The 43,735-nt window shown below is 44.5% G+C and carries 44 protein-coding genes, 2 tRNA genes and 1 pseudogene; 21 read left to right on the top strand and 26 right to left on the bottom strand.

Annotated elements, in window-relative coordinates; all coding sequences use genetic code 11:
• The first annotated feature begins 8 nt into the window (after positions 1-8).
• From WC615_RS06170 to WC615_RS06160, 3 genes are all read left to right on the top strand, one after another.
• Positions 9-79, top strand: a tRNA-Cys gene (locus WC615_RS06170).
• Positions 80-290: 211 nt separating this feature from the next.
• On the top strand, positions 291-1,223 hold the full coding sequence (locus WC615_RS06165) for a DUF5996 family protein (protein ID WP_372977247.1): 933 nt from the start codon (positions 291-293) through the stop codon (positions 1,221-1,223).
• Between the two features lie 178 nt (positions 1,224-1,401).
• Positions 1,402-2,151, top strand: coding sequence for a hypothetical protein (locus tag WC615_RS06160; RefSeq protein WP_372977246.1), 750 nt, complete (start codon positions 1,402-1,404; stop codon positions 2,149-2,151).
• Between the two features lie 34 nt (positions 2,152-2,185).
• On the opposite strand, the gene WC615_RS06155 is transcribed toward WC615_RS06160, so the two are convergent.
• Positions 2,186-2,839, bottom strand: coding sequence for a methyltransferase domain-containing protein (locus WC615_RS06155; protein WP_372977245.1), 654 nt, complete (start codon positions 2,837-2,839; stop codon positions 2,186-2,188).
• A 256-nt stretch (positions 2,840-3,095) separates the two neighbouring features.
• Between WC615_RS06155 and WC615_RS06150 the strand changes: the two genes are divergently transcribed.
• Positions 3,096-5,267, top strand: coding sequence for a DUF5916 domain-containing protein (locus tag WC615_RS06150; RefSeq protein WP_372977244.1), 2,172 nt, complete (start codon positions 3,096-3,098; stop codon positions 5,265-5,267).
• Between the two features lie 313 nt (positions 5,268-5,580).
• Here the strand turns inward: WC615_RS06150 and WC615_RS06145 are convergent, their stop codons facing one another.
• Positions 5,581-6,468: a 1-aminocyclopropane-1-carboxylate deaminase/D-cysteine desulfhydrase gene (locus tag WC615_RS06145; protein WP_372977243.1), complete on the bottom strand. Its 888-nt coding sequence runs from the start codon at positions 6,466-6,468 to the stop codon at positions 5,581-5,583.
• A gap of 78 nt (positions 6,469-6,546) precedes the next feature.
• Between WC615_RS06145 and WC615_RS06140 the strand changes: the two genes are divergently transcribed.
• Both WC615_RS06140 and WC615_RS06135 read left to right on the top strand, forming a co-directional pair.
• Entirely contained in the window at positions 6,547-7,605 is a 1,059-nt protein-coding gene (locus WC615_RS06140; protein WP_372977242.1) for an RluA family pseudouridine synthase, read from the top strand.
• 99 nt (positions 7,606-7,704) lie between these two features.
• On the top strand, positions 7,705-8,541 hold the full coding sequence (locus WC615_RS06135; RefSeq protein ID WP_372977241.1) for an aminotransferase class IV: 837 nt from the start codon (positions 7,705-7,707) through the stop codon (positions 8,539-8,541).
• Between the two features lie 4 nt (positions 8,542-8,545).
• Here WC615_RS06135 and WC615_RS06130 read toward each other — a convergent pair whose 3' ends face one another.
• From WC615_RS06130 to WC615_RS06110, 5 genes are read right to left on the bottom strand one after another with little or no spacing between them, the layout of a single operon-like run.
• Positions 8,546-8,842: a type II toxin-antitoxin system RelE/ParE family toxin gene (locus WC615_RS06130; protein WP_372977240.1), complete on the bottom strand. Its 297-nt coding sequence runs from the start codon at positions 8,840-8,842 to the stop codon at positions 8,546-8,548.
• Positions 8,826-9,065: a hypothetical protein gene (locus tag WC615_RS06125; protein WP_372977239.1), complete on the bottom strand. Its 240-nt coding sequence runs from the start codon at positions 9,063-9,065 to the stop codon at positions 8,826-8,828. Before WC615_RS06125 ends, WC615_RS06130 begins: the two co-directional genes overlap by 17 nt.
• A 44-nt stretch (positions 9,066-9,109) precedes the next feature.
• Positions 9,110-9,901, bottom strand: a complete 792-nt coding sequence (locus WC615_RS06120; RefSeq protein WP_372977238.1) for a DUF3050 domain-containing protein — start codon at positions 9,899-9,901, stop codon at positions 9,110-9,112.
• Positions 9,902-10,822, bottom strand: coding sequence for a methionyl-tRNA formyltransferase (fmt, locus tag WC615_RS06115; protein WP_372977237.1), 921 nt, complete (start codon positions 10,820-10,822; stop codon positions 9,902-9,904).
• A gap of 18 nt (positions 10,823-10,840) precedes the next feature.
• Complete coding sequence (locus WC615_RS06110) at positions 10,841-12,085, bottom strand: exo-beta-N-acetylmuramidase NamZ domain-containing protein (RefSeq protein WP_372977236.1); 1,245 nt, start codon at positions 12,083-12,085, stop codon at positions 10,841-10,843.
• A 35-nt stretch (positions 12,086-12,120) separates the two neighbouring features.
• On the opposite strand from WC615_RS06110, the gene WC615_RS06105 reads away from it, so the two are divergent.
• Complete coding sequence (locus tag WC615_RS06105; RefSeq protein ID WP_372977235.1) at positions 12,121-13,392, top strand: ABC transporter permease; 1,272 nt, start codon at positions 12,121-12,123, stop codon at positions 13,390-13,392.
• Between the two features lie 30 nt (positions 13,393-13,422).
• Here the strand turns inward: WC615_RS06105 and WC615_RS06100 are convergent, their stop codons facing one another.
• The 6 genes from WC615_RS06100 to WC615_RS06075 form a co-directional block, all read right to left on the bottom strand.
• Positions 13,423-14,829 (bottom strand): hypothetical protein, encoded by a 1,407-nt coding sequence (locus tag WC615_RS06100; protein ID WP_372977234.1) that lies wholly within the window; start codon positions 14,827-14,829, stop codon positions 13,423-13,425.
• Entirely contained in the window at positions 14,822-15,376 is a 555-nt protein-coding gene (locus WC615_RS06095; RefSeq protein WP_372977233.1) for an RNA polymerase sigma factor, read from the bottom strand. The genes WC615_RS06100 and WC615_RS06095 overlap by 8 nt, the downstream gene beginning before the upstream one ends.
• A gap of 149 nt (positions 15,377-15,525) precedes the next feature.
• Positions 15,526-15,951: a hypothetical protein gene (locus tag WC615_RS06090; protein WP_372977232.1), complete on the bottom strand. Its 426-nt coding sequence runs from the start codon at positions 15,949-15,951 to the stop codon at positions 15,526-15,528.
• A 63-nt stretch (positions 15,952-16,014) separates the two neighbouring features.
• Positions 16,015-16,818: a nucleoside triphosphate pyrophosphohydrolase gene (gene mazG, locus WC615_RS06085; protein ID WP_372977231.1), complete on the bottom strand. Its 804-nt coding sequence runs from the start codon at positions 16,816-16,818 to the stop codon at positions 16,015-16,017.
• A 96-nt stretch (positions 16,819-16,914) separates the two neighbouring features.
• Positions 16,915-17,616 (bottom strand): tRNA (5-methylaminomethyl-2-thiouridine)(34)-methyltransferase MnmD, encoded by a 702-nt coding sequence (mnmD, locus tag WC615_RS06080; protein ID WP_372977230.1) that lies wholly within the window; start codon positions 17,614-17,616, stop codon positions 16,915-16,917.
• A gap of 199 nt (positions 17,617-17,815) precedes the next feature.
• Positions 17,816-18,148: a hypothetical protein gene (locus WC615_RS06075; protein ID WP_372977229.1), complete on the bottom strand. Its 333-nt coding sequence runs from the start codon at positions 18,146-18,148 to the stop codon at positions 17,816-17,818.
• Between the two features lie 221 nt (positions 18,149-18,369).
• Between WC615_RS06075 and WC615_RS06070 the strand changes: the two genes are divergently transcribed.
• The 4 genes from WC615_RS06070 to WC615_RS06055 all read left to right on the top strand — a co-directional run bounded on the left by WC615_RS06070 (position 18,370) and on the right by WC615_RS06055 (position 22,527).
• The gene (locus tag WC615_RS06070; protein ID WP_372977228.1) at positions 18,370-19,164 is read left to right on the top strand and encodes an N-acetylmuramoyl-L-alanine amidase; all 795 of its coding nucleotides are present in this window, start codon (positions 18,370-18,372) and stop codon (positions 19,162-19,164) included.
• A gap of 81 nt (positions 19,165-19,245) precedes the next feature.
• Positions 19,246-20,349: a Gfo/Idh/MocA family oxidoreductase gene (locus tag WC615_RS06065; protein WP_372977227.1), complete on the top strand. Its 1,104-nt coding sequence runs from the start codon at positions 19,246-19,248 to the stop codon at positions 20,347-20,349.
• A gap of 698 nt (positions 20,350-21,047) precedes the next feature.
• Positions 21,048-21,836 (top strand): alpha/beta fold hydrolase, encoded by a 789-nt coding sequence (locus tag WC615_RS06060; RefSeq protein WP_372977226.1) that lies wholly within the window; start codon positions 21,048-21,050, stop codon positions 21,834-21,836.
• Positions 21,837-21,951: 115 nt separating this feature from the next.
• Positions 21,952-22,527, top strand: coding sequence for a YceI family protein (locus tag WC615_RS06055; protein ID WP_372977225.1), 576 nt, complete (start codon positions 21,952-21,954; stop codon positions 22,525-22,527).
• A gap of 61 nt (positions 22,528-22,588) precedes the next feature.
• Here the strand turns inward: WC615_RS06055 and WC615_RS06050 are convergent, their stop codons facing one another.
• Complete coding sequence (locus WC615_RS06050) at positions 22,589-23,059, bottom strand: DUF2147 domain-containing protein (RefSeq protein WP_372977224.1); 471 nt, start codon at positions 23,057-23,059, stop codon at positions 22,589-22,591.
• Positions 23,060-23,140: 81 nt separating this feature from the next.
• A complete protein-coding gene (locus WC615_RS06045) occupies positions 23,141-23,611 on the bottom strand; it encodes a DUF2147 domain-containing protein (RefSeq protein WP_372977223.1) in 471 nt (156 codons plus the stop codon).
• A 193-nt stretch (positions 23,612-23,804) separates the two neighbouring features.
• Here WC615_RS06045 and WC615_RS06040 point away from each other — a divergent pair, with 193 nt between their 5' ends.
• The 5 genes from WC615_RS06040 to WC615_RS06020 all read left to right on the top strand — a co-directional run bounded on the left by WC615_RS06040 (position 23,805) and on the right by WC615_RS06020 (position 29,549).
• Positions 23,805-26,201: a glycoside hydrolase family 3 N-terminal domain-containing protein gene (locus WC615_RS06040; protein ID WP_372977222.1), complete on the top strand. Its 2,397-nt coding sequence runs from the start codon at positions 23,805-23,807 to the stop codon at positions 26,199-26,201.
• Positions 26,202-26,211: 10 nt separating this feature from the next.
• Positions 26,212-26,892 carry a DUF4288 domain-containing protein gene (locus WC615_RS06035; RefSeq protein WP_372977221.1) on the top strand — a complete coding sequence of 227 codons (681 nt, stop codon included), beginning with the start codon at positions 26,212-26,214 and terminating at the stop codon, positions 26,890-26,892.
• Between the two features lie 30 nt (positions 26,893-26,922).
• Positions 26,923-27,426: a GNAT family N-acetyltransferase gene (locus WC615_RS06030; protein WP_372977220.1), complete on the top strand. Its 504-nt coding sequence runs from the start codon at positions 26,923-26,925 to the stop codon at positions 27,424-27,426.
• Positions 27,427-27,636: 210 nt separating this feature from the next.
• Positions 27,637-28,839 (top strand): ROK family protein, encoded by a 1,203-nt coding sequence (locus WC615_RS06025; RefSeq protein ID WP_372977219.1) that lies wholly within the window; start codon positions 27,637-27,639, stop codon positions 28,837-28,839.
• A gap of 59 nt (positions 28,840-28,898) precedes the next feature.
• Positions 28,899-29,549, top strand: a complete 651-nt coding sequence (locus WC615_RS06020; RefSeq protein ID WP_372977218.1) for an NAD(P)-dependent oxidoreductase — start codon at positions 28,899-28,901, stop codon at positions 29,547-29,549.
• A gap of 265 nt (positions 29,550-29,814) precedes the next feature.
• Here WC615_RS06020 and WC615_RS06015 read toward each other — a convergent pair whose 3' ends face one another.
• The 6 genes from WC615_RS06015 to WC615_RS05990 all read right to left on the bottom strand — a co-directional run bounded on the left by WC615_RS06015 (position 29,815) and on the right by WC615_RS05990 (position 33,450).
• Positions 29,815-30,612 carry an alpha/beta hydrolase gene (locus WC615_RS06015; RefSeq protein ID WP_372977217.1) on the bottom strand — a complete coding sequence of 266 codons (798 nt, stop codon included), beginning with the start codon at positions 30,610-30,612 and terminating at the stop codon, positions 29,815-29,817.
• A 105-nt stretch (positions 30,613-30,717) separates the two neighbouring features.
• Positions 30,718-31,377: an MBL fold metallo-hydrolase gene (locus WC615_RS06010; RefSeq protein WP_372977216.1), complete on the bottom strand. Its 660-nt coding sequence runs from the start codon at positions 31,375-31,377 to the stop codon at positions 30,718-30,720.
• A gap of 51 nt (positions 31,378-31,428) precedes the next feature.
• Positions 31,429-32,073: an HAD family hydrolase gene (locus WC615_RS06005; RefSeq protein ID WP_372977215.1), complete on the bottom strand. Its 645-nt coding sequence runs from the start codon at positions 32,071-32,073 to the stop codon at positions 31,429-31,431.
• A gap of 137 nt (positions 32,074-32,210) precedes the next feature.
• Positions 32,211-32,363 carry a hypothetical protein gene (locus WC615_RS06000; RefSeq protein WP_372977214.1) on the bottom strand — a complete coding sequence of 51 codons (153 nt, stop codon included), beginning with the start codon at positions 32,361-32,363 and terminating at the stop codon, positions 32,211-32,213.
• 311 nt (positions 32,364-32,674) lie between these two features.
• Positions 32,675-32,878 (bottom strand): hypothetical protein, encoded by a 204-nt coding sequence (locus WC615_RS05995; protein ID WP_372977213.1) that lies wholly within the window; start codon positions 32,876-32,878, stop codon positions 32,675-32,677.
• Between the two features lie 89 nt (positions 32,879-32,967).
• Entirely contained in the window at positions 32,968-33,450 is a 483-nt protein-coding gene (locus WC615_RS05990; protein ID WP_372977212.1) for a VOC family protein, read from the bottom strand.
• A 503-nt stretch (positions 33,451-33,953) separates the two neighbouring features.
• Between WC615_RS05990 and WC615_RS05985 the strand changes: the two genes are divergently transcribed.
• Positions 33,954-34,211: a hypothetical protein gene (locus tag WC615_RS05985; protein ID WP_372977211.1), complete on the top strand. Its 258-nt coding sequence runs from the start codon at positions 33,954-33,956 to the stop codon at positions 34,209-34,211.
• A 50-nt stretch (positions 34,212-34,261) separates the two neighbouring features.
• Here the strand turns inward: WC615_RS05985 and WC615_RS05980 are convergent, their stop codons facing one another.
• Entirely contained in the window at positions 34,262-35,089 is an 828-nt protein-coding gene (locus WC615_RS05980; protein ID WP_372977210.1) for a family 16 glycosylhydrolase, read from the bottom strand.
• Between the two features lie 165 nt (positions 35,090-35,254).
• On the opposite strand from WC615_RS05980, the gene WC615_RS05975 reads away from it, so the two are divergent.
• On the top strand, positions 35,255-36,463 hold the full coding sequence (locus WC615_RS05975) for a metallophosphoesterase (RefSeq protein ID WP_372977209.1): 1,209 nt from the start codon (positions 35,255-35,257) through the stop codon (positions 36,461-36,463).
• Positions 36,464-36,723: 260 nt separating this feature from the next.
• Positions 36,724-36,794, top strand: a tRNA-Gln gene (locus tag WC615_RS05970).
• Positions 36,795-36,852: 58 nt separating this feature from the next.
• On the opposite strand, the gene WC615_RS05965 is transcribed toward WC615_RS05970, so the two are convergent.
• The 4 genes from WC615_RS05965 to WC615_RS05950 form a co-directional block, all read right to left on the bottom strand.
• Entirely contained in the window at positions 36,853-38,475 is a 1,623-nt protein-coding gene (locus WC615_RS05965) for an NADP-dependent glyceraldehyde-3-phosphate dehydrogenase (RefSeq protein WP_372977208.1), read from the bottom strand.
• A 140-nt stretch (positions 38,476-38,615) separates the two neighbouring features.
• Positions 38,616-39,803: a mannonate dehydratase gene (gene uxuA, locus WC615_RS05960; protein WP_372977207.1), complete on the bottom strand. Its 1,188-nt coding sequence runs from the start codon at positions 39,801-39,803 to the stop codon at positions 38,616-38,618.
• A gap of 81 nt (positions 39,804-39,884) precedes the next feature.
• Complete coding sequence (locus tag WC615_RS05955; protein WP_372977206.1) at positions 39,885-41,111, bottom strand: glycoside hydrolase family 88 protein; 1,227 nt, start codon at positions 41,109-41,111, stop codon at positions 39,885-39,887.
• Between the two features lie 24 nt (positions 41,112-41,135).
• A complete protein-coding gene (locus tag WC615_RS05950; protein ID WP_372977205.1) occupies positions 41,136-41,753 on the bottom strand; it encodes a YhcH/YjgK/YiaL family protein in 618 nt (205 codons plus the stop codon).
• A gap of 195 nt (positions 41,754-41,948) precedes the next feature.
• Here WC615_RS05950 and WC615_RS05945 point away from each other — a divergent pair, with 195 nt between their 5' ends.
• The gene (locus WC615_RS05945; protein WP_372977204.1) at positions 41,949-43,241 is read left to right on the top strand and encodes an MFS transporter; all 1,293 of its coding nucleotides are present in this window, start codon (positions 41,949-41,951) and stop codon (positions 43,239-43,241) included.
• Between the two features lie 38 nt (positions 43,242-43,279).
• Positions 43,280-43,735, top strand: a pseudogene (locus tag WC615_RS05940) (hypothetical protein); the annotation flags it as partial.

Below are 43,735 nucleotides of genomic sequence, written 5' to 3'. Positions count from 1 at the left end.
AGGCATAAAGTCGCGTGGCCGAGAGGATAGGTGTGGGTCTGCAAAACCTTTAACGGTAGTTCGAATCTACCCGCGACGTCTAACTATACTGACTGACTAATAACTGATGGCGGTGGGCTGAGGAGCTCATCGCTTTTTTTGTTATTGCTAAAATTGACTCACAGCAAGTGGCATTTTGTGCGCGAGCCTCTTTTCGCGCAGCGAAAAGAGGCTCGCCGAGCGTAGCGAATGACCGGGTGAGTAAACTATCAAGCCTTAATAACAAATTGCTCATTTGCTTGTATATTTACATGATGAGCAACACAACCCACACCTGGCCCAAATTGGAATACCATTACCTGAAGGATACCATCGCTACTGTACACATGTGGACACAGATGATTGGGAAGGTGCGCCTCAAAAAAATGCCATGGATAAATCATTCCTGGCAGGTTACCCTGTATGTAAGTGCTACAGGGTTAACTACAGGCAGTATCCCTTATGAGGGTGGTGTTTTTCAAATAGATCTTGATTTTATAGATCATCAATTACAAATAACTACCAGCACGGGTGTAAAACACTCATCAGCTTTAGGTGCAGAAACCATAGCCGACTTTTATAATGAGCTAATAGGTAACCTAAAAGCCGCCGGTGTTGATGTTGAAATTTATGCCGTACCCAATGAGGTTGACCCGGCTGTGCCGTTTGCCGAAAATACTACCCCTTGTACATACAATGCCGATGCTATGCAAATCATTTGGCAGGCGCTTATACGCATCCATAATGTGTTTACCGATTTTAGGGCGGGCTTTTTAGGCAAATGCAGCCCGGTGCATTTCTTTTGGGGGGCGTTTGATCTGGCAGTTACCCGTTTCAGTGGCCGCCCGGCGCCAAAGCATCCTGGTGGGGCGCCAAATATGCCCGATGATGTAATGCAGGAAGCATACTCGCACGAAGTTAGCTCATGCGGTTTTTGGCTGGGCGGCGAGCAGTTCCCGCACCCGGCATTTTATAGCTATTGTTACCCAACGCCTGCCGAATTTAGCCAGCAACAAGTTAGCCCGCCCGAAGCGTTTTACAGCGGCGAAATGGGCGAGTTTTTACTGACCTATGAAGTGGTACAGCAATCGGCCAAACCCGAAGAAACTTTGCGCCAGTTTCTGCAAACTACCTATAATGCGGCAGCCATTACCGGCAATTGGGATAAGACGCTTGAATGTGATTTGCAGGGGTTAAAGGAGTGATGGTATAAACCCGGCATAACGTTGTATTAAAAAGAAAACCCTGTTTTCTGCCCAATCAGCAATAACAATGCATCTGTGTTTTTCGAAAGCTCACATTTTCAATGAAATAATATTTAGAAGCGCGATAAACCATGGCGGGCGGGGAGGTGTCAAACAACCACATAACCAAACCACAAGCATGAAAATTGTTGACCTACCAATAAGGAAGCTGTTGCTTACAGCTTTAATGATATTTATTACTTACATCGGGCATAGCCAAAACATTAGCTACAACAAAGATTCTTCAGGAAACCTGATCGCGGAAGACGAGCGTGGGTTTAAAAAGGTCTATAAAAAGGATGCATCCGGTAACATGATCGTGGAAGATGAAAGGGGCGGGTATATCACAACCCTTACCAAAGATATTTTTGGTAACGATGTGGAAGAATATGGCGGCGGAAGGAAAAGGATTTATGAGAAAGACATCTTTGGTGATACGAATATAAAGGATGAACGCGGGATAACCATCGCGACCATCAAAAAAGATATTTTTGGAGATTATACCGTAACAGATAGCGAAGGAAGAAAAAGGGTCTATAAAACAAATATCTTCGGCGATAAGGTTGTAGAGGATGGAACAGGGAGGATGATCGTCACCTACAGGAAAGACATATTCGGAAACGACGTTGAAGAATACGGTAACGGACAAAAAAGGGTATATAAAACAAATATCTTCGGCGATAGGGTTGTAGAGGATGAATCAGGGAAAACTATCGCAACCTACAAAAAAGATATTTTTGGAAACGACGTTGAAGAATACGGTAACGGAAAAAAAAGGGTTTATAAAAAAGATATCTTCGGCAATACTGTTGTAGAAGATGAATCAGGGAAAACAATAGGCACCTACAAGAAAGATATTTTTGGCAATACTGTTTTTGAGGCTCAGTAATAAGCAAAAACGCATAACCGGTTAGCACCATTTATCACAAAGAGAAAGTTCGCTCTTTTGGTGCGGATTTAGGCGAACCTACTTTCTGTAAGCACCAGGTTGTCATGCACCTTAAATTTTGCACGTTGGAGGTTTTGATAGGCTCAACCAGTTGGCCGCCCAGGTCGGTTGTATATTCTATCAATATCTGCTCATTCACCAAAAAACGTTCCGATCCATCAGGCAGGGCGTAGCGGCTGTTGCCTAAAGGTAAAACCAATTTTTCTATACCTATATCTGATGCCAGGCGCGCAAAAAAGTAGCCACCCGGTTTCAGCGTGTTCCACATCGAGCGCAGCATGGCGTCGAAATGATTACTATCGTTAGCAAAATGCAGCACGGCGCTACATATCACCAGGTCAAATGTTTCAACTTTAAATGGCATTGACTCGGCTTTAGCAACCTTGAAGTTCTTCGCGGAGATATTTGGTGCCAGCTCTTTAGCCAGCATTTGTACCTGGGCAACAGCCTCGGGATTTGGATCTATGCCGTACACCTCGTGCCCGTTCTGCAGAAAGTAAACCAGGTTGCGCCCGCCGCCGCAGCCGGCATCGAGTACCTTGGCGCAAGCATCAAACCGGCCTTTCAGTAACTGGTCAAACAGGTAGATATCGATATTGCCGTATAATTGTTGCAGGTTATTTGCCATAGTGTTTGTAATTGTTAATCGCCGTATTTAACCACCCCAACATCCCTTTAAGATAAAATCTTTCCACCCCTCTTTACGCAGTACAGGGGGCAGCGGGTAGGTCAACCTGTATGCAAGGTAACAATATTACATACTCTTTTAAAAAACAGTTGGCCGGTATGCTGCCGGTTATTGTTTTTAATTTAATATTTATATTATTGTGTACCGTTAACACATAAACGGTGGTATTATCTCACAACCTAAGTACCATACCAAATTGCTAAAACCAAAGTTTACCTTACTGCTGTTATGCTGCTGCATACTTGGCGGTGCTGTGTTCGCGCAAAAAAAGAATGCTAATTATAAGTATCATATCCGCCGCGTGGCATCGCCCATAAAAATTGACGGATTGTTGGACGAGGCCGACTGGCTCAGCGCCGATACCGCTGCCAATTTCTTTATGGTTTTGCCCATGGATACCAGCTTTGCCAAACTGCGCACGGTGGTACGCATGGCTTATGATAATGATAACTTTTACATTTCGGCCGTTTGCTATACCCCAACTTCGGGTTATATGGTAGAATCGCTTAAGCGCGATTTTAGCTTTCTGAAGAACGACAACTTCATCTTTTTTATGGACCCCTTTGATGCCCGTACCGACGGTTTTAGCTTTGGCGCCAATGCGGCCGGAGCGCAGTGGGACGGAACCATGTACGAAGGCGGCAAGGTTGACCTGAGCTGGGATAACAAATGGTTCTCATCTGTAAAAAACTACCCGGATAAATGGGTTTTTGAGGCGGCTATCCCTTTTAAAAGTATCCGGTATAAAAAAGGCATCAAAGAGTGGGGCATCAACTTTAGCCGCAACGACCTGGTCACTACCGAAAAATCGAGCTGGGCGCCTGTACCAAGGCAGTTCCCAACGGCATCGCTGGCTTATACAGGTACCATTATCTGGGATGAAGCGCCACCTGTAGCCACGCATAATATTTCTGTAATTCCTTACGCGCTGGGAGGCATTACCAAAGATTTTGAGAACCATAAAGACGCAGTTTACCGTAAGGAGATCGGTGGCGACGTAAAGGTAGGTCTTACTTCGTCGCTTAACCTGGATATGACCGTTAATCCCGATTTTTCGCAGGTGGATGTGGACCAGCAGGTGATAAACCTGAACCGGTACGAGCTTTTCTTCCCCGAAAAACGGCAGTTCTTTTTAGAGAACGGCGACCTGTTCGCTAATTTTGGCTACGCCGATATCCGGCCGTTCTTTTCGCGCAGGGTGGGGCTTAATGCACCTATCCGGGCCGGTGCAAGGTTAACCGGCAAAATTGATAAGGACTGGCGCATCGGGGTGATGGATATCCAAACCGGGCAGTCATCTTCAGATAATTTACCGGGACAAAATTTTGGTATTGTAACCCTGCAAAGGCGGGTGTTCTCGCGTTCCAATATCGGGTTTATGTTTGTTAACCGTGATGGTACCGGTAGCGCGCCTTCACCCGGTAGCACTGCCGCGGCTTATAATCGCAACGTTGGAGCCGAATTTAACCTGGCATCATCCAATAACCTGTTAACGGGGAAATTCCTGGCGCTGAAATCATTTAGCCCGGGTGTGCAGGGGCACGATTTTGTGGGAGCCGCCAACCTGCAATACCTCAGCAAATACTGGACATTCAGCATGCAGCAGCAGTATGTGGGCGAAAACTACAAGGCCGAAGCTGGTTATGTACCCCGCACGGGTTATAACAAGCTAAACCCGCTGATACAGCATAACTTTTTCCCCAAGAGCGGTTCCATATTATCGCATGGAATCCAGGCATCGGGGATCTACTTTTTTGATGAAGGCTTCCGCTCTACTGATAATGAAACCATCCTGAGCTACCTGATTACCTTCCGCAGCCGTGCCACGCTAACCATATCCGGCCTTGACGATTACGTAAAGCTGCTGCGCCCCTTCGATCCGACCAACACCGGCAAGCCTATGCTGCCAACCGGTTTTGCTAACCATTGGAATACCATTGATGTGCAGTTTGCATCGAAACCGCAAAGCGTTTTTACTTACCTGGTTGAAGGCGCGCACGGGGGGTATTATAATGGTGGTAACAAAAATACGCTGATAGGGCAGGTAGGGTACCGTTTTCAGCCGTATGTGAATTTAATACTGAACGCTTCCTTTAATGACCTGCACCTGCCTGCACCTTATGGCCGTAATAAGTTTTGGCTGATTGGCCCGCGTGCTGATGTAACCTTTACCAATACCCTGTATTTTACCACGTATGTGCAATACAATGAGCAAGCCCGTAATATGAACATTAACAGCCGCCTGCAATGGCGCTATAAGCCCGCCTCCGACCTTTTTATTGTTTACGGCGACAATTCCATCCCTTCGCCGTTTACGGTTAAGAACAGGCAACTAACCATCAAATGGACGTATTGGTGGAACATATAATTACCACGCCAGTACCGATCTTTCCACCCGTCATCGTTGTAAAGGTCAACTAATTCGGTAACAGAATTAGCTTTAAAGAATAATGGTTTGCCAAGGATTTATATTTGGGCCCAGCCTTTACCCCGCAAATCGGTCAGAACCACGGGCTGGAATCTTTTGCCCCACTGCGTTCGCTCTTGCACCACGCTTCTGCAAAAGTTCCTATGCCCTTACCACGTACAGGCCGCCATAGTTTTGCCCGCTTTCGCCCGAAGCTGTTTGCTGACGCGGGGCTGCGGAATCCGGGCAATCGTAAAGATCCGCTAAATCCCGGTTAAAATTTATCCTTCATCCCCAGCAATCCCCAAATACCGCCGCTATGGATAGCCAGTATTTTACTATCGGGAGAGAAGTGATCTTTTACCGCCAGGTCATATAAGGCATAAAGCATTTTACCGGTGTAGATGGGCTCTATCAGGATGCCGGTATCGGCTACAAATTGTTTGATGAATTGAATAAGATCCGGCGTGGTTTTGCCGTAGCCACCAAAGTGATAATCTAGATGCAGGGAATAATTGGTTTGTGTAGTTAAAAACTTATCTATCTCATGCTGCATAAAACCGCCATTCTTTAACACAGGGATAGCGTTAAAGAGAGTAGGAGAGCTATGTTTGGTTAGTCCGTTAATAATGCCGGCGGCTGTAGTGCCGGTACCACAAGCGCAGAAGATATGATCGTAGGTGTCGGTCAGTTCATCAACCAGTTCGCTAACGCCTTTTGCACCTTCGGCAGATGCGCCGCCTTCGTCTATATAAAAGGCCTGCTCATCATCAGCAAAGAACTTAGCGAATAATGCCTGCTTATCGCGATAGCTGCCCCTGTCGGTATAAATGAGTTGCATGCCATGCAGTTTACACAGAAAAAGGGTGTCGTTCTGTACTTCTTCGCCGCGCACAATACCCGTGGCTTTAAAACCAAATTTGGCTGCTGCCGCAGCTGTTGCCAGTAGATGATTGGAATATGCACCGCCAAATGTTACCAGGTGGGTTTTGTTTTGCGCCTGCGCTTGCAGCAACACATATTTAAGCTTGCGCCATTTATTGCCGGATATGATAGGGTGGATCAGGTCATCGCGTTTAATGAACACCTCGATGCCTTTGCTGGCAAACAGTTCATTTTTTATTTGCTGAACAGGGCTGTATATTTCAAGGCTGATATCCACATTGCAAACTTATAAAGTAAAGCTGATATATTATTACAGCGCCTTTGGGCTTAAGCCTAATAACATTACTTTTGCCAAATGACAGACGAGACTACTATAATTGATAGCGACGAACAGGATTTGTTTGAACACCTGCGCGTGGTTGTTGATAAAGGTCAGTCGTTGTTACGAATTGATAAGTTTTTGATGCACCGTGTCGAAAACGCATCGCGTAACCGCATCCAGAATGCTATTGATGCCGGCAATGTGCTGGTGAACGATAAGGTTATAAAGGCCAGCTACCGGGTAAAACCACAAGATGTGATCTCGGTAGTATTACCACACCCTCCGCGCGATACCGAAGTTTATCCGGAGAACTTACCAATAGAGATTGTTTACGAAGATAACGATGTGCTTATTGTAAACAAAGCTGCCGGTATGGTGGTGCATCCCGGTTATAATAATTACACGGGCACACTGGTAAACGCGTTGGTTTATCATTTTAACCAGTTACCAACCCTGCCTGGCAATGATGGCCGGCCGGGTTTGGTGCATCGTATTGATAAAGATACATCGGGCTTGCTGCTTATCAGTAAAAACGAGCGCAGCATGAACTACCTGGCCAAACAGTTTTACGATCATACCATCAACCGTAAATACATTGCACTGGCCTGGGGCGATATTGCTGAGGACGGCACCGTTAGCGGCTATATTGGCCGCAGCGTTAACGACCGCAGAGTAATGTCCATATATGATGACCCGGAGAAAGGCAAATGGGCAGTGACCCATTATAGGGTGTTAGAACGCATGGGTTATGTTACCTTAATAGAATGCAAGCTTGAGACCGGCCGTACCCACCAGATCCGTGCGCACATGAGGCATATTGGTCACCCGTTATTTAGTGACGCGATGTACGGCGGTGATAAAATTTTAAAGGGTACTGTATTTAGTAAATACCGCCAGTTTGTTGAGAATTGTTTTGAGATAATGCCCCGCCAGGCACTACATGCACAATCACTTGGGTTTTTGCACCCATCGCTAAAAAAAGATATTTACTTTGAAGCCCCGCTACCTGAGGATTTTAAAGGTGTTTTAGAGAAGTGGCGGAAATATACCAGTGCTAATACACCAGGCGAGATACAGCCGGAAAACGAATAATTATTTTTTTACAATCTAATTTGAGAAAATGACGTTAATAGCACTGATATTAACCAGTAGAAATCTGCAAATTTGCAGACCAAAAATTAGCTCATTTAAATGCCGCCTGTTTATATAAATTTTAACGGAGAGATATTACCTGCAGACAGTATACTACTTACTATTGCCAACCGGGCATTTAGGTATGGCGATGGTTTGTTTGAGAGTATGCGGGTAATGAAGGGTAAGCTCAAATTTCCCGAGCTGCATGCCGAACGCCTGCAAAAAGGAATGAAAGCCTTAAAGATAGACGGTTACTCGCAGGCCGATAGCTGGTTTTTGAAGGAGAAGGTTGAAGAACTTGCCCGCCGTAATAAAATAAAGCATGGCCGGTTGCGCCTAACCGTTTTTAGAGATGCCGAAGGTTTGTATGCACCTACCCAAAACAAAATGGCTTACTGCCTGGAAATACAACCGATAGAAGAGCCGCGTTATTTTTTAAACGAGCGCGGCCTTATTATGGATGTTTATACCGAGCTGCCTAAGCCGCTAAACTGGTTATCAAACATCAAAACCTGTAATTCGCTTATTTATGTAATGGCGGGGATCTATAAACAGCAAAACAAGCTGGATGATGTATTCCTGATAAACCAGAACAGGTTTTTGTGCGAGGCTAACAGCTCAAACATATTTGTGTGGTACCAAAATCATTTATACACCCCGGCTTTAAGCGAGGGTTGTGTGGAAGGGGTAATGCGCCGGGTAGTGATACAGCTTGCCCTGGATAATAATATCCCCGTTACCGAAGCCCAGATAAACCCCGAGATATTAAACGCAGCCGACGAAGTATTTTTAACCAATGCCACCAAAGGCATCCAATGGGTTATGGGTTATGGTGTAAAGCGCTATTTTAACCGCATCAGCAAAGCGCTGATGGATGAGTTGAATAAGTTGTAGGGAATTATTGTTTATCAGGATGCTGTCTCGTATCAAACAATCTCAAGATAATTATTCTATTGCTATCTACACGATAGAAAATCTTTAGCCGTTTATGTGCTACAAAAGCGCGCAGATTTTTATTTGATAATTCTAAACTGCCAATTTCTGGAAAAGCTTGTAGTAAGTCTAAAAAATTTAAGATTAATGCTTTGAAATTGACTGCTGGCTGGCTGCCAAAATCTTTTTTAATGTAATTAATGATATCATCAAAGTCCTTATCAGCTTTTTTAGATAAAACTACTTTAAGACCAGTTGGCATACTTCGCTTTTAATTCTTCAAGAGTTGTAAGGCCATCATCATCTTTGCTTTCTTCGTAAGCATCTAAAACACTTTGTTGTTGAGCTGGAGATAAAGACCTCCACACTGAACCATCAGAGTTCAAGGACTGATTCATCGCACCCAAAAACTGTTCTATAATTTCAGGGTCGTTTGTTTTGTCAATCAAATTATGAAACTCTGATTTTAATTCTGCCAACTTCATACTATAAAGTTACTCGTTTTATAATTATTTTACAAGCGTGCTCTTTACGCCTCAGTAACTTCCGCCTTTATCTCTGCCAGTATCCCATCCCACAAGGCAACTCTTGCCTGTAATGCTTGTTTAACAGCAACTGTGGCTGCGGTCCATTTGCTGTCGTCATCGCCGCAAAGTTCGGCGGTCATTTGGTAGGCTAACAGGGAGTGGTGGTCGCCATCAACTTCAATATGGCGCTCCAGGTAATAGAGTAATATTTCAACTTTACCGGGCAGTTGTCCGTTTAGTTTTTTTACCATTTCTATGAACATGCCTGGTATCAGATCTTCGCGGCCAAAGGTAAAAACCGCGGCCTGTAAAAAGCTTTTATTGGTAGCTATCACCTCAAAAGTATGCTTCACAAAGTCGCGGGCGGCTGAGGGCATTTCAGCATTTGCTAACGCGATGTTTACATCCTTTTGCGTACTTAATTGTTTAAATAACGATACAATAGCGGATGTATCGCAGCCTGCCTGCTGCATGGCTTTCAGGTATAGTTCAAAATGACTGGTACGTTCGCCGGTGTGGTCCACATCGCTTTCTTCGCCGGTTACTATCTCATTGATCAGGTAACGGGTGTTAGCATTGCCAACCGGCATCCAGGGCAGGGTGGTGCAGGTTAGGTTTTGTTGCAGGGCTTTCAGTAACGACATGAAATCCCAAACGGCAAATATGTGGTGCTGCATAAAAGTATGCAGGCTATCAATGGTGTTAATGTTTTGGTATAATGGGTGTGCTATCAGTTGTTCGCGTAGCGGCTCAATTTCTATTTTTAATTGCGCTATTCTATCAGTACTGTTCATTTAATTAAATTTATTACCTCTCAAAAATTCTTCAATAGCCATGCGTTTCTTGCCTTCCAGTTGTACATCTGTCACGCTGATAAAGCCATCCTTAGCGGCAAACTTTAACTTGGTTTTATTATCGGTTACAAAACCACCGGCAGCTATACCCGGTTCGCCGGGCTCGTAATCGGCATTATATATTTTTAATACTTTATCGTTTAATATGGTATAAGCGGTTGGTGCGGGGCTTAACCCTCTTATCAAATTATAAACCTGTTCTGCAGGTTGGTTAAAATCTACCAGACAATCTGTTTTGAATAATTTAGGGGCATGCCTTAGTTCCATGCCTTCGGCCAGTTCTTCCTGCGGGTGTTCGTGATAGCGGCCACTTTCTATTCCTTTAACGGTTTTCACAAGCAGGCCTGCACCTTTATTCATCAGGCGGTCGTGCAGGTCGCCGGCAGTTTCTTTGCCGGTAAGGGTTACTTTTTCGGTAAATAAAATATCGCCGGTATCAATATCGTGCTTTAAAAAGAAGGTGGTAACACCGCTCTCTTTTTCGCCGTTTATGATGGCCCAGTTAATAGGTGCAGCACCGCGATATTGCGGAAGTAAAGATGCATGCAGATTTATGGTGCCCTTTGGCGGCATATTCCAAACCACCTCGGGCAGCATCCTGAAGGCTACCACCACCTGCAGGTCGGCCTTAAGGGCTTCCAGTTCGGCAATAAAATCAGGGTCCTTCAACTTTTCGGGCTGCAATGTTTTTATTCCGTTGGCATCGGCATATTGCTTTACTGCCGATTGATTTATCTTTTGCCCGCGACCGGCCGGTTTATCAGGAGCAGTTATAACGGCAACTATATCACAACCAGCCTTTAACAATGCATCAAGGGATGCTACAGCAAATTGCGGGGTACCCATAAATATTATTCTCATAAGGGGGCGAGTGTTATGTTAGTTATACAGCAAATATTTGCTGCGTGTAGCTTTAAATTTTGTTAAACCGGGCTCCCAGCTTTGGCGTATCTCTGCTTCGGTTTTACCTGCAATTATCTGTTGGCGCAACACATCATTACCAGCCAGCCGCTTAAAATACGGGATAAAGAAATGGGCTTTATCCGGGTATATTTTATACATGTCAATTAACCAGGCTAAATTAAGTTTTCCGCTGTTGCGGATGGTTTGCATATTGTAATTTTTAAGATCGAGCCCATAACAAACCGTGTCTTTTAACGGCGGGTTATCGCTCATGCCGGGTATGCTTAACGGTTTAAACGAAAACTCGTATTTACTTTTAAATAAAGGGCTGCCGATAACCTGGAAAGGAAACAAGGTGCCGCGGCCTAAACTCAGTTTAGTTCCCTCAAAAAAGCAGATATGCGGATACAGTAATATCGACTGCGCCGTATTTAAATTTGGCGATGGATTTACCGGGAGTGTATAATCCATATTGTGGGCGTAGTTGGCCACTTTAATAATCTTAAGCTTGCATTTTACCTTGTTTTTTAACCAGCCCTCGCCGTTTATCATTTGGGCGTATTCGGCAATCGTCATCCCGTGCAGAATCGGTATGGGATGCATACCTACAAAAGACCGATATCCTGCGGTATCCAATATGGGGCCATCTATAAAAACGCCGTTGGGGTTTGGCCTGTCGAGCACCATCAGTTCAATGTTGTTTTCGGCACAGGCTTCCATGACGTAATGCAGGGTAGATATATAGGTATAAAAGCGCGTGCCAACATCCTGTACATCAAAAATCATCAGGTCTATTCCTTTCAGGTCATCTGGCGTTGGTTTAAAATGCTTGCCGTAAAGGGATATAGCAGGCAGGCCGGTAACGGCATCGGTAGTGTTATTAATAGTAGCACCATCACTGGCATTGCCTCTAAAGCCATGCTCGGGCCCGTATATCTTTTTTATACCAACTCCTAACTTCAACAAGCTATCAACCAAAGGCATTTTTTTACTGCCGATGATAGATGTTTGGTTGATCAGCATACCAATTTTGCGGCCTTTTAAATAATCAAGGTACTCACTTGTCCTGTCGGCAGCGGGAAGTATTGGAGCGACGATTTTTTTTACCGCTACGGTTTTATTCGCTTTTTTAGCGGCCTTTGGCACCTGGGCAAAGTTGTCGCACTTAAATGCCAGGAGGCTTAAAGCCAAAAGCGGGGTGTATATTTTAATGCCGATCATAAGTTTTTAAATATTAAAGCAAATTTTAAAGCGGTATGTTTACTGTAAAAACGCATCTTTGCGAAGGTACTAAAAATCATTCTGCATTGAATTTCGCCGGGTTTATATCAAGTCGTATTACATTAAAAAGCAAGCGTACTTTTTCAAAGTTGATTGTGCGCATAGCCATTATTGGTATTATGCTGGGCCTTGGCGTAATGATACTTTCGCTGGCTGTTATAAAAGGGTTTAAACAAGAAATACGCGAAAAGGTTAGGGGGTTTGGCAGCGATATTCAAATTGTTAAGACCGATAATAACGTATCGTACGAAAAATCGGGGTTTGCAGATAGTGCCGATCTTGTTAAAGATATTAAGTCGGTTAAGCTGGTTGATGCCCTTTACCCCTATGCCACCAAACCAGGCATCATCAAAGCCAATAACGAGATAGAAGGTGTAGTGTTAAAAGGCGTAGATAAAACCTACAAATGGGACTACATTAAAAAAACGCTGGTATCAGGCTCGGTTATCAATTTTACCGATACTACCGATGTGCAATTGCAGATCATGGTATCGCAAACAATTGCAGACCGCCTAAAACTTAAAACCGGCGATGACGTGATCATGTATTTTGTACAAAACCCGCCGCGCAAACGTAAGCTTAAAATTGTAGGTATATTTAATATAGGGGTTGATGAGGTTGATAAAACCTTTGTAATTGGCGACCTGGCACTCATAAAACGCCTTAACGATTGGACAAACGGAGAAATTGGTGGTTACGAAGTGAGAATAAGCGATTTTGATAAACTGAACCTTGCCGCCGATGCTATTGACAATAAGCTGCCCATCAAACTAAAATCATACACCATTTTAGATAACTACCCTACCATTTTTGAGTGGCTGAATATGCTGGATGTAAACACCATTGTAATGCTGGTGCTGATGATAGCGGTAGCGGTTATCAATATGATATCGGCACTGCTTATTATGATATTGGAGCGTACCGCTATGATAGGTATTTTTAAAGCAATGGGAGCGGGCAACTGGGCCATCCAAAAGATATTTTTATATAACGCGGCTTTCCTGATAGGGGTGGGTTTATTATTAGGTAACGCGCTTGGCCTTGGCCTGGGGTATTTTCAGCAGCAAACACACTTCTTTAAGCTCGATCAGGCATCTTATTACATGACCTTTGTGCCTATAAAAATTGTATGGACAGATGTAATATTGCTTAATATAGGCACACTGATAACTTGCTTACTGGTACTTATTATACCATCAACGCTGGTTACACGCATTTCGCCCGTTAAGGCTATCAGGTTTAAATAAAAGCCTCTTTTGGTAAGCGGCTTTTATTTACTATTTTTTGTGCGTTTTAAAACTGAATTTAAGATTAACACCACCGGCACCAAAACGTATATCCTGTGCACCAAGGCCACCAAGCGGGTATTTCACAAATGGCTCAACAATAAGCCTGTTGCCACCTACCGGGTAACCTACGCCAAATGAAAAATTAAGCGTTTTGCCAAAGTAAAAGTTGTTAAAGCTGTTATGGGTTGTTTGTTCCTGGGTTGTACTTGCAGAGGATGATGTACCATTACCGTAACCATAATGGTAGGTGTAACTTTCGTCAATAAATGTACCCGAACTTAACCCCGCAGATATATAAGCATCACTTTTTTCGGGGTTAAACTCATATTTTATATTGATAGGTATATCAAGGCCTACCAGGCTGGCATTATAATTTTTAAACACCGGTAAAACAGCCGAAGTTGCAAACAAAGCATCCTGCTGTTTTGCCGCAGGGGCAGAGGCTACAAACCCGTTTGCCGATGGTGATTGCGGCGGCGATGAGTTATAGCTTAAACTATTTTGCGCCAGAGCAACCCCTGTAGATAGTTTTAAGTTTTTGCTCAGCCTAAAATCTGAGGTGAAACCCGCACCTGCATTTATTTGGTTTGCGCTGCCTTCGGCATAGTTAAAATAAGTTGCCGCATAAATGCTGAAATTTACCTTTTTGCTGTTTTGCTTATCAGAGTTGCTCTTTTTATTGGGTTGGTTTAGTTTGTCTTCGGCAAACATATCAGCCATTGTTTTTGCCGGTTTTTTGGTTACGTTATTTGCAGCAAGATTGTTATTTGCCTGTGCCTGCCCGTTTTGCGTTATGGCTGCTAACTGTGGCTGGTTAGGGGTATTATTAACAATCCTTTGGCTGTCTATACCCGGCGATAAATTTGCAGTTTGTGTGGGTTTTCCATTTTGTGCAATATTTGCCATGGCCGAATTTGCCATTGCCTGTTGTGCTTGTGCGGCTGTATTTACATTGGCATTAACAGGTGATGTATTAGCAGGGTTTACAGCAGGCGCATTATAATGTATTGGAGGAATACCTTTATTAATAAATACAGGCGCATTATTTTTTGCCACCACAGCCTCATTAGTTGTTGCCGGTGTTATTGAGTTTGGTGTATTGTTATTTACCGGTTTTGGGCCTTCAATTACAGGCTGTTGTTTTTTCACAGCAGGTTTTACTGCAAGTTTACTTACGGTTGTATCCTGCTTGTTATACCACATGCCTATGCCTAAAAATACAATTATCATGGCTGCGGCACTGCTCCACCAAAGCCAGCTAACTTTATTGTGCTTCTTTTCAGCCGGGAATTTCTTCCTTAACTGCTCCCAACCGTGCTCAACACCGGGGTGTTCGTAATTATCAAACACCTCCCTGATGTGGTTAGTTAGTTTATTATCAAACTGCTCATCCATGGTTTCGTGTTTCGTTTGTTAACAGGTGCCTTAATTTATCTTTCGCCCTGCTCAGATAAACCCTTGATGAACTTGCCGGCAAATTCAATATTTTGCCAATCTCATCGTGGTTATAGCCATCTATCTCGTACATGTTAAAAATTGTAAGCTGTATGTGCGGTAATTGCTTCATCAGCTTTAAAATATCCTGTGCATTTAAACTATCTATTACTGTTGCATTATTGCCAACCCCATAGGCATCTTCAATATCGGTGTTGGTTTGGTGCTTTATTTCTTTACGGCGCCTGTCAATAGCGGTATTTACAACAATGGTGCGCAGCCAGGCCCTGAAGGGCTTATCGGTATTGTAGGTGCTTATATTATTAAAAACTTTTATAAAAGCGTCATTAACAACCTCTAATGCATCATCTTCGTTTAGGCTGTAACGCATACTTACACCCATAGCATAGCCATAAAACTGTTTGTATAGTAATTCCTGGTGTTTTATGCTGCCCGATTTACACTTACTGACTATCTCTTCTTCAGTAACGCGGTGAAGTAAATGCATTAAATATTATTAGTACTGCTCCAGTCGATTTATATATTACGCATTAAAGAGTTAAACGCTACAACCCTAACTAACTATTTTTGTAAAATACAAATACCCATAGCTTTAGCTATGCCAAACTACGGGTACTGTAGGTGTTAAAACAATAATTAATTGGTCTTTTTAAGGTCGTATTGCAAGCTTAAGGTATCACCCGATGTCCTCACCATCTGGAAAATGCTGCCGTTGTAAATAAACAAGTATTCGCCGTTAAGGTGGGTTTTTATAGGGGTGCCGGTTTTGGCTAATGTGCTGTCTACAAACAGTATCGCGTTGCCGTTAATGCCGTAATGGCCTTTACTGCCGGCATGTACGGTTGTTGTATCGCCCAGTACGTGGTAGCCTTTACCCGGTTCAATAATCACCTTTATATTGGCTTTTACAGTATCGATGGTTTGGTCTGTATTCCTGTGGATCCTTCTGAATTCACCCGAAAACGTTCCTGATGGATCGGGCGCCGGCATGCTGCCCTGGTCATTAAAGCAACCGGCTGCAAGCAGTAATAAAAGCGGCAATACATAAATTAATCTTTTCATATCATTTGGGGTTACAAATACACTACGCAGATAATTTGAAAACGCTACAATTAAGCAATAATTTTAAACTTTTTTCGCTTCCTCCCAAAATACATCCATTTCGGCAAGGTTCATATCATGCAGTTGCTTGCCGTGTTCTTTGGCTTTGCTCTCCAGGTATTGGAAACGTTTAATAAATTTTCGGTTGGTTTTTTCCAGGGCATCTTCAGGGTTAATGCCAATAAAACGCGCATAGTTAATTAATGAGAACAGCAGGTCGCCAAACTCGCCCTCGGCCTTATCATGGTCTATGTCGCTTTCATTAGCAACGTTATACTCATCTTTAAACTCTTGTAATTCTTCTTCAACCTTAGCCCAAACCTGTTCCTTGTTATCCCAGTCGAACCCAACACCGCGGGCTTTCTCCTGTATACGAGATGCTTTTACCAATGCCGGTAACGAGGCGGGTACACCCCCCAAAACAGATTTATTACCCTCTTTTAACTTTATTTGTTCCCAGTTGCGCTTTACATCATCCTCGTTATTTACCAGGGTATCACTATAAATATGGGGGTGGCGGTTTATCAGTTTATCGCAAATGCCGTTTAGTACCCCGGTAATGTTAAAGCTATCAGTCTCGGATGCTATGCGCGAATAAAACACCAGGTGAAGCATAATATCGCCCAGCTCCTTTTTTATTTCGTCCATATCGCCGCTTAATATGGCGTCAGATAGTTCGTAGGTTTCTTCGATGGTAAGGTGCCTCAGGCTTTCCAGCGTTTGCTTTTTATCCCATGGGCAGTTGATCCGCAGGTCGTCCATTATGGTAAGCAGGCGTTCAAAAGCGCCGGATGGGGTGTTAGCGGTAATGGGTGCAGTTATTGGCATGCTATGTATTTATGTATAACAAATGTAAGGTTTTCGGCGACGTTTTACGACTTTAAACCGCCCTCCAATCGCCAAAAAACACCCTCCAAGCGCCCGCTATAGGTTACTAACGGCCCTCAACATCTCGCGTTTTCCTGGTGCCCCCGGTGCCTTCTCAACTTTTAAACCCAAAGCTTTTATTGTCCGTTTTAGGTTGCCGGTTATGGCATAGGTCACAAACACTCCGCCGGGCTTCAAAAATTTAAGGGTGTGGGTAATGGCCTCTTCGCTCCACATTTCGGGCTGGTGTATGGCGGCAAAAGCATCAAAGTATATCACATCATATTTTATGGCAGAGGCAAAATCTTCAAGTGGTGTAACCGCAACCTGCAACTGCACCCGGCTGTTGAGCTGTGTGGGTGATAATAATGCTTTCCGGTAGTTTTGAAGCAAGCTTTGCCATATCGGAGCAGCCACATATTGGTCATACCCTGTTTGGGCGAGCATTGCATCTGTTAACGGGTATGCCTCAATGCCTGTGTAAATAAGGTTAATGTCCTGTTGAGTGCAAAGATCAGCCGTTAGGAGGAAGTTTAGACCGGTACCGAAGCCTACTTCCAGGATAGATACATTGTTATTGTCTGTGCCACTATGCTCCAAAAAATACTCAAGCCCCGAGTGTACAAACACATGCCGGCTCTCTTGCAGCGCCCCATGGCGCGAGTGGTAATTTTCGCCAACCAACGCGTTGTATATGGTGTTTGAACCATCGGATGTGGTAACAATTTGTAAGTGCGGGGCGGGTTGATCTGTGTCCATATATTAAAACAAACCTACAGGTTAAAATCCTAAAACCTAAGTTCTAAATTCTAAAATATACTTTGCATGCCTTAAAATAAGGAGTCGTCAGAGATAAGGATTTAAGATTAGAATTTAGAGTTTAGAATTTGCTACAGAAAGAGGTTAGGAAGCCAGAGCAATTAACCGAATCTCCGGCCTCCAAAAACCAACCTTTTAATTATGCCGTCATGGCCAGCAAACGGTTTAGTTTGTTGCAATAATCGGGCAGGCTAATATGGCCTTTATCATAATCCGCAACCAGTTCATCCAGTTGTTTTTCAACCATAGTGCGGTCTATCTTTTCGTCGCTGCAAGCCATTTTTAAAGTGTGGATCTTCTGCCGGGCCGATTTTCGCATCAACATAGGTTCTACATCTTTAGCCTCTATCATCACCTTGTTGAATTTTTTCCTGTTTGCCTTGTCAAATTTTAGTATCAGGTACACAATAGCAGAACCGGCTACCATAAAGTAGAAAAAGTTGACTGTTGATGTTGTGAAAATTTCGTTCATATAAATTATCCTCTTCTTTATTCAATTTATAGTGACAAGTTGCCCGGTTTAATTATTACGCAGATACCGCTGCCCGGGTTGCACTTTTTTTTAAAATCGATACTAAAGAGTATAGCCAAAAGGGGTAAGATTTTAAAAAAAGTTATTGATGTGCATAAAAATGAGGTGTAAACATTATCAGCAGGTTATGTTTTCCATGACAATCCGCCTACCTTTGCGCCATGTTATCCGGTTACTTTAAAATTATTTTACAATACGCTATTCTTTTTATACTGATGCTGGCCGCTTTACCGGCACTATCACAAACTGCCCAATCTTTTAAGTTTAAAACCATCGTTATTGATCCAGGCCATGGCGGTAAAGATCCCGGCGCGCATGGAGCATATTCTAACGAAAAAACCATAGCCCTGAGCATAGGCAAAAAACTAAAAGTGGCTATTAATAACGAGATAAGCGGTGTGGATGTGATCATGACACGCAGTACCGATAAGTTTATTGAGTTGCACAAACGCGCTGAAATTGCTAATGATAATAAGGCCAACCTGTTTATATCCATCCATTGCAACTCATCGCCGGGCCGGGTTGGAAAGGGCAGGGGGGTGCTGCTTTTGGTATACGGTTATCATCGCAAAGGCGAGCAACTGGAAGCCCTGCGCGAGAATGCCTCTATTTTTATTGAGAAGGATTATAAGAAAAAATATAACGGCTATGGTGAAGACGCTGCTGTAAACGAAATTGTGCTGGCAGCTTTCCAACAGCGGTATCGTAAACAAAGCATCCATTTTGGCAACCTGTTGAATGAGCAGTTTAAAGAAAAAGATGGCCGTAAAAGCCTGGGCGTGCGCGAGCAGGGCGTACTGGTGCTGCAGCAAAGCGGTATGCCGGGTCTGCTCATAGAAACGGGTTTTATCAATAACCCAGCTGACGAGAAATACCTCAATTCATCCGAAGGGCAAAATGATATTGTACGGTCTATTATTATAGCCATAAAAAAATACAAGGAAGGACTTGAATAAATTGGCTGCTGTTTTTTACGGCTGATATAATTACAGGTACAAAATTTGCGCGTATATTTAAATATACCTAAATATACCGCCATGAAACCTATTGTTAAAACATCCCGCAGAGATTTTATACGCACCGGTTCAATAGCCGCAGGTGCGCTGATGCTTGGCCCTGCCTTGTCGCAATTGGCTTTGGCCAAACCGGGCAAGCGCCTTGGGGTTGCATTGGTTGGTTTGGGCAGCTACGCCGGCGGGCAACTGGCGCCTGCATTGCAGCATACCAAAAACTGCTATTTGGCAGGCATTGTTACAGGTACGCCCGCTAAGGCTACCACCTGGGCTAAAAAGTATAACATTGCCTCAAAAAACATATACAACTACCAAAACTTTGATGAGATAGCCGGCAACCCCGATATAGATATTGTGTACGTGGTGCTGCCGGTATCGATGCATAAGGAGTATACCATCCGTGCCGCGCGGGCAGGCAAGCACGTTATTTGCGAAAAGCCAATGGCGCTAAACGCTGCTGAGTGCCGCGACATGATAGCCGCCTGTAAAAAGGCTAACCGACTGCTATCCATTGGTTACCGCCTGCATTTTGAGCCGCATACGCAAGAGGTTATGCGCCTTGGGCAGAAACAGGTTTTTGGCAAAGTAACCCAAATTGATACCGGTAACGGTTTTACCTACAACGGCGACCCCAACGCATGGCGCTTAAAAAAGGCCATGGCAGGCGGTGGCGGTTTAATGGATATGGGTATTTACGCCATACAGGGCAGCCGATATACTTTGGGACAAGAACCAATAGCTGTTAAAGCCCGGCAGGAGAAAACCCGGCCGCAACTGTTTAAAGATGTGGACGAAACCGTTTTTTGGGAGCTGAAGTTCCCGGGCGGGCAAAAGGTTACCGGTAAAAGCAGTTACAACCACGATTGGAGCTACCTGCGCGCCCGGGCCGAAAAAGGCACTTTTGAATTGCAGCCCGCCTATGGTTATGACGGGTTGGATGGTAAAATAAACGGAAAGCCCATGCAGATCCCCAACATTATACAACAGGCTGCGCAAATGGATGATTTTGCCACCTGTGTTACCCTTAAAAAACAAAGCCGTGTGCCCGGCGGGGAAGGGTTGAAGGATATGAAAGTGGTTGACGCCATTTACCGGAGTTTGGATAGTGGTAAGTGGGAGAATATTTAATTTTACTCGATACGCTATTTTTTCTACCGCGTCATCGCGAAGTTTCTCCCCCCGCGTAGTTGCGAGGTACGAAGCAATCTCCCGATAGTAAGGTCGATAGTTAGTACTTCGTTAGGAATGGGTTGTGAGTGTACGCCAAGCCTGTGGATGTTACTTTCTTTTCTCTCAAAAGAAAGTAACCAAAGAAAAGTCGCGGCTTGGTAACGCACTTGGAAAGGGAGTGCTTTAGCAGGTGCGGTGCTGCCGTGCGTTACGCTATGCCGCATTTGGCGGTGCCGTTGGGCTGGTACTTGCACTCAGTTGGCTAAAAGCCAAGGTTAATTAGATATGCATGGTGCCGAACGCGGGTAAAGGCCTGACAGAAAAGCGGGCCAAAAGGTAAAGGCCTGTGCGGGGAAGCTTTTTTCTGTCTTGATCTTTGCTTCTTTCTATCAAGAGAAAGAAGTAGCCTCCGCGGCAATGAGCGGCGAATGATTATAGTGGTTTACTTAGTATGAGAGATGCTGATTCGTTGGCCAACGTACAAGATAATTGTATAGTTTATTACCTATCCTAAGGAGATTGCTTCGTACCTCGCAAAGACGCGCGGGGAAGAAGCAGAAAGAAAAATCCTCCCCATCATAAAAATCCGCTCAATCCCGGTTATATTTACCACACCAATACCATCCAGTCCCATGCACCTAAAACGACTCTTATTAATGGCCCTGATACCCCAACTATTATCAGTGTTTAGCTTTGCGCAAAAAACACCTTATGGCAAAAACGAGGCCGTAGGTAAGTATTATAATGTAAACGGAATAAAGCTGTATGTTGAAGAGTACGGCCACGGCGAACCGCTACTGATGATACATGGCAATGGCGGCGATATGAGCGCCTTTAGTGAAAATGTACCATACTTCTCAAAAAAGTACCGGGTGATACTGGTGGATAGCCGCTCGCAGGGTAAATCGGTTGATACTAACCACGCCATTACTTTTGAGCAGATGGCAGATGATTTTGCGGCCCTGCTAAATGCCATGCATATACCCAAAGCTTACGTGCTGGGTTGGAGCGATGGCGGCATTAACGCCATATTAATGGCTATCCGGCATCCCGGCAAGGTACTCAAGTTTGCATCAACCGGGGCTAATATAACACCCGATGCGTCCAGCTATGCCGACCCGACCGGGTGGCCAAACTCAAAAAAATATTACGAGCAGAATAAGAATAAACAATGGCGCACCGCAGCCGAAAAGAACGCCTGGAAAATGTTTATGCTTGACTGGGAGCAACCTAATATTAAACTAACCGACCTGCATAAAATTAAATGCCCGGCATACATCATAGCCGGCGAGCATGATGTTATTGCCGATAAACATACCCGCCTTATACAGGCAAATATACCCGGCAGTAAGCTGTGGATAGTAAAAGGATCGGGCCACGGCACGCTGATAGAAAAGGCTGCAGAATTTAATAAACGGGTAGACGCTTTTTTTGAAACGAAATAACTAATTTGTCATTGATTTTTCAAAAAAGATGTTTAAACATCTTTTTGTTTACAACATATCAAACCTTTATTTACCTTTGGATCATACAAAAAATATTAAACTGAAATAAGCACACATGAAAAAAATCTTAACCTTAGCTGCAGCAGCATTATTTATGCAAACGGCTGTATTTGCACAAAGCACCTGGAAAGCTGATAAAGCACACTCACATGTAAAATTTACCATCACTCACTTAGCAGTGTCTGACGTTGATGGTACCTTTAAAGATTTTGATGCATCAATTGTTGCTGCAAAGCCTGATTTTAGCGACGCTAAATACACTTTTACAGCTAACACAGCATCAGTTAATACCGATAACGATAACCGCGATGGCCACTTAAAGTCGGCAGACTTTTTTGATGTTGCTAAATTCCCAACCTTAACTTTTGAAAGCACAAGCGTTAAAGCGGCAGGTACAAACAAATATAAAGTAACAGGTAACTTAACTTTACATGGTGTTACCAAACCGGTTACATTAGATGTTGTTTACCGTGGTACTATCACCAACCCAATGACCAAAGGCCCTGATGCCGGTTTTAAGATTAGCGGCACCATCAAACGTTCTGATTTTGGCTTTGGCAGCAAATATGGCGCGCCAATGTTAAGCGACGAAGTTGAACTTAATGCCAGCGGCGAATTCCTGAAACAATAATAGTTTTTCAAATATATAAATGCAGAGAAAGCGGCCCTTGTGATTGGGGCCGCTTTTTTATTTATAGGCTAAGCCGTTTAAACGTAAGGGTTTTGCCAATAAACTTAAAGTGCCAGTAGCCTTTTACTTTTAACGCCCCCTCTTTATCTATGTAAGCGGATGAATTCCATAGGCGGCCATGTTTAGCATCGTATATCATGCCATTTTCCCAGCTGTTGGTTTGCTGGTTGTAGGTAAGCTGCTCCAGTACGTTCATACCTAAAAGCTTGCGGCTGCGCAGGGCAGGGTTGGGGTTCTTCTCGTCTGTCCAGTAATTAAGCTCTTTGCTGTCGTCGTGGTCATCAAACCAAACAATTTTGGCTTTATATTCGGCCCCTTCTTTATAAACCTGCACAATCAGTTTGTCATCATCAAGTTTCCATTTACCGCAAACTTTCTCGGCCGCTGCCGCAGATGTTGCAACAGTTGTATGGTAATTGGTACTACCAATCAGCATCAAAGCCACAAAACCACACATAAACTGATTTGCCATACCAATGTCATTTAATAATACAATATAGACAATTGTAATGCCAGATCTGCAAGTTTTTTTTGGGGTAAAAATAAAATGATTTTACAGTACCCGCTTAAAAGTCATGGTTTTACCAAATAGCTTCATTTTCCAATAGCCTTTTACTTTAAGCAGGCCGCCTTTATCCTGGTAAGCTGCTGCGCTCCAGTATTTTCCGCTTTGCACTTCGTAGATCTTGCCGCCCTCCCACGTGTCTGATTTTGGGCTGTATACCAGGTTTTCCACCACATCAAGTCCGAGTACTTTACGGGTACGCAGGGATGGGTCGGGGTTTTTAACGTCAGTAATGGTTTCCATAGGTTTGGCTTTGCTAACACCGCCGGTAAACCATATTATTTTTGCTTTAAATGTGTTTTTGTAAGGATACACTTCTACCACCAGGTTTTTCTCGGTTGATGCCCATTTGCCGCAAATGCGGTTAGCTTTAGTGCCGGCGTCATCATCAGGCGGGCCGGCTTTAACGGTAGTAAAAAAACAAAGTACGATCAGTAAAAAAGTATATAAATAACGCATAGGGGGAATAGGATAATACTGCTTTAGCCACAGCTAAAAACATTAACGCATAAATACGTAATTGTTTGTGATAAGTATAAAAATGTTTTACGTATAGTGAAAACGTAATAGTTAATTCCTTAGCCCTAAAAGTAGCATCTGCCCAGTACTTTTATATATTTGAGATGTAAACCAATACACACCTCTCATCTGTATGAAAAAACTGCCACTGCTGCTGCCTTTGCTTGGGCTTGCTTTATCTGCATCCGCGCAGCAAAAAAATATATACCATAAGGGCTGGGTCGATTTTAACAAGAACGGCCGCATGGATGTTTTTGAAGACCCCTCTCAAACTATCGACAAACGCATTGCCGATCTGCTGAGCCAGATGACCGTTGAGGAAAAAACCTGCCAGATGGCTACCCTTTACGGCTATAAACGCGTGTTGAAAGACGAAATGCCCGTACCCAACTGGAAGAACGAGGTCTGGAAGGATGGCATTGCCAATATAGATGAAGAGCTGAATAACCTTACCTCGCATACCGATGATGCGCCCACCCAATATTCATACCCTTTCAGCAAGCATGCATCGGCCATTAATACCATCCAAAAATGGTTTGTGGAAGAAACCCGTATGGGCATCCCTGTTGATTTTACCAACGAAGGCATCCACGGCTTAAACCACGACCGCGCCACCCCGCTGCCGGCCCCCATAGGCATTGGTAGTACCTGGGATAAACAACTGGTGCGCCAGGCAGGGCAAACCGTTGGCCGCGAAGCAAAAGCCCTGGGCTATACCAATGTTTACGCCCCGATACTCGACCCCGCCCGCGACCAGCGCTGGGGCCGTGTGGTTGAATGCTACGGCGAAAACCCTTTCCACATTGCCGAAATGGGCAAGCAGATGGTGTTGGGCATCCAGGAGGAGGGTGTGGCATCAACCCTGAAACATTATGCCGTGTACAGCGTGCCCAAAGGCGGCCGCGATGGTAGCGCCCGCACCGACCCGCATGTGGCCCCGCGTGAGATGCACCAGGTTTACTTGTACCCGTTTCGCAGGGTGATACAGGAAGCGCACCCCATGGGTGTAATGAGCAGCTATAATGATTATGATGGCGTGCCCATCACCGGCAGTTATTATTTCCTCACCGAGCTGCTTCGCCAAAAGTTCGGTTTCCAGGGGTACGTGGTATCTGACAGCGAAGCGGTGGAGTTTTTATACTCCAAACATAAGGTAGCTGCGGATTACAAAGAGGCCGTACGCCAGGCAGTAGAGGCCGGGCTGAACGTGCGTACTAACTTTACCATGCCACAAACCTTTATACTGCCCCTGCGCGAGCTGATCAAAGAGAACCGTATTTCGATGAAAGTGATTGATTCGCGCGTGGCGGACGTGTTAAGGGTTAAGTTCCGACTGGGTTTGTTTGATAGCCCGTACGTAAAAGACCCCAAAGCGGCTGATAAACTGGTACACACCGCTGCCGATGAGCAAATGAGCCTTAAAATGAACCGCGAGGCCATGGTGCTTTTAAAGAACGAGAACAACCTGCTGCCACTTGATAAAGGCAAGTACAAAAACATATTGGTAACCGGCCCGCTGGCAGTTGAGAGTAATTACAGCGTAAGCAGGTACGGCCCATCGCACAACCCAATTACATCCGTGTTTGATGGCATAAAAAAATACGTTGGCGCAGCCGGTAAAGTAAACTATTTAAAAGGCTGCGACATGGTAGATGCCACCTGGCCCGAAAGCGAAATTATTGAAACCCCGCTAACCACGGCCGAACAGGCCGGTATAGATTCGGCAGTGGCGCAGGCCAAATTATCGGATGTGGTTATAGCCGTTGTAGGCGAGGATGCCGACCGGGTGGGCGAGAGCCTTTCCCGTACAGGATTAAACCTCCCTGGCCGCCAGTTAAGACTGATACAGGCCTTACAGGCAACCGGCAAACCCGTGGTTATGGTGATGATAAACGGACAGCCGCTCACCATCAACTGGGAGAATAAATACGTGCCGGCCATATTAGAGGCTTGGTTCCCAAGCACACAAAGCGGGCAGGTAATTGCCGAAACCCTTTTTGGCGATAATAATCCCGGCGGTAAATTGCCCATCACGTTCCCGAAAACAACCGGGCAAATAGAGTTTAACTTTCCGTTTAAGCCAAATTCGCAGGCCGGGCAGGGTGGGCAGAATAGTTGGGGGCATACCAGTGTTAACGGTGCGCTGTATCCGTTTGGCTATGGTTTAAGCTATACTAAATTTGAGTATAGTAACCTGCAGGTATCGCCCGAAAAAGGGCAATCGCAGGGCGACGTGACCGTTACAGTTGATGTAACCAATACAGGCCAGCGCCAGGGCGACGACGTGGTGCAGCTTTATTTAAAAGACGATGTAAGCAGTGTAACCACTTATGAATACGACCTGCGCGGCTTTGAGCGTGTAAACCTTAAGCCCGGCGAAAAGAAAACCGTTACCTTTACCCTGCACCCCGACGACCTGGCCTTGCTTGATAAAAACATGAACTGGACCGTTGAACCCGGCACCTTCCAAATTTGGATAGGCAGCTCATCGCAGGATATTAAATTGAAAAAAGGGTTTACGATAGAGTAATAAAACAACTATGAAAAGTTTATTCAATATGGATGACTGGATATTGGATAACAAGATTCCGGTTAAAAATACACTCGCTGATATTTCAATAAGCCTGATCTACCCGGATTATCAACAGTTTTTGCAATTAAAACCAAAAGAGCGGGTGCGGAAAATTGATGAATATTTGAAAGCTAATTTAGATAAACTCATCAGTTTTAAATTATTTGATAATTATACCACAATAGGTACAAAGCGTCGTCCCACAAGCGTCAAAACAAAAGTTATGCTGCATGTATTAAGCAAGCTATCTGAGCTGGATTTTATCAATGTCAGGATAGATGCAATAGATGGTGCAACTCCTGTTGAAAAGAACATAGCGCCAGTTGCGGGATTTTTTTGTGTGCGAATGACCATAGCCATAGAAATTGAAAATTTAAAAACCAAGAAGCAGGATATAGAACAGCGCTTCGTAATGCTAAAAGCAGAATCGTTTGAAGACGCATATGCTAAAATTGAAAGGAATAAAGACGATTATGCTACACCTTATCTGAATCCGGATGGGCGTTTGGTAAGGTGGCGCGTTGAAAGCTTTGACGATTGTTTTGATATTGGTACAATCGAGCTTGCAGATTTTAATAATCCGGAGGGTATTGAAGTTTATTCAAAATTGAAAACCCGAAAGAGAAAATCTTATTGGGATGGTAAGTAATATGTGTTATTTTACGGTCTAATAAAAAACATGTCACCAAAACGCTTCGATTGGATCCCATCAGGGTATAATGATGATAACATCACCATCCGCCCGGCTACTTTAGCCGATATGGATACCCTGCTGCAATTTGAGCAGGGTGTTATTGCTGCCGAGCGGCCCTTCGACCCGACGCTGAAGGATGAGCATATCAATTACTATAACCTGCCCGAGCTGATCACCGCACCGCATTGCCACCTGGTAGTTGCCGAACTTGCCGGCGAATTGATTGGCAGCGGCTACGCCCGTATCGAAACATCAAAAGTTTACCTGAAACACCCGCAATACGCTTATTTGGGCTTTATGTATGTATTGCCGCAGCACCGCGGTAAAGGGGTAAATAAAATGGTAATATCCGCCCTGCAGCATTGGGCCGTTAGCCAGGGTATGACCGAACTTCGCCTGGAGGTTTATTACCAAAATGCGCCTGCCATTAAAGCTTACGAGAAGGTGGGTTTTATAAGCCACATGATTGCCATGCGTAAAGGGTTATAGGCGCAGCCTATTGGTTTCCTGTCTTTAAATCAATGCTTTATTATAGTTGCTGTAACGTTCCGGTTTAAAAAGCCGGTTGTTTTTGCTTTAGTGATGGTGTAATCAATTTAAATTTTAAAAAGTTTTTCAACTTATTGTAGTTTACCGCATTATTTATAATTTTATAGCAGAAATTTAGTCCTAACTATTTAAAGGCACATCAAATACCTAATGGAAATAAAAAGCAATGGTGTAAAAGGCGGTTGGTTAAAAAATATGATCATAAAAAGGTTGTATTTTGATAAAGCCATGTCGTGCGCGGGGTTAAGCCAGCTTTTTGATAAGAGCATCCCATCAATAGCAAAAGCGATAAACGAACTGATAAAAGAAGGTTTTGTGATTGAGCAGGGGTACGCCCCATCCAGCGGTGGCCGCAGGCCATTGATGTATGCCATTAATACCAACGCCATGTTTATCCTGGCGGTTGCTATGGATCAGCTCTCGGCCCGCATCCAACTGATTGATCTGAACAATAACCCTGTCGCTGAAATGGCCACTGTTGAGTTAAAGCTTCATAATAATGAAGATGCGCTCCCGCAATTGATCAGCCATTTGAACAACTACGTGGAAGAAAGCGGTATCGCTAAAAAGAAAATAGCCGGTATTGGCATTGGTATGCCGGGTTTTATCAACGCGGTTGAAGGAATTAACTATACCTACCTTGATGCCGGCGGCGAAAGCCTGAGCAAGTATATTGCTAAAGAAACGGGTATTACCACCTATATAGATAACGACTCCAGCCTGATAGCCCTTGCCGAGCAAAAGTTTGGTATTGCCCGTGCTGCGCAGGAAGTAATGGTAATAAACCTGGGCTGGGGTATAGGCCTCGGCATGATCATAGATGGTAAGATATTCCGCGGATACAACGGTTTCGCGGGCGAATTAAGCCATATCCCATTGTCAGACAATGGAGCGCTTTGCGTATGCGGCAAACGCGGCTGTTTAGAGGCCGAAGCATCAATGCTGGTGGTAGCCGAAAAGGCCGAAGAGGGTATAAAAAACGGTAGGGTAACCAGCCTTAAACCACATAACGGGCAATCAAAATTAATGGGCGAAGATTTGATGGAAGCCGCAAACCAGGGCGACCAGTTTGCCATTGAGCTGCTTACCGATGCGGGTTATAAAATTGGCAAGGCGCTGGCCATCCTTATCCACATCATGAACCCTGCAAACATTGTATTGAGCGGCCGGGGGGCTAAAGTTGGTAAAATACTAATGGCCCCTATACAACAGGCACTGCATAAATATTGTATCCCGCGCCTGTCATCAGGTACCGAATTATTGATCTCATCGCTTGGGTTTGACGCCGAATTGATTGGTGCAGCTGTATTGGTGATGGAAAACTTTGATAAGGAAGAACGTGCAGTAAAATAGAGATTGGTGAGTGGTGAGTGGTTGTATTAGTCTCAGGTTAACCCGTCATCATATAATATATGAAAGTATTACTTTTGGGCGCAACCGGCCGTACCGGTAAGTTAATACTACAGCAGCTTATCCAACGTGGGCATACTGTACATGTGTTGGTGAGGGATAGGAGCAAAGTTCAAATAATTTCCCTTTCGCTTACCATTTTTGAAGGCTCAACTTTGAATGCCGATGTGCTTAGTGCTTCGATGGCAGGATGCGAAGCTATTATCAGCGCCCTTAATATTTCCCGTAATAGTGATTTTCCATGGTCGGCACTACGTACACCGGTTGATTTTCTGTCGGCAACGATGAAAAATATTATCCCGCTTGCTGCTAAACACCAAATCAAACGAATTATCATTATATCGGCCTGGGGAGTTAACGAAAGCAAAAAAGAACTGCCCGTTTGGTTTAGGTGGATAATTGATCACAGTAATATTTCACCGGCTTATAAAGACCACGAGTTGCAGGAACAAATGCTTGCAGCCACAGACCTTCACTGGACATCTATACGACCTGTAGGGCTTACAAATTTTAGTTTAAAACCGGTTAAAACAAGCTTAAATAACTTTCCCAGGCCCTCGTTGCTCATCAGCCGGAAAAGTGTTGCTGCATTTGCTGTAGATGTGTTGGAACAAGCCGGATTTATAGGATTGGCGCCCACGATATTTAATTAAAAAAGTAACCCACATTAGCTGGCGCATGCGTGCCTTGTGTGATTATTTAAATAAGCCGGGCATAGGGCAGTGCGATTCCGTCCCGGTGGGAGGGTGCAGGGAGGGGTTTGATAAAGCGATTTATTGTTCGATAACCCCTCCCTGCCACAACACCAGCCACCACACCCCTCCCAAGGGAGGGAATTAGAAAAATCCATCCCCACAAAAAAACTCCCATGCGCCACACACCGGCACATAGGAGTTCCATCATCCTGCTTAAAATAGCTTAGTTACTTACCTGGTTGGTATGGTATTTTATCACCTCGTGCTCTTGTAGCCAGTCGGCAATATAGCCGGCAACTTCCTGCCAGCCTTCCTGCCCGCAAATCCAGTGGCCGCGGTTGGTAAATTCTTTATAGTCGGATATGCTTACTTCGTCGGTATAAGCCCCGGCATTGCTTTTACAAAGTTCGGCAGGTATTATCTCATCCTCTTCGCCGCCAATAAACAATAGGGGCGAGTGTGGCATTTCGGTATCAATTTTGCCATCGTCGCCCATGCAATCGCGTAGTACGTTACGGCTATCGTGCGTAGCGGTTTCGTCAAATGCTGCTTTGGTATCTTCCATGCTCATCGTATTGCAAAAAGATTCATGGAAACTCTCCAGATCGGTATAAAAAGGTTCGTTTCCTTTAAAAGGGTTAGAGATAAGCGCGCTATTTTTCATAAAACCCCAGTCGAAAGCCAGCATGGCATTTGGCGCTACCGAGTTAATAGCAACCCCCAGGTCGGCAAGGCCTTTGGCAACCATCAGCTGCACAATTAAACCGCCAACCGAATGGCCTATTAATATAGGTGGGGTATCCTGCACACGTATCAGGGCTTCTATATTATCAATAATAGCATTCAGGTGCAAATCGCCCAGCCCTTCGGGTGGGTAGTCACGCAGGTCCTGCGGTTCGCCTTCGTGTTTTGGCCAGGCCGGGGCAATGCAATTATAACCCCTGTCGGTAAAAAAGGCTACCCAGTTATCCCAGCTTTTGGGGTTTTGGAACATGCCATGAATAAAGATGATAGTTTTCATAAAGTAGTTTAGTTTGTGCTAAACCACCCAAAAACATACCAAAAGTTTAATTTTTTGCGAATAAGGAAATAAATTGACACTCCTTTAGGTTGATTGAGCTGATTATTAAATAGTTAAGCTATCTCCTATCTTGTATATTTCGTGAAATTTTATACCAGCCTTCTCAAAATGCCGGCTATAGTTTTTGTAGCGCTGTTCAATAAAAAAGTCTTTCGCGTAACCATCATGTACAGGAAGGATCTGTTTTGGCCTAACCCTATCGGCAAAACCGGCAATACGCAATTCATTGGCAAAAGGGGCCATGGTTACCATTATCAGCAATTCAATACCAGTGTATTCGGTAAGCCGGGTCTCCATGGAATCCACGGGGTGCAGTATCTTGTCGTTTATTAAAAAGCCGGTCATTTGCGGGATGGGGGTGTCCAGCAAAGGCTCGTGTTGTACCGGGAAGGCGGCCAGCTTAAACGGCCCCATGTTATAGGTGCCCTGCTCAATCAGGCTATAGGTTAAACCTTCTTTGGCAATGGTCTCGCCAACCTGGGTGTTGGTATAAACCGTGGCTTTACTCAGTTCAACTATCTTTTTTAGGTTTTCGATGTCCAGGTGGTCCGGGTGGATATGGGTGATGATAATGCTATCCACATCTGCAAACATTTGCGGTGTTACCCGCCCTTCGGCAAAGCTGAATTTGCCGGGGTCGAACAAAAGCTTATACCCGTCTTGCTCAAAAACAAGGCACGAGTGCAGGTATTTGGTGATTTTCATAAAGCGATAGTTTGTACCTGGTAAACTTACCGTTTATAAAAAAAGTTTTCCTTAAAGCAGTTGTTTTAATTCGTCAAAGTTGTTGATGGTGGCAACCTGCCCGCTCTCCACCTGCCCAAAGCCGTATGCTGCAAAAATAAATGGTACGCCCGCTTTGGTCGCCGAGTCGTAATCGCCGGTGGTATCGCCTACATAAACGGGGTTTTGAAGCTTATGGTCGTTCACAATATCGCGGATGTTATCGGCCTTAGGGTTGCCTTTTGTGCCGTAACATTGGTGTGCCAGAAAATGCGGGTGCATATCGTGTAGGTCTAAAAATAGTTCGATATAGCCGCTTTGGCAGTTGCTTACAATGTAAAGCCTGTAGTTTTTGCCCAGGTAAGTAAGTGTATCAGCAAGGTTAGGGTATAGGGTACCACCTTGCTTGTGCAGTATATCCAGTTCGGCAACCGAGCATAACTGCTGTACTTCGGCGCGTTGTTCGGTGCTTAAAGATGGGAACAGCTTTTCGAAGATCTTATCGTAGGTCATCCCGGTGATAGAGCGCACGCGTTCGCGGGTCATTACCTCATGGCTCATGTAGGGCGCTTTATCAAGCGCGGTTTGCCAGGCTTTGGTAATGGTTTCGGTGCTGTCCCAAAGGGTGCCGTCAAGGTCAAATATTATACTGTCGAATTTATCTTTTAAGCTATCCATTGCTGCGTTTTGTGCCGCAAAAGTAGCAGTTTATTTTAAGTCGGGAAGCCCGAAAGATAGTAAAGCCTGAAAGTAGAGAAATATACACGTCCTTCCTTTCGTACTTTACCCTCTTGCCCACTTTAGGGCTTTTATAATTAATAGCCCGGAAAACGGCCAAAAGAAAATAAGATGGTTAATGCCGGTATGGCGAGTAAAATAAATACGCGGGCCTGCTCTACTTTGTCAGAATCACCTTTAACAATTACGTGGTTAATATCGGTTATGATGGTGTTGATGAAGTTTTTCATGGTAAACATATTAATTGTGATTTATTGCTTATGTGACCATGCAGAATTTGAAAGGTTTAATGAATGGTAATTGTAAAACAGATGTTACGGATTATTGGCATCTCGATTTTACTCACCCGGTCATTGCTTCGCTCGACCACCCTCTCTTCGCTGCGCGCAAAAAGGGCTTTTATTTTTTTCTCACCCTATTTGCGAAGCAGAGAGGGCCGACCAGCGTAGCGTAGTCGCGGTGAGTAAACTATGTGTTTGCAAGGTTTAGCGCTGATGTGGTGAGTATAAGTCTTCGACAAGCTCAGACTGACAATAAAATACTACTCATTTTCATATAACACCGTATTGTGGATGTTCCAGTCCTCAATATCAATTAAACCGGGTTTGGTTTGATAATGGCTGTCGTCAGTGGGGCATTTTACTACATAGCCATCGTCATTAACAAGGGCAATAATAGGGCGGGCACCGCACTGTTTGCAGGGCTTACAATAAATGGATTTGGGTATAGTTACATAGCCCTTCATACATAATATATACGCAGATTTACTCCCGCTGGTTGTAGGTTTAAAAGAAAAAAGTTTGCCCTAAGGCAGTCAATTTGATATTCAGAAAATTACCTGGCGTCGTTTATTTCTATCCAGTAACCGTCAGGGTCCTGTATGTATACCTGCGATACGCCATCTACACGGTGCTCTACCTGCCCGGTAACCCCTTTCCAGTTACTGTAAGGGATCTTTTTTTGGTTAAGCAGGGTAATGAAATTGGTAATTGAAGGAACACTAAAACAAATATGATCGCCAATAAGCTTTTGAGCCGGCGAGCAGTCGCCCTGTATAACGTGCATAGCAATATTGGGAGCTATATTATACCAGGTATGCACTGTATCTTTAAAAGGATTGGGGATTATCTTTAAATTTAAAACAGAAGTGTAAAAGTCGTTGCTTTTTTTAAGGTTTTTTGAGCAAAGCGCTACGTGATTAAAAACAGCTTTATCGGCAGTTTGTGCATTGCTTACCAGTGGAATGCCTAATAACAGCAAAGCCGCTATTTTAAATGCCCGGTTTGTGATGTTTGATACTTTTAGAAGGTTTAACATTTGTTGGGTTGTTAATGATGTGTTAAATATACATGTTGCTAAATATTAAAGTAATTATTTAGCATATTTAATTTTACAGATACGAATATAGTTTTGGCCATCATACTATTTTGTAATCCAGCAATTAACCCTATGGATAATATAGATAAACGGCCTGCCGTTAATGCCGGTTAGCATTATCTCCCCCCCCCTTTGTAACGAATTAGTGATACTGACCTATGTAGATTAAACTTTGCAATATGGCTGTAGTTTAACTTATACAAACAATAATTAAGTATTAAAAACATAAAGTTATGAAAAAGGAAATAGTGAGGCTGTTAGCGTTATTAGTATTTGGCGCGGCAGTATTAACAGGGTGCTCAATAGAAAACAGGGGACACAGAGGAGGCAGATATAACTATGACCGCCATCACTACGATCGGCATGACGACAGAGGCCATGATTCTCATTACTATAACAATCGTTAATTAACCTATAAAATTTATTTATAAATACCAAAACCCATGAAGATTATAAAAGTATTAGCCGTAGCTGTAGTTGCCATGTTTGCCTTTGAAGGCGCAAAAGCACAGGTAGTAGTAAGCGCTCATATAGGTACACCACCGCCAACCCGCACAGTTGTGGTTGAAAGGCCGGTTGACCGCGTAATTGTGGTAGACAGGCACCGCCATCACCGCCCGCATTATCGCCGTACAGTTGTGGTAAGCAGGCCGGGCTACTACCGCGAACATCGCAGGCGGGTAGTGGTTAGGCATTACTAAGCAGTAAATAAATAAAAAGCCCTCCCGGTTTACGGGAGGGCTTTTTTATGCTACCTGGTAACCAGTACCCAATCTATATAATACTTTGCGTTCCCGGCTTTTATTTTATCTACAGATGCCTGCGACAAGCCGTAATAGGGCTTGTCTACTTTGTTTACCGAATGCGGGAAGCCGCCCCCTAAAGCAAAATTCAATATCAGGAATTTAGGCGTATCAAATGCCCATTTACCGTATTTTCCGGTCATGGCGCGGGTTACGGTGTAGGTTACTTTGCCATCTACCTTAAAAATTAAGCGGTTTCTTGTCCAGTCAACACTGTAAACGTGCCACTGGCTTGCATCAGTTCCCTTGGGGAAATTTGCACGATAAACAAGCGGTGTATTGCCAAAATAGCCCGGCCCGTGCAAGGCGTTGCTGGTCCAGCTGGTGTTGCCAACGGTTTCCATAATATCAATTTCGCCGCTGGCGGGCCAATTGCCTTTGCCCAATGCCCAAAATGCAGGCCAGAAACCATCGCCGCCGGTTACCTTTACCCTTGCAGCTGCACTGCCGTAGGTAAACATCACTTTATTGCGGGTATTTACGCGCCCGCTTACAAGATCATACTTTTTGCCTTCTTTACTGGTGTGGCCGGGTTTGTAAAGTGCTTTTAATATCAACACGCCATGTTCAGTATATATAGTGGCTGCCGAATCTACATAGGCCTGCTGTTCGTCATTTACGGTTTGGCCGGTTACTTCTACATTCCATTTACTGCGGTCGAGCGTTTTGCTTTTAAAATCGTCAAAAAATACCGTATCCTTTTTGGTTTGCTGCGCAATGGCTGCAGTTGCCAAAAACAATAATAAGGCTGGCAGGGTTAATAAGCGTAATTGCATAAAAAGCTGTAATATTTAAAAGCTAAAGTAGGTAATAACCTTTAAATCTGCGGTTTTACAATCCAATTACTTTAGCTTTTATATATTGCGGCACAAAGCCCTAACAGAATGCACAGAGGTGGTTTTTTAAGATTTTTTTTGCTTTTAGCAGCGGTTAGCCTATTGATGGACTGGTACGTATTCAACGGTTTGCGCACCTTCACTGCCGACTGGCAATCGCGGCCCATGAGGCTGGCCCTTACCTGGGGCTTTTTGGTGATATCGGTAGGGGTAACCGCGGTATTTTTACTGGGCTTTGGCAGCTTTAGCACCGCAAAGGGTATGACCCCTTTCCACGAGTGGATGCTGAGCCTGTTCTTTACCTTTTTTGTAACCAAGCTTTTCTTTGTTATCGTACTTTCATTAGGCGATCTGGGACGGTTTATTTCTGGTATTGCCCATCACATATCAAACGAGCAGAAACCGGGTGAGGCATATTTCCCCGAGCGGCGTAAATTTGTAAGCGAAATAGCTATCCTGGTGGCGGCCTTTCCGTTCACTTCGTTCTTGTACGCCATGTTTCGTGGTAAGTACGATTATAAGGTGCACCGCCAAACCCTTTATTATGATGAGTTACCCGAGGCTTTCGATGGTTTTACCATTACACAGCTTTCTGATATCCACTCCGGTAGTTTTGATAATGTAAAGGCTATGCAGCGGGGGATAGATCTGGCTAAATCTCAGAAATCGGATCTGTTTGTGTTTACCGGCGATCTGGTTAACAACGCCGCGTGGGAGATCGAGCAATACATCGATCGTTTTGGGCAGATAAAAGCGCCATACGGGCAGTTCTCTATATTAGGCAATCATGATTATGGCGATTACATTCAATGGGATAGCGAACAGCAAAAACGTGATAACCTGGCTAAGCTAAAAAAGCACCACGCCGAACTTGGCTATCGTTTATTGCTTGATGAGAATGTAGTAATTGAAAAAGACGGACAAAAGATAGCACTGGTAGGCGTAGAGAACTGGGGCGAAGGTTTTGTGCAAAAAGGCGACCTTGACCGCGCCCTGAAGGGGGCCGACCTGAACGCTTTTAAAGTGCTGCTCTCCCATGATCCTACACACTGGGAAAAGAAGGTACGCTATCACCCGGTTGATGTGCATTTAACCTTATCAGGCCATACACATGGCGCGCAGTTTGGTATTGAAGCAGCCGGTTTAAAATGGAGCCCGGTTAAATACCGCTACCTGGATTGGGCCGGCCTTGTTAACGAAAAGAACCGTTACCTGTATGTAAACCGCGGTTTTGGCTTCCTGGCGTTCTCGGGGCGTTTAGGCATCTGGCCGGAAATTACGGTGATAACGTTGAAGAAGAGGCGCTCTGCTTAGTTTTTAAACTCGTCATTGCTACGAGGTACGAAGCAATCTCTTTAGGATATTTCCCCACACTGCCATCGAACGAGTGTATGTGGAGAAATCTTGTTTAACTGAGAGGCGGTGAACTTTGCATAATGAACAAGATTTCTCACTATCGTTCGAAATGACAACTTAACCTATGCCTTTCGCAATGGCGGGTGGAGAATTTTACAGCATTATGTTGTAAAAACCCGTCATTTTTTTACTTTTGCAGCGTTAAGTAATACCGCTATTTTCTCGTAGTGTAACGGTAGCACACCAGACTCTGACTCTGTTAGTAGTGGTTCGAATCCATTCGGGAAAACAAAAAAGGGCAAATGATCACAAAATCATTTGCCCTTTTGCATTCAATATGATAGGGTTTAGAAAATATAATCCGTACTCAGGAAGTTTGAATCGTGCCCTCTTACAATATCATTAAACAACTGCTTATTGGTGTCGTTCATCTTAGCAGCTACAAGCGAGCGGAGCGAGAATGAACGTAAGGCATCTGATACTGAAAGCGTTCCTTCTGCGCTGTCCTTACGGCCGGTGAACGGGAACACGTCAGGCCCGCGCTGCGACTGGCTGTTAATGTTTACACGGCTCACCAGGTTCACAAACGGGTCAATCAGCGCTGCTATCTCTTTACCATCATTACTGAATATACTCACCTGCATCCCATGCGGCGAATCTATCTGGTATTGTATCGGCTCTTCTATCGATTCGAACGGGATAACCGGTATTACGGGGCCAAATTGCTCTTCCAGGTAAAGTTTCATATCCCTGGTAACCGGGTAAACAACAGCCGGGAACACAAATGACTCGGCCGAGGTGCCGCCATTTTCATTGATTACCTGTGCGCCATGCGCAATGGCATCATCAAGGCAATCTTTCAGGTAGGCAGGCTTGCCGGGTTCGGCAACCGGGGTAATGTTTACACCGCTTACCCATGGCATACCCAGTTTTAGTTTGCCAACGGCTTCGCTCAGCATTTGTAAAAACTTTTCAGCTACATCTTTATGTACATGAACTATTTTTAGTGCTGTGCAGCGTTGCCCATTATAGGATAGGGCGCCCAGCATGATCTCGGATACGGCCAGTTTAAGGTCGGCGTTTTTGGTAACGATGGCAGCATTCTTGGCATCCAAACTTAAAACAGCACGCAGGCGGTTTATTTTAGGATGGCGTTTTTTCAGATCGTTAGCCACCTTGCTCGATCCGATAAAGGCCAGTACATTGATGCGCCCGGTAGCCATCAATCCCGGGGTAACAGTAGCACCACGGCCATAAACGGTGTTAACCACCCCCGCCGGGAACGATTCTTTAAACGCCTTTAGCAACGGATAATGAACAAGCGTGCCATGCTTAGGCGGTTTAAATAAAATAGTGTTCCCCATAATAATAGCAGGGATAAGCGTGGTGTAGGTTTCGTTAAGCGGGTAGTTGAAAGGCCCCATGCAAAGTACAACGCCAAGCGGCGCCCTGCGGGTTTGGGCAATTACACCCTCGGCAATTTCAAAGCGCGATGAACGCCTGTCGAGCTCTTTGAGGGCATCAATGGTGAGGTTAATATACTCAACCGTACGGTCAAACTCCTTGGTAGAGTCGGCGTGTGATTTACCGATCTCCCACATAATCAGGTTGATCACGAGGTCGCGTTGCTCAATCATTTTGTATACAAAGTTCTGCATACATTTTATGCGGCCCTCAATGCTCATGGTTGGCCATTCGCCGCGGCCGTTATCATAGGCTTTTTCTGCGGCTGCAAGCGCTTCCATGGCTTCTTTTTCGGTAGCCAGCGGGTAACTGCCCATTAGTTTGCGCTGCAGGCCTTTGGCACCGGGCAGGCAAACGGGCGAGTAAACCTCGCTCACTTCGCCATCCCATTTTACCATTTCGCCATTGCTCAGGTATTCGCGCTGGTGCAGTTCGGCTATCCGGAAGGGTTCAGGAATCTCGCTTTCGGCCACAAACAAGGCCTTTAATTGTTCTTCAAAGTTCATGCGATGTAGTGTAAATGTTAAACATAGGCCAAGTGTTGCCCCGGCAGCAATTATGCTACAATTTAACAGTAAAATAATTAATTGCCATTGGTGGGGTTAAAATATTGTGTTTTTGCCGGTGATGGGTTTTCATCGGTTTATTATTTTTCTAATGATCTTTTTATACCCAATTCAAGCCCGCGCAGTTCGGCAAGGCCGCGCAGGCGGCCAATGGCCGAGTAGCCCGGGTTGGTTTTTTTATGCAGATCATCCAGCATTTTATGTCCATGATCCGGCCGGAAAGGCATGCTGAGATCTTTGCGGCCTGCGGCTGTTCTTCTTTGCTGTTCTTCTAATAATGCCTTCATTACCGCATACATATCCACATCACCGGCAAGATGGTCTGCTTCATGAAAATTGCCATGCTCGTCGCGTTTGGTGCTGCGCAGGTGGATGAAATGGATGCGATGGCCAAGGCGCTGCACCATACCGGGCAGGTCGTTACTTGCAATCACCCCGAAAGAGCCGGTACAAAAGGTAAGGCCGTTATTGGGGCTATCAATAGCATTATAAATATCATTAATATCCTGCTCGTTACTTACCACGCGTGGCAGGCCAAGGATAGGGTAGGGTGGGTCGTCCGGATGGATACACATCAATACACCGGCTTTCTCTGCAGCCGGGACCACCTCTTGCAGGAAATGGGTAAGGTTTGCTTTAAGTGTTTGTGCATCAATATCACCGTAAGAAGCCAGCATCTGCAGGAACTGATCTGTGGTGTAACCATCTTCGGCACCCGGTAAACCGGCTATAATGTTTTTTACAAGATGTTTCCGTTCTGCCTCAGTTAAGGTATCGTAATAGGCTTTGGCCTTTGTTTTAACCTTATCGGTATAATCTTTCTCAGCGCCGGGGCGGTTCAAAATATATAGGTCAAAGGCGGCGAAGGCGGCGGTATCAAACCTTAAAGCGGTAGAACCATCCGGCAGGGGGTAATCCAGGTCGGTGCGTGTCCAGTCGAGTATCGGCATAAAGTTATAACAAACTATACCAATACCGCATTGGCCTATATTTAGTAAACTTTGACGGTAATTTGCAAGATACTGCTCGTAATTACCGCTGCGTTTTTTAATATCCTCGTGTACGGGTACGCTTTCGATCACCGACCATTTCAGGCCGGCATCTTCAATAAGTTTTTTTCTTTTCAGGATCTCGTCCACCGGCCAAACTTCGCCGTTGGGGATATGGTGCAGGGCGGTAACAATACCGGTTGCGCCTGCCTGCCGGGCATCTGCCAAAGTAACCGGGTCATTAGGGCCGTACCAGCGCCATGTTTGTTCTAAGCTCATGTAAGGGTGATTTTTATCGCCTAAGTTATAAAGTTTATTGTTTGGTATCGATAGTAAAACCCACCGTAGGGCATCATAGCACTAATTTTTTAAAGTACCCGCCACGTTGATAACCGGCTTTTTATCGGCCAGGCGTTTTTGGCGCAGCAGGGCTTCCAAATAGTAATAATCGGCATAAATAATAGGAACATCAATTTCGCTGTTGGCCGGTTTGTGGCCGGTGCTGTGCAGCAGTAAGAAACCGCGTGCGCTATCGGGCAGTGGCTGGTAATGGTTGGCCAGGCTGTTTAGTATCTTATCTGCAGTGGTTGTATAAGCTTTGCCGTTTTTACTGTAGGTGCTTAATTCATATAAAGCCGATGCTGCAATTGCCGCGGCCGATGCATCACGGGGCTGGTTACCCAGTTTAGCGGCATCATAATCCCAGTAGGGCACCAGGTCGGCAGGCATTTGCGGGTTGCCGAAAATGTATTTGGCAATTTTTTCGGCCTGATCCAGGTACACCTTATCATGCGTTTCGCGGTAGCACATGGTGTAGCCATAAAGGCCCCATGCCTGCCCACGCGCCCATGCCGAACTATCCGCGAAACCCTGGGCTGTTTTTTTATCTAAAACCTGCCCGGTTTGCTGGTCGTAGTTTAGCACATGGTACGAGCTGTTATCGGCCCTGAAATGGTTTTTGAGCGTAGTGTTTGCGTGCGTTACCGCCACTTTGTAAAAACTGGAATCGCCGCTTAGCCGGGTTGCTTCAAACAACAGCTCCAGGTTCATCATGTTATCAATAATAACCGGGAACTGCCATTGCTTTACATGGTCCCATGATTTGATGCAGCCAATGGTAGGGTTAAAGCGCGTTATCAAAGATCTGGCTGCCTGTATGATACTCTCCTTGTATTTTTGCTTGTGTGTTAGGCGGTAAGCATTGCCCACGCTGTTATAAACCATAAAACCTAAATCGTGCGTGCCCCCGTTTGTTTTTTCAAATTCCATTATGGCGGTGTAGGGCTCAGATTGCTCCTTCCAAAATTTATCGCCGGTGTACTCATACAAAAACCAAAGGTTGCCTGCAAAGAACCCGCTGCACCAGTCGTTTGGCGATACGATTAACAGATTACCCTTCCCATCCAATGTACGCGGGGAAAGTAATTCGGGTTTGTTTAACTGTTTTTTGGCTTTCTCAGTTTCGGTAAGCAGCAGCCTGGTTTGGCGTTCGGCAAATTTGAAGGCTTTAGGCGCGATGTTTTGCGCGTATGCACTTAGCGTAAATGCGTTCAATAATAAAACGGGGAGTATGTTTTTAATCCTCATAGATTCGTTTTTAAGAAATGCTGTTTAATTAACTACTTTAATTTTTATCACCAGTTTTTTAACCACCTCATAACCGGCTAATTTAATGTTTGGGCGATGCACATCCTGCGGAAAAAATAAAAAGAAGGTGCCCGGCCCGGCAATGTAAGAAGCGCCTTCGGCAGTGTAGGCTGCACCGTCTTTAGCTTCATCATAAGGTTTGGTAACAGTTGCCTTATCTATATTAACCACTTCTATGCGCTCCCTGCCTTTTATTACATATTGCAGGTCGATGTATTTGCGGTGCGATTCCCAGCCGGCTTTATCCGGCTCTTTTGATGGCGCTTCGGTTATACTGGCGTAGGCGTTGTCGCCATCTATAGGGTGCTTGCCGGGGCTCAGGGTATCCAAATTGGGTTGTTTTAAAAACAGGAATACCTTATCCCAAACCACTTTGTTAGCATCATATTGTTTGTGAAATTCTGCCGCGTTTACTGATGGGGATACTTGCAGTTTTAAGCCATTTTTCCATTTGCCGCTTTTAAGCCAATTCTCCGCATTAGCCTGATTTATGCTGCTGTTTTGTTGTGCAATTGCGCTATTTGTTATGGTGGCAAAACTAATAATAGCTATAAGAAGCCGGTACACGGGTTTAACGCTCATGATTTTTAAATGCCTGGTTTATAAAATGTAAGATACATAAATGGGCAATACGTTGCCAATATCGGTTAATAAGACATTAATATAAATACATGCAAAATATAGATACAAAAGAAGCATATTTGAATAAAGGCAATGAAATGCGCCAAACAAGCTGATCATGGAAAAATGTACAGCGAATAAAGCATACAACCAATTATGACCGATACTAAAAAAACAAACTACCGCTGGGTGGTAGTGGTACTGCTGTTTTTTGCAACCACTATTAATTACCTGGACAGGCAGGTAATAGGCTTTTTAAAACCCGAGCTTGAAAAGCAATTTAGCTGGACAGAAACCGATTACAGCCATATTGTTATGGGGTTTTCGGCTGCTTATGCGCTTGGTTTACTTGCTTTTGGTGGCATAATAGATAAAATAGGGACTAAGTTAGGCTATACCATATCGCTCATTGTTTGGAGTATAGCGGCCATGCTGCATGCCATTGTAAAATCTACTTTTGGTTTTGTTGCGGTAAGGGCGGCGCTGGGGCTTGGCGAAGCGGGCAATTTCCCGGCGGCTATTAAAGTGGTGGCCGAGTGGTTCCCAAAAAAGGAACGTGCCCTGGCTACCGGTATATTTAATTCGGGCGCTAACATAGGGGCGGTACTTGCACCCGCTATGGTTCCGTGGATATTGGGGATTTACGGTTGGCAAATGGCTTTTATTATAACCGGTGCCATAGGTTTTGTATGGTTAATATTTTGGTGGATATTTTATGAGATCCCCGCAAAGCATAAAAAAATAAACGCTGCGGAGTTTGAGCATATCCACAGTGATATTGACGCACCGGCAACAGCCAACGCGCACGAAGAAAAAATAAAATGGGGGCAGCTTTTTGGCATCAGGCAAACCTGGGTATTTGTAGTGGGTAAATTCCTCACCGACCCCATGTGGTATTTCTTCCTTTTTTGGCTGCCTTCTTACTTTGCCAGCACCTTCAACCTCGATCTTAAAAAACCAACCTTGCCTTTAATTTTAATATACACGGCCACCACTATTGGCAGCATAGGTGGCGGGTATTTATCATCATGGTTTATAAAAAGGGGCATGCCTATATTTAAGGCACGTAAAACTGCCATGTTTATTTTCGCGCTTTGCGTGGTACCCATATTTGCGGCAAGGTATGCCACCAATATCTGGCAGGCAGTGGGTTTAATAAGTTTGGCAGCGGCTGCTCACCAGGCCTGGAGCGCAAACATCTTTACCACCGCGTCGGATATTTTCCCCAAACGTGCGGTAAGCTCTGTAGTAGGTATTGGGGGAATGGCGGGTTCTGTTGGTGGGATCGCATTCCCGTTTTTTATCGGCTGGATCTTAGACTCGGCCAAAGCAGTGGGCAATATCACCGGCGGGTATAATACCCTGTTTATTATTTGCGCCTGTGCTTACCTGCTTGCATGGCTAATAATGCACTTGTTAACCCCACGCATGAAAGTTGTTAAATTATAGGGGAATAGTAATACGTGGTTCCTTATCTTTTTAATGAAATGAGAAGAAAAATATTCATCGTTATACTCTTCGTGTATTCAATTACTACTGTAAGGATAATGGCGCAAACCGTTACGCTCGATTATTATTTTAACCACGAGGTGCATACCACTAAAGATGGCCAAAGCAAAAGGTTCCATTATATGTGGGATGATACGGATAACTCGGGCTTCTCTATCTGGGGCGGTATCTTCAAATCCCAGGGTGCTAAATTAAACAGCCTTGAGGCAGCACCAACCCCGGAAAATTTAAAACAAACCAGCGTTTATATTATTGTTGACCCCGATACAAAAAAAGAAAACCCATCTCCGAATTATATCCGGCAAATTGATGCCGATAACATTGCGCGTTGGGTAAAAGCAGGTGGTGTGATTGTATTGATGGCTAATGACAGCGCTAATGTAGAGCTGCCCCACTTTAACCTGCTTGCCGGCAAGTTTGGGCTGCACTTTAAT

The organism is Mucilaginibacter sp., assembly GCF_041663085.1.
Classification (GTDB): Bacteria; Bacteroidota; Bacteroidia; order Sphingobacteriales; family Sphingobacteriaceae; genus Mucilaginibacter.
This window is presented reverse-complemented; position numbering and strand designations above follow the sequence as displayed.

Excerpts from the sequence above, each read along its gene's own strand:
- WC615_RS06165 (WP_372977247.1), top strand. The coding sequence starts at position 291 with ATGATGAGCAACACAACCCACACCTGGCCCAAATTGGAATACCATTAC.
- WC615_RS06160 (WP_372977246.1), top strand. The coding sequence starts at position 1,402 with ATGAAAATTGTTGACCTACCAATAAGGAAGCTGTTGCTTACAGCTTTA.
- WC615_RS06155 (WP_372977245.1), bottom strand. The coding sequence starts at position 2,839 with ATGGCAAATAACCTGCAACAATTATACGGCAATATCGATATCTACCTG.
- WC615_RS06140 (WP_372977242.1), top strand. The coding sequence starts at position 6,547 with ATGACAGACGAGACTACTATAATTGATAGCGACGAACAGGATTTGTTT.
- WC615_RS06135 (WP_372977241.1), top strand. The coding sequence starts at position 7,705 with ATGCCGCCTGTTTATATAAATTTTAACGGAGAGATATTACCTGCAGAC.
- WC615_RS06130 (WP_372977240.1), bottom strand. The coding sequence starts at position 8,842 with ATGCCAACTGGTCTTAAAGTAGTTTTATCTAAAAAAGCTGATAAGGAC.
- WC615_RS06125 (WP_372977239.1), bottom strand. The coding sequence starts at position 9,065 with ATGAAGTTGGCAGAATTAAAATCAGAGTTTCATAATTTGATTGACAAA.
- WC615_RS06120 (WP_372977238.1), bottom strand. The coding sequence starts at position 9,901 with ATGAACAGTACTGATAGAATAGCGCAATTAAAAATAGAAATTGAGCCG.
- fmt (WP_372977237.1), bottom strand. The coding sequence starts at position 10,822 with ATGAGAATAATATTTATGGGTACCCCGCAATTTGCTGTAGCATCCCTT.
- WC615_RS06110 (WP_372977236.1), bottom strand. The coding sequence starts at position 12,085 with ATGATCGGCATTAAAATATACACCCCGCTTTTGGCTTTAAGCCTCCTG.
- WC615_RS06105 (WP_372977235.1), top strand. The coding sequence starts at position 12,121 with ATGTTTACTGTAAAAACGCATCTTTGCGAAGGTACTAAAAATCATTCT.
- WC615_RS06100 (WP_372977234.1), bottom strand. The coding sequence starts at position 14,829 with ATGGATGAGCAGTTTGATAATAAACTAACTAACCACATCAGGGAGGTG.
- WC615_RS06095 (WP_372977233.1), bottom strand. The coding sequence starts at position 15,376 with ATGCATTTACTTCACCGCGTTACTGAAGAAGAGATAGTCAGTAAGTGT.
- WC615_RS06090 (WP_372977232.1), bottom strand. The coding sequence starts at position 15,951 with ATGAAAAGATTAATTTATGTATTGCCGCTTTTATTACTGCTTGCAGCC.
- mazG (WP_372977231.1), bottom strand. The coding sequence starts at position 16,818 with ATGCCAATAACTGCACCCATTACCGCTAACACCCCATCCGGCGCTTTT.
- mnmD (WP_372977230.1), bottom strand. The coding sequence starts at position 17,616 with ATGGACACAGATCAACCCGCCCCGCACTTACAAATTGTTACCACATCC.
- WC615_RS06075 (WP_372977229.1), bottom strand. The coding sequence starts at position 18,148 with ATGAACGAAATTTTCACAACATCAACAGTCAACTTTTTCTACTTTATG.
- WC615_RS06070 (WP_372977228.1), top strand. The coding sequence starts at position 18,370 with ATGTTATCCGGTTACTTTAAAATTATTTTACAATACGCTATTCTTTTT.
- WC615_RS06065 (WP_372977227.1), top strand. The coding sequence starts at position 19,246 with ATGAAACCTATTGTTAAAACATCCCGCAGAGATTTTATACGCACCGGT.
- WC615_RS06060 (WP_372977226.1), top strand. The coding sequence starts at position 21,048 with ATGGCCCTGATACCCCAACTATTATCAGTGTTTAGCTTTGCGCAAAAA.
- WC615_RS06055 (WP_372977225.1), top strand. The coding sequence starts at position 21,952 with ATGAAAAAAATCTTAACCTTAGCTGCAGCAGCATTATTTATGCAAACG.
- WC615_RS06050 (WP_372977224.1), bottom strand. The coding sequence starts at position 23,059 with ATGGCAAATCAGTTTATGTGTGGTTTTGTGGCTTTGATGCTGATTGGT.
- WC615_RS06045 (WP_372977223.1), bottom strand. The coding sequence starts at position 23,611 with ATGCGTTATTTATATACTTTTTTACTGATCGTACTTTGTTTTTTTACT.
- WC615_RS06040 (WP_372977222.1), top strand. The coding sequence starts at position 23,805 with ATGAAAAAACTGCCACTGCTGCTGCCTTTGCTTGGGCTTGCTTTATCT.
- WC615_RS06035 (WP_372977221.1), top strand. The coding sequence starts at position 26,212 with ATGAAAAGTTTATTCAATATGGATGACTGGATATTGGATAACAAGATT.
- WC615_RS06030 (WP_372977220.1), top strand. The coding sequence starts at position 26,923 with ATGTCACCAAAACGCTTCGATTGGATCCCATCAGGGTATAATGATGAT.
- WC615_RS06025 (WP_372977219.1), top strand. The coding sequence starts at position 27,637 with ATGGAAATAAAAAGCAATGGTGTAAAAGGCGGTTGGTTAAAAAATATG.
- WC615_RS06020 (WP_372977218.1), top strand. The coding sequence starts at position 28,899 with ATGAAAGTATTACTTTTGGGCGCAACCGGCCGTACCGGTAAGTTAATA.
- WC615_RS06015 (WP_372977217.1), bottom strand. The coding sequence starts at position 30,612 with ATGAAAACTATCATCTTTATTCATGGCATGTTCCAAAACCCCAAAAGC.
- WC615_RS06010 (WP_372977216.1), bottom strand. The coding sequence starts at position 31,377 with ATGAAAATCACCAAATACCTGCACTCGTGCCTTGTTTTTGAGCAAGAC.
- WC615_RS06005 (WP_372977215.1), bottom strand. The coding sequence starts at position 32,073 with ATGGATAGCTTAAAAGATAAATTCGACAGTATAATATTTGACCTTGAC.
- WC615_RS06000 (WP_372977214.1), bottom strand. The coding sequence starts at position 32,363 with ATGAAAAACTTCATCAACACCATCATAACCGATATTAACCACGTAATT.
- WC615_RS05995 (WP_372977213.1), bottom strand. The coding sequence starts at position 32,878 with ATGAAGGGCTATGTAACTATACCCAAATCCATTTATTGTAAGCCCTGC.
- WC615_RS05990 (WP_372977212.1), bottom strand. The coding sequence starts at position 33,450 with ATGTTAAACCTTCTAAAAGTATCAAACATCACAAACCGGGCATTTAAA.
- WC615_RS05985 (WP_372977211.1), top strand. The coding sequence starts at position 33,954 with ATGAAGATTATAAAAGTATTAGCCGTAGCTGTAGTTGCCATGTTTGCC.
- WC615_RS05980 (WP_372977210.1), bottom strand. The coding sequence starts at position 35,089 with ATGCAATTACGCTTATTAACCCTGCCAGCCTTATTATTGTTTTTGGCA.
- WC615_RS05975 (WP_372977209.1), top strand. The coding sequence starts at position 35,255 with ATGGACTGGTACGTATTCAACGGTTTGCGCACCTTCACTGCCGACTGG.
- WC615_RS05965 (WP_372977208.1), bottom strand. The coding sequence starts at position 38,475 with ATGAACTTTGAAGAACAATTAAAGGCCTTGTTTGTGGCCGAAAGCGAG.
- uxuA (WP_372977207.1), bottom strand. The coding sequence starts at position 39,803 with ATGAGCTTAGAACAAACATGGCGCTGGTACGGCCCTAATGACCCGGTT.
- WC615_RS05955 (WP_372977206.1), bottom strand. The coding sequence starts at position 41,111 with ATGAGGATTAAAAACATACTCCCCGTTTTATTATTGAACGCATTTACG.
- WC615_RS05950 (WP_372977205.1), bottom strand. The coding sequence starts at position 41,753 with ATGAGCGTTAAACCCGTGTACCGGCTTCTTATAGCTATTATTAGTTTT.
- WC615_RS05945 (WP_372977204.1), top strand. The coding sequence starts at position 41,949 with ATGACCGATACTAAAAAAACAAACTACCGCTGGGTGGTAGTGGTACTG.